This is a genomic window from Streptomyces sp. NPDC048600, from assembly GCF_055587025.1.
In genome coordinates this window covers 119,292-174,675 of the sequence record NZ_JBVJGZ010000008.1, presented here as the reverse complement: position 1 = coordinate 174,675, position 55,384 = coordinate 119,292, and the positions used below count along the sequence as shown (strand labels likewise).

Sequence of the window (55,384 nt, the reverse complement as noted above, 5' to 3'; positions counted from 1 at the left end):
CGACAACATCGACCACGCCGGCCACAGCCACGGCGCCGCCGGCGCCGAGTACCTGGACGCGATCCGCGGCGCCGACGCCCAGGTCGGCCAGATCGTCGGCGCCGTCAGGGCCCGGGCCACGTACGGCTCCGAGGACTGGCTGATCATGGTCACCACCGACCACGGCCACACCGACGCGGGCGGCCACGGCGGCTCCAGCCTCGCCGAACGCCAGACCTTCCTGATCGCCACCGGCCCCGGTATCACCCCCGGCTCGACGCGCCACGACGTGAAGATGCCGGACGTGGCCGCCACCGCGCTGGCCCATCTGGGCATCGCCCTCGACCCCGCCTGGAACCTGGACGGCCGCCCGCTCCAGCAGCCCCGGCCCGACGACTTCGACACCCTGCGGCCCCAACTGGCCACCCGCACCGACGAGACCGGCATCCCGGCCGCCCTCCTCGGCTACACCCGCACCCCGCCGGCCGGCTGGTCGGTCGACAACTCCGCGATGGGCGGCGGCGGGGTCACCGAGTGGCGCGGCTGGTCCTTCACCACCGACGAGTTCTGGACCCAGGCCCAGCGCGACCAGCAGCGCGAGTCCAACGTCCGGGCCCGGGGGGTCTTCGCGGTCGCCGACGGCGACGAATGGCACGACAAGGCCGTCACGGGCACCTTCGACTCCACCCTCGTCAGCCCGGCCCACCCGGTCACCGGCGGCCGTCCCGCCACCCTCACCTACACCACCTACTACCGCCAGGAGGCCCCGCAGAAGGGCGAGGTGTCCGTCTCCTACGACGGCGCCGCCCCGGTCCTCGTCCGCACCTACACCGCGGACGTCCCCTCCCGCACCGAGACCGTCACCCTCCAGGTCCCCGCCGGCGCCACCACCGCCCGCGTCCGCTTCCGCTACACCGCGGGCAACAACTGGTACTGGGTGATCGACGGGGTCCGGATCACCAGCTCCTGACTAGGCTGGGGGCGTCGGTACGCCGTGGTTCCGGCGCCCCCAGCAATGCCCGTACGCAACGCCAGGAGACCGAGCAACATGGCAGACCGCAAGCCCATCGAGTCGTGGCTCACCGACATGGACGGCGTCCTGATCCACGAGGGCGTCCCGATCCCCGGCGCCGACGCGTTCCTGAAGAAGCTCCGCGAGTCCGGCAAGCCCTTCCTGGTGCTGACCAACAACTCCATCTACACCCCGCGCGACCTGCACGCCCGGCTGAACCGCATGGGCCTGGACGTCCCCGTGGAGAACATCTGGACCTCCGCGCTCGCCACCGCGAAGTTCCTCGACGACCAGCGCCCCGGCGGCACCGCCTACGTCATCGGCGAGGCCGGCCTGACCACGGCCCTGCACGACATCGGCTACGTCCTCACCGACCACGACCCGGACTACGTCGTCCTCGGCGAGACCCGCACCTACTCCTTCGAGGCCATGACCAAGGCCGTCCGGCTGATCAACGGCGGCGCCCGGTTCATCTGCACCAACCCCGACGAGACCGGCCCCTCCACCGAGGGCCCGCTCCCGGCCACCGGCGCCGTCGCCGCGCTCATCACCAAGGCCACCGGCAAGCAGCCGTACTTCGCGGGCAAGCCCGACCCCCTGATGATGCGGACCGGCCTGAACGCCATCGGCGCCCACTCCGAGACCAGCGCCATGATCGGCGACCGCATGGACACCGACGTACTGGCGGGCATCGAGGCCGGCATGAAGACCTACCTGGTCCTCACCGGACTGACCGGCCCCGAGCAGATCGAGAACTTCCCGTACCGCCCGTCCCGGGTCGTCGACTCGATCGCGGACCTCGTCGAGCGGATCTGAAACCCGCCCGGCGGGCGAACACACCCGTTCGGAGCAGCCGGACCCCCTCCGAGGATGCGGGGTCCGGCCCGGCGGGGGAGTCTCCAGATATCTGGAGGTTCCACGATGAGTCACCTGCGCATCACTTTCTGTGCGGCGGTCCTCGGCCTCACCGCCCTCGGCATCCCGGCCGCCCACGCGGCGGACCCGGGTGTCTCGATCCGGCCCCAGTCCCCGGCACCCGGCGGCGAGGTCGCGTTCAAGGTCACCGGCTGTTCCGGCAAGACCGGCAGCGCCAGCTCCTTCGCCTTCGTCTCCGACGCCCGCCTCACCGGCTCCGAGGGCACCCTCACCGGTGAGACCAAGGTGCGCTCCGAGGTCGACCCCGGCTCCTACGAAGTGACGATCATCTGCGGTGACATCCGCGGCAAGGGCTCGATCACCGTCACCGCGCACCCGTCCGCCCCCGCCTCCCCGATCGCCCCCGTGCGCGCGGGCGGCGGCGGGGCGTCATCGGGGCTCGCGTCCGTCGACGCCCGTACCGCGGACGGTCCCGGCGTCGCCGAGACGATCACGGGGCTGCTCCTCGCGGGCAGCGCCGCCGCGGCCGTCGTCCTGCTGCCCCGCGCCCTCGGCTTCGCCCGCTCCGGCAAGACCTCCGAGGCCCGGCGGAGCCGCGGACGGAAGTGACCGCCATGTCCGGTCCAGAACGCGCCTCCGGCACCGGCCGGTTCCTGACGGGCCTGGCCTGGGCGGTCCTGCTGTTCGCCCTGTGGCTGTGGGGCCAGCAGATCACCGGTGCCCGCAACGACACCGCGGCCCCCGCCACCGGCGACATGGCCGCGGTCGGCCGCCCTCCGCAGGACGACCTGCCGGCCGCGGTGAAACCCCTCGGCGACGCCCTCCCGCAGCGCGTCGACATCCCCGGCCTCGGCATCCAGGCCCCCGTCGTGGCCCGCGGCCTCGACGGGGACGGGGCCGTGGACCCGCCGCCGTTCGACCAGCCAGGCGTCGTCGGCTGGTACGCGGGCGGCGCCGCGCCCGGAGCGCCCGGGGCCGCGGTACTCGTCGGCCATGTCGACACCGAGACCCGCCCGGCCGTCTTCTACAAGGTCAGTGCCCTCGTGCCGGGCGAGACGGTCCGCGTGGTCCGCGACGACGGCACGGTCGCAGAGTTCACCGTCGACGACATCGACGTCGTCACCCGCGACCACTTCGACGCCCAACAGGCCTACGGCGTAAGGGAGAAGGGCCGCGCCGAACTGAGGCTGATCACCTGTGGCGGCACCTTCGACAGAGCGAGCCGCAGCTACACCGCCAACGTCATCGTCTCCGCCTATCTCACCGGAACCGGCGCATGACCTGCCCACCTCGGTGTAACGGGTCATGGACAAGACCCGTCCGACCTCGTGACCCTCCCGGCTCCTATGTCAGGATTGAGCCTTGGAACAAGGCACTCCGAGGGGGAGTTCGATGTCTGGCAAGAGGGGGGCGGGGCACCGTTACGCCTCCGGAGCGCGGGTGTCCGCGGCGGCGCTGGGGGCGGCGCTGCTCGTCGCGGGCTGCTCCTCCGGGGACGGCGGGGACTCCGGCGACGACCCGGGCGCGGCCCGGATAACCCAGCAGCCCAAGGGTGCGAACCCGTTCTGGGTCAACCCGGACAGCAAGGCCGCCGGGGAGCTCGCGTCGCTCGAGAAGGACGGCAAGAAGTCCGAGGCCGAGGGCATCCGGAAGATCGCCGAGCAGCCGATGGGCGAGTGGATCAGCCCGGAGAGCCCGGAGGCCGAGGCGCGCGGCTACACCGAGGCGGCGGAGAAGGCCGACCGCACGGCCCTGCTCGTCCTCTACAACATCCCGCACCGCGACTGCGGCCAGTACTCCGGCGGTGGCGCCGCCGACGGCAACGCCTACCGCGAGTGGATCGACGGCGTCGCCAAGGGCATCGAGAACCGGCCCGCCACGGTCGTCCTGGAGCCGGACGCCGTGCTCCACCTGGTCGACGGCTGCACCCCGGACGAGTTCCACGAGGAGCGCTACGACCTCCTCAAGTACGCCCTCGGCAAGCTGGGCGCCCTGCCCGCCACCAAGGTCTACCTCGACGCGGGCAACGCCGGCTGGGGCCACCCCGACCAGATCTTCGAGCCCCTGAAGTGGGCCGGGATCGACCAGGCCGACGGTTTCGCCGTCAACGTGTCGAACTTCTACACCACGCAGGACTCCATCGCCTACGGCAAGCAGCTCTCCGCCAAGGTCGGCAACAAGCCCTTCGTCATCGACACCAGCCGCAACGGCAACGGTCCCTACGCCGAGGGCGACGAGTCCGAACGGTGGTGCAACCCCCCGGGCCGGGCCCTCGGTGAAACCCCCACCACGAAGACGGCGGACCCCCAGGTGGACGCCTACCTCTGGGTCAAGCGCCCCGGCGAGTCCGACGGCGAATGCAAGGGCGGCCCCAAGGCAGGCGAATGGTGGACCACCTACGCCCTGACCCTCACCAAGGCCTGACCCCCACCCACCGGCTCGCGCAGTTCCCCGCGCCCCCCAAAAGACCGCGCAGTTCCCCGCGCCCCTAAAAGCCGCGCAGTTCCCCGCGCCCCTATAAGAAGGCGCGAGGCCTCGCTTTCTAGGGGCGCGGGGCTGTGTCGATGTGCGGCTCCGCCGCGCGGGCGCGACCAGCCACGACGGCCCCGCACCCGCACGCCTTTGAGGGGCGCGGGGAACTGCGCGAGAAGCGATGACGGACCTGCACCCGACAACAGGCACGCGGAGGCACGCTTCTAGGGGCGCGGGGCTGTGTCGATGTGCGGCTCCGCCGCGCGGGCGCGACCAGCCACAACGGCCCCGCACCCGCACGCCTTTGAGGGGCGCGGGGAACTGCGCGAGAAGCGACGACGGACCCGCACCCGACAACAGGCACGCGGAAGCTGCTTCTAGGGGCGCGGGGCTGTGTCGATGTGCGGCTCTGCCGCGCGGGCGCGAACGGCCACGACGGACCTGCGCCCGACAACAGGCACGCGGGAGCGAAGGGCAGCGTTCACGCGCCGCCGCGGCGGCAAACGCCAACTGCCCACCCCCGCGGAGCGAACCCGCGGGAGCGGACAGTCACGTCACAGACCAAGCCCCCGGCTAGGGAACCCGTACCCACCGAGCCTCGGAAGGCACACCCTCCCCGTCGGAGACGAACAGCATGTACCACCCGGCCTGCACCAGATTCCGGTTCTTCGGCACGGTCACCGTCACCTCGTCCCCCGACACGGAGAAGTCCAGCGCGATCGACCGCTGATCCACGTCAGTGACATGCGTGGACGCCGACGGCCGGATCAACCGCACCGTCTTGACCGACTTGGCGTCCCGGGACGTGAACGTCCCCGACTCACCCCGCTCGATCGACTCGGGCCCGCCGGACAGATCCGGCCGCGCCCCCTGGTACAGATACGGCGGCGTGTAGATCTCCACCCGCTGCTCGAACTTCCCCGGCTTCGTGTTCCCCTTGTCCGCGTACAGCGAGTCGGACCCGAAGAACATCACCCGCCCGTCGGGCAGCAGGATCGACCCGGAGTGGTAGTTGCGCCCCACCAGCGGATCGGCGACCTGGTCGAAGGTGTTCGAGTCCGGGTGGTAGATCCGGGCCTGGAGGATGTTGGACCCGCCGCGCCCGCGATAGTCCTCCGACCCGCCCGACACCAGCACCGTGTCGTCCGGCAGGACCGAGGCCTGCGGGTACCGCGTGCCCTTCTCCATCGAGGGCCCGTCGACGAACTTCGGGTCGTCGGCCTTGAGGTCGACGATCCGGGTCCGCTTGGAGGACTCCCGGGACTCGCCGACACCCCCGCCCCCGATCACCATGTACTTCTCGTCCTGCGCCGGAGGCAGCAGCACGGTCCCCGCCGTCTCCATCTGGTCGGCGTCGCTCAGCCCGGGAATCTTCGTGAACTTGTTGGTGTCCACGTCCCAGACGCCGGGCTCACGCCCCACGTTGTCGGGCCCGTACCCCGCGTTGGCGCCGGAGTAGAAGACCTTGCCGTTCTGCATCAGGAACAGCGCGGGGTACGTCGGGAACTGACGCACCTTCTCCGTGTACGTCCACTTCTTGGTCTCGGGGTCGAAGATCTCGTTCTTCCCCGGCACCAGCTGCCCGATGTCGTCGAGCCCGGACACGCTGAGGATCCTCCCGTCGCTCAGGGTCGTGAGCGTCGGGTACCAGCGCGCCTCGTTCATCGGGTCGACCTTGATGTACTTCTCGGCGACCGGATCGAACTCGTAGGCGTCTCGGATGCCCTGGAAGTCCTTCTTGTCCAGGGCGAGTTTCTGCGCGATGCCGTAGGTGTTGCGCGCGGCGGCGCCGCTCAGGCCCTGCACGCGGTAGTTGTCCTGCGTGCCGGTCTCGTGCTTGGCGCCACTGCGCTGGGCCTCGACGTAGATACGCCCCAGACCGGGGTCGTTGCGCAGGAACTCGCCCGTGACCGGGTCGAAGACCTTCTTGGCGCGCGGCACCAGCACCGGGTCCTTGGAGACGAAGGTCTTGCCGTTCGCCTTGCCGGTGAACTTGGTGCCCGCGGGCAGCGTGATCGGCTTGTCCGGGTTCTCGTTGTGGACGATCATCAGGCCGCCGGCCTTGGTGACATCGCCCTTGAGCTTCTCGTACCGCTTGGTGCCGCCCGCGATCAGCAGATTGCCGTTGGCGAGCTGGGTGTGCCCGGTGCAGAACAGGTCGCTCGGCGTCGGCACCTTCTTGATGGTCCCCTTGACCGGGTCCCAGATCCGGGTGTCGAACTTCTTCGCGTCGAAGTTGTCCTGGTTGTTGCCGGACCCCGCGACCAGCAGGATCTTGCCGGTGCGCAGCAGTGCCGCGTGGATGGTGTTCTGCCGGTACTCCTCCGGGAACTCCACGATCTCCCAGCGGCCGTTGGCGGCTTTGTACTCGGGCTTGTCGATCTGGTACTGGTGGTATTTCTCGGTGCCGAAGCGGTAGAGCCACGGCCCGTTCATCCCGGCCAGCGCGAGTACCACCGCCGTGCCTATCGCGAGTCGACGGGCCCGACGGCGGCCTGCACGGTCGTTCATTCCTTACGTCCCCCAAGGGCGATCTGCATGGTCTGGTCGGTGCCCCCGTGCGCTGCGGGCCAGCCCTGCTGGGGCGGGTGCGGAGCGGTGTGCGCGGGCCCGGCGTCCGGCGCGCCCGTGGCGGGCGGCTTCGCGGCCTGGCGCAGCTCGTAGCGCCAGACGAAGATCGGCGTGGCGGTGATCAGCAGCGCGAAGCACGCCCAGATGATCATCGCGGGATGGGCGTGGCCGAAGACGAAGCCGGCGGCGATCGAGCCACCGAAGATGGCGATGAAGTACCAGTGGTAGCGGAAGGTGCCGAACCACCGGTCCGGGCTCGCCGAGTCGCCCTTGGGGGTGACCACGAACTTGCTCTTGCGGCGCAGCGCGGAGTCGATGAGCGCCTTCGCGTAGAGCGGCGCCGACAGCGCGGACATCACCATGCCGGCCACACCGCCGGAGCCCTCCGGCTCGTGCGGCGAGACGTTGTGGCGGCGGTTCCAGATGTACAGGCCGATCTGGAGCGCGGAGGCGTTGCCGTACAGCATCAGCCACACGGTCGGGTCGATGTTCACACCCGAGGCGCCCAGGCCCAGGAACAGCGCACAGCTCAGGGCCGCGAGGATCCAGTTGAGGGACGAGATCGGGTAGAAGATGATCATCATCGTGTAGTTGAAGAGCTTGCCGGGGGGCATCGTCCCCCAGCCCCTCCAGTACTGCTTGAGGATCGTCTCGTACGTACCCCGGGACCAGCGCATCTGCTGGGTGAAGAAGTCGGTCCAGGCGCTCGGGCCTTCACCGACGGCCAGCACGTCGGGCGTGTAGACGGAGCGCCACTTGCGGCCCGTCGCCGGGTTCTTGTGGCGGTGGATCTCGAACCCGGTCGCCATGTCCTCGGTGATCGAGTCGTACAGGCCGCCGATCTGCTTGAGCGCCTTGATGCGTACGGCGTTGGAGGTGCCGACGAACATCGGGGCGCCGTAGCGGTTGCCCGCGCGCTGGATCAGGGCGTGGAAGAGGAACTGCTGCGACTCGGCGGCCTTGGTGACGAAGGTGTCGTAGTTGCCGTACACCTGCGGGCCGATGACGAAGCCGATGTCCGGGTCGCGGAAGAAGCCGAGCATCCGCTCCAGGTAGTTGGGCAGCGGGATGTGGTCGGTGTCGACCGAGGCGAAGAAGTCGTAGTCGTCGCCGTGCGCCTCGAGCCAGGCGTTGTAGTTGCCGTGCTTGGTCTTGGCGCGGTGCGGGCCCTTGGCCTGGTTCCACTTGGCGACGCCCTTGCGGGAGAAGTGGTGCACGCCGAGCCGGGCGCACACCTCCTTGACCTCGGGGTCGTCGCCCTCGTCGAGCAGCCAGACGTGCATCAGGCCCCGGTGGCGGATCTTGACGGCCGCCTCCAGGGTCTTCGTCACCATCTCCAGCGGCTCCTTGCCGGGCACGAAGGAGGTGAGGAAGGCGACGCGGGTGCCGGTCTCGGGAACGACCGGGATCGGGTCGCGGGCAACCATGGTGGCGTGCGCGTTGGACACCACGTTCATGCAGCGGAAGGTCTCGATCAGACCGATCGAGACGAGCATGACGATGTCGAGGGCCGGCAGGAAGTCGTAGGCCGGGTAGTCGCGTTCCGTCCAGTGCTCGGGCTGCAGCAGCCAGAACAGCAGCACCAGCGAGAGCACCGGCGCGGCCATGAGCATCAGGGCCACCCGGATGCGGTGCGGCTCCTGGGAGATGAGCGAGCGGTACTGCACGCGGTACGGCTTGTTCGGGTCCGGCTGGGTGAGGGGGCCTGCCAGCCTGCTGTAGTGCTCGTAGTCGTAGCGCGGCAGCGTCTTCTTGATCCGGCGGAAGGCGCCGGTGTTGCCCGTCCGATGTGAGACCGCCCTGAGCTGGGTGGTCTGGGACGGGTCGGAGTTCCCGTGGGCGCCCGCAGGCGTCGACGTCATGAGTCATCCCCCCACACGCAGGTCACCGCGTGTCTGTCGGTTCCTTTCGCCTGAGATCGGTCCCCCTCGACCTGCTCAGGCGTGTCTGTGGTGGGTCCATGTCACCACGCCATCCACACCTTATAGACATGGAAACCTGACCCTCCGGTTGCATGATGCCCCCCTCGGCAACGGTTCGGGAACGAGTCATACGACCCGCCCGCCGCGCAACCGCTTTCCGCGCCGTCCCCGGTGGCGCGTTCTGTGCCACAGCCTCTTGCCCGTCAGGGTTCTACGCCGTTCGGCATGATCGCAAGACGCCACGCACAAGAAGGCCCCCCGCAGCTGCGGGGGGCCTTCTTCGTCTGTGCGCCGCCAGGGACTCGAACCCCGGACCCGCTGATTAAGAGTCAGCTGCTCTAACCAACTGAGCTAGCGGCGCCTGCTGACATCATTAACTCTACATGACCACCGGACGTGCTCCCGACCACCTGTGAGGGGGCCGGAACCCCGGCGAGGCCGGGTACACCATTCGGACCGTCAGCATGCGCACCCATAAGTCAGTTGGGAAACTGGGCAATGTGCACAGGCCTGGACAATTCCACCTGGGGTGTGAGGAGAATCGCATGGGGACTCCGGAGGCTCCGGTCTTCGAGGAATTCGATCCCGCGAGCGACTGCGACTGCCCCGGCTGTGCCGGGCGCGTCCCGCCGCGGTCCGCGGCGGCCGGCCACCCGGCCTCGCACCGGGTGCTCGCGGTGGCCGCGGTCGCCTCCGCCGCCCTCGGCGCCGGCCACGCGCTCCCGGCCGTCGCCGCCCCGCACGCCGCCCAGCACCCCGGCGCTCCCGTCGGCGACGAGCCCGAGACCCCGCAGGGCGCCACCTCCCCGCTGTACGGCCCTACCGGCCGCCCGGCGGACCCGACCGAGCTCCAGACACCCGAGATCACCCGCGCGGAGATCATCAACCGGGCGAAGCAGTGGGTGGCGGCGCGCGTCCCCTACAGCATGACCGCCTACTGGCCCGACGGTTACCGGCAGGACTGCTCGGGCTTCATCTCGATGGCCTGGAGCCTTCCGGGCAACGAGTGGACCGGCAGCCTGCACCGGTACGCGGACCGCATCACGAAGGAGGAGCTCCAGCCCGGCGACATCCTGCTGTTCCACAACCCGGCCGACCCGCAGCGCGGCTCGCACGTCACCCTGTTCGGCGGCTGGACCGACTACACCCACAGCTACTACATCGCCTACGAGGCGACCCCGCCGCGCGCCCGCAGACAGGCGACGCCGTACCCGTACTGGAGCCACGCCGACAAGTACCTCGCCTACCGGTACAAGGGCGTCGTCCCCGGCACGGGCGCCGGCGGTTCCGAGCCGGAGCCCGAGCCGGAGGTGAAGTCGCCCTATCCGGGGCCGGGCTACTTCGGGACCGGCGCGAACAACGAGTACGTCACCCAGCTCGGCCGCATGCTCGTCCAGCGCGGCGCGGCCCGCTACTACACCTCCGGGCCCGGCCCGCGCTGGTCGGACTCCGACCGGCGGGCGACCCGGGCGTTCCAGCTGGCCCAGGGCTGGAAGGGCGCGGAGGCGGACGGGCTGCCGGGGCCGCACACCTGGTCCCTGCTGACCGGCGGAAAGGGACGGGACATCACCGGCGGCGCGGCGGGCCCGCCCGCACCCTCCTCGCCGAGGGTCCCCCCGTTCCCGGGACGGGACGTGTTCCGGCCCGGCGCCGACAACGCCTACGTCACCCAGCTCGGACAGCGGCTCGTGACGAAGGGGTTCGGCAGGTACTACACCACCGGGCCCGGCCCCCGCTGGAGCGCGGCCGACCGCCGCGCCGTCGAGGCCTTCCAGCGCGCCCAGGGCTGGCGCGGCAGCTCGGCGGACGGCTACCCGGGGCCGGAGACCTGGCGGCGGCTGTTCGCGTAGCGGGGCCCCGTGGCTCTCCCGAGCCACGGGTTCCCGGAACCACCCACTGTCATGACGCATCTGGCGCGGAGGCTGGAGGCACGCATGAGTACGACCACTTCTCCCACTCCCGAGTCCGGACCGCCCGAGGGCGCCGGGCCCCGGCCGGGCCGGCTCATCCAGAACGAGGCGACCACCGAGATCCCCGTCCACCTCCTGTTCCGCGACGAACCGGACCCGGAGCCGGTGCCGCTCGGCCCGGCGGTGGTGGCGCGCCGCCAGGGCACGGGCGAACAGCCCCGGGTGCGCAGGCCCATCGCGGCGCAGGTCCGCCCGGTGCCGCAGGTCGATCCCGACCTGGCCGAACGGCCCGCCCGGGTGCTGCCCGGGGCCGTGGGCATCCTCGCCGGGGCCTGTGGGGCGGCGGGCTGCGCGGTCACCTCCTGGTGGTCGGGCGCGCTGCCGCCGGCGGTGGTGGAGGCGCTCGGTCTGCCCGTGTCGGCGGCGGCCGGGCTCGGCCCCGCGCAGTGGGCGGCGTACGCCGGGGCCGGGGCGCTGGGGCTGTTCGGCGTGGGCGGGCTGGCCCGTGGGCGGACCGGGCGGGCGTGGGTGCTCGGGCTGTTCGGCCGCTACCGGGGGACCGTCCGGCGCACCGGTCTGATGTGGGTCAACCCGCTGCTGCTGCGCCGCCGGGTGGACGTCCGGCTGCGGCACTGGCGCAGCGAGGTCCTGCCCGCGGCCGACGCGAGCGGGGTCGCGGTGCGGGTGTCGGTGCTGGTGGTGTGGCGGGTGCGGGACACCGCGCGGGCGGTGCTCGGGGTGGAGGACCACGAGACGTATCTGCGCGAGTGCGTGGAGGCGGCGCTGGCCCGGGTGCCGGTGGAGATGCCCGGCGGGGCGGGCGGGTCGGTGGCGGCGACGGGGGAGGCGCTGAGCCGGCTGGTCGTGGCGGAGGCGGCGCCGGTGGGGCTGGAGGTGTTCTCGGTGCAGCCGGTGCGGGTGGAGTATGCGCCTGAGGTCGCGGCGGCGATGCATCGGCGGCGGATCGCGGCGCTGGACGCGCGTCATCGCGCGAGTGTGCTGACCTCGGTTGTCGACTCGGTCGAGGACACGGTGACGCGGCTGACCATGCGGGGGCTGGTGGAGCTGGACGACTACGAACGCAAGGCCCTGGTGAAGGATCTGACGGTGGCGTTCTGTGCGGGGCGTGGCGAGCAGTCGCCCTGAGACGGGGAGGGGTGCGGGGGGTGTGTGGCGGGGGCCGGGTGCGGGTTGTCCGTGGCTGGTCGCGCAGTTCCCCGCGCCCCTCAAAGATTGCGCCGTTCCCCGCGCCCCCAAAAGACTGCGCCGTTCCCCGCGCCCCCAAAGGACCGCGCGCCCTCGAAAGATCGCGCCGTACCCCGCGCCCCTGAGAGGCCGGGGTCTGTGATTGGTATGGACATGTTCAACTAACCGGAATACTCTGCTACTTGGTCTAGACCTGCACGGCTCACTGAACTTCCCCACGTTCTCCAGGAGCGGCAGTATGCGCAAAAAGACCAAGTTGTACGCCGCCGCGGTGGGTCTGGCCACCACGGGAGCGATCGTGCTCTCCTCCGGCGGCGCCAGCGGTCACGGTTACACCGACCTCCCCATCAGTCGGCAGAAACTCTGTCAGAACGGCACCGTCACCGGCTGCGGCCAGATCCAGTGGGAGCCGCAGAGCGTCGAGGGCCCGAAGGGCTTCCCCGCCTCGGGTCCCGCCGACGGGACGATCTGCAACGCGGGCCTGGGCCAGTTCGCCCCGCTCAGCTCGCCGCGCACACCGTCCGGCGGTGCCTGGCCGGCCACCAGGGTGACCGGCGGGCAGAGCTACACCTTCCGCTGGCAGTTCACCGCCATGCACGCCACCAGCGACTTCAAGTACTACGTGACCAAGCCGGGCTGGAACCAGAACCACAACCTGTCCCGGTCCGACCTCAACCTCACGCCGTTCCTGACCGTGCCCTACAACGGTCAGCGGCCTCCGTCCACGCTCTCGCACAGCGGCACGCTTCCGACCGGGCTCAGCGGTCGGCACGTGATCCTCGCGGTGTGGACGATCGCCGACACGGCCAACGCGTTCTACGCGTGCTCGGACGTCACCTTCTGAGGGTGACTTGAGCAAATCCTCGACCCCCCGCGGGTACGTTCCCCCTGCGCCGGTACAACCGTGCCGGCGCAGGGGAGCGTGACACGACTTCGGGGGAAGCGTGATGGACGTACTTTTCTTCCTGGTTCCCAGCCTCATGATCGCCGTCGCCCTGTTCATGGGGTACCGCGTGGTGCGGCGCTGGCTCCAGCTCAGCGCGGCCTGGAACAGCGGCCTGACCGCCGAGGCCCGCTGTCTGCGCACGTACACGACCACGTACGGCGGCGGTGGCGACACCTCCGTGCGCACGGCGATGCACCACGTCTACGAGTTCACCGCCCGCGACGGCCGCGTCGTCCGCTTCGAGGAGGAGGGCGGCCCGGGGACCGTCGTGGAGGGCGACTTCGTGACCGTGCGCTACGCGGAGGGCCCGCAGGTGGTGGCCACGGCGCTGCCCCCGAGGCACGGCAGGGCGGCGGCGGGAACCATGGGCACCCTGGTGTTTCTCGGCGTGTTCGTCGCGTTCTGCGTCGGCTTCATGGTCACCTACGCGACCGCGTTCCACGGCTTTCCCGGCTGACACGCTCGCGCCGGGCACGAGGAAGGGCCCCTCGCTCTCGCGAGAGGCCCTTCGTCTGTGCGCCGCCAGGGACTCGAACCCCGGACCCGCTGATTAAGAGTCAGCTGCTCTAACCAACTGAGCTAGCGGCGCATGACCCTCGCCTTCCGCTTCTCGCGGCCGACGACGAAGAAAATACTACCCGGTCCCGGGGGATGCTCCTGACCACCTGCCCCGGGACCGTTCCCGCACCTCAGATGGCCAGTGACAGCAGCACCGGGGCCGCGTTCCGGTTGAGGGTGTCGGCGGCCTGGCGCAGCCGGTGCGCGTGCTCCACCGGCAGGGACAGCGCGAGGCAGCCGACCGCGGAGCCCGCGGTGATCGGCACGGCCGCGCAGACCGTGCCGACCGCGTACTCCTGGAGGTCCAGCACCGGCACGGTCGGCGGCTGGGCCTCCAGGCGCGAGAGCAGCAGCTTGTCGCTGGTGATCGTGCGCGAGGTGAGGCGGGCCATCTTGTGGCGGGCGAGATGGTCGCGCCTGCCGTCGTGGTCGAGCTGGCCCAGCAGGCTCTTGCCGACCGCGGTGGCGTGTGCCGACTGACGGAAGTCCACCCACTCGTTCACCGCGGGCGTGGCCGGCCCGTCGGCGTACTGGGTGACCTTCACCTCGCCGTCGACGTACCGGCTGATGTAGACGGCGGCGCCCACGGAGTCCCGCAGCCGGTTCAGGGTCCGCTGGAGCTGGTCGCGCAGGGCCTCCTCGTGCCGGTGTGCCGAGCTCAGCCGGGCGAGGGCGTCGCCGGTGACGTACGCCCCGTCGGCGGTCTGCTCGACGTAGCCCTCGCGACGCAGCATCCGCAGGAGCGTGGTCAGTCGCTCCTGCCCGATCCCGGTCTCGCGGGCGAGTTCGGCGTCGGTGACGCCGGTGCTGTGCCGTGCCACGGTCTCCAGGACGCGCAGGGCGCCCTGTGCCGAGTGGTACGGCGCGGTCGGCTCGTGCTTCAGCGCCACGGTTCCCCCTGCGGTCGCTTTTCCTGGCCGTGATCCGGGTGTCGGATCCACTCAACGATAACCGTCAAACGGCCGATGTGGAGCGGTTGTTGGCGAGAAACGAGCCCTCTCAACTGGGACAGCGGCACACTGGCATATGCCAAAGTCATGCCCCATTGTCGAGACCTGGGGTGTTCGGCCGTTCACACCCTGTCGTCACAGGACCGCGCCGAGAAATTCCCGGGTCCGCTCCTGCTCGGGCTCGCTGAAGATCTTCTCCGGCGGACCGGACTCCACGATCCGGCCCGCGTCGAACATCAGGACCTGGTCGGAGATGTCCCGGGCGAAGTTCATCTCGTGGGTCACGCACAGCAGGGTGATGTCGGTGCTGCGAGCGACGTCGCGCAGGACGTCCAGGACGCCCGCGACCAGCTCCGGGTCCAGCGCCGAGGTCACCTCGTCGAGCAGCAGCACCTTGGGCCGCATCGCCAGCGCCCGCGCTATCGCCACCCTCTGCTGCTGGCCGCCGGACAGCCGGGCCGGCTTCGCGTCGCACTTGTCGGCGAGCCCGACCAGGTCCAGCAGCTCCCGCGCCCGCTCCTCGGCCTCCTCGCGCGACTGGCCGAGCACGGTGACCGGGGCCTCGGTGATGTTGCGCAGCACGGTCATGTGCGGGAACAGGTTGAACTGCTGGAACACCATGCCGATGTTCCGCCGCACCTCGCGGCGCTCTCTCTCGGAGGCCGGGAACAGCTGCCGCCCGTCGACCGCGATCGTGCCCGAATCGGGCTCGGTCAGGGTCATCAGCATCCGCAGGATCGTGGTCTTGCCGGACCCGGACGGCCCGATCAGGGTGACGTGGTCGCCGGCCTTCACCTTCAGGTCCAGGCCGTCCAGGACGGTCTGGCCGCCGAACTTCTTCGTGACATTGCTGATCTCAACGGACAAGGCGTCGCTCCAGGGTGCGCAGGAGTACGGAGGCGAGATAGGAGACGAGGACGAAGGCCACGCCGATCACGGTCAGCGGCTCGGTGAAGCGGAATTCCTGCTGCGAGAACAGCCGCGCCCGGCCCAGCATGTCCAGCACGGTGATCGTCATCAGCAGCGGTGTGTCCTTGAGCATCGCGATTACGTAGTTGCCGAGCGCGGGGACCACCCGGCGCACGGCCTGCGGCAGGATCACCGCGGTCCAGGTGCGGCGGCGCGGCAGGCTCAGCCCGGTCGCCGCCTCCCACTGCCCGGGCGGCACGGCGTCGATGCCGGCGCCGTAGACCTGCATCGTGTACGTCGAGTAGTGCAGCCCGATCGCGAGGACGCCGGTGGTCAGCGCCGAGAACGCGAGGCCCCACTCGGGCAGCACGTAGAAGAGGAAGAAGAGCTGCACCAGCAGCGGGGTGTTGCGGACGAACTCCGTGACCGCGCCCACCGGCCAGCGCACCCACCGGGTCGGCGTGCGCATCAGCAGCGCCCACACCAGCCCCAGCGCGAACGACACCAGCGACCCGAGCGCGAGCGCCTGCAGGGTGACCAGCAGCCCGTCCCAGAAGTGCGGCATGAAGTCCCGTACGGCGTTCCAGTCCCAGTTCATCGGGCCACCCCTGCCTTCAGCCGGTTCTCCAGGCCCTTCATCAGCCGCGTGAGCACGAAGGCGATCGCGAAGTAGATCAGGAGGATGTACGCGTAGATCTCCGAGCTCTCCTGGAGCGCGAGCCGCACCAGGTTGCCGCTGAAGGCGAGATCGCCCATGCCCATCACGGACACCAGCGCGGTGCCCTTGAGCAGCTCGATCAGCAGGTTGCAGAACGGCGGCACCATCTCCGGGACCGCCTGCGGCAGCAGCACCAGCCGCATCCGCTGCCAGGGCGTGAAACTCAGCGCGATGCCGCCCTCGTTCTGCGCCGGGTCCACCGCGTTCAGCGCCCCGCGCACGATCTCCGAGCCGTACGCCCCGTAGGTCAGGCCCAGCGCGAGCGTGCCCGCCCACAGCGGCACCAGCTGCCAGCCGAAGGCGACCGGCAGCACGAAGAACACCCAGAAGATCATCACCAGCGCGGAGGTACCTCGGAACACCTCGGTGTAGAAGCCCGCGAGGAAGCGGACGAACCACCGGCGGTGCACCCGGGCGACCCCGACGACGAAGGACACCGCCGCGGCCAGCAGCGCGCTGAGCACGAGCAGTTGGAGCGTGGTCCAGGTCCCCTTGAGTACGAGTTCCCACAGTCCCGCGGTCATGAGCGGCACAGCTCCTTCGCGGTCATATCGGTCATCTCGGCCTCGGTGAACGCGAACGGGCGCAGCACGCGCAGCAGTTCACCGCTGCGCTTCAGCTTTCGCAGCTCGGCGTTGAAGGCGTCCCGCAGCCGTGTCTCGTCCCGCCGGAAGGCGAACGCGCCGCCGTCCACATGGGGTTTGCCGTCCACGAGAGGCGCGAACGGCTTCGTAGCCTCGGCCTTGGCGGACTTCTTCACCACCTCCCGGGCCGTGATGGCCGTCCCCGCGAACACGTCGACCCGGCCCGCCTCGACGGCGTTCAGCCCGGCGACCTGGTCGGGGACGATGAGGATGTCGCTCTCCTCGTATCCCGCGCCGACCGCGTAGTCGATCTCCGCGTACCCGGTGCCGGTGGCGAAGCGGGCCTTCTTCTCGACGACGTCCCGGTAGTCCCGCAGGCCCATCGGGTTGCCCTTGCGCACGATGAACGCGTCGAGCATCTGGTAGTCGGGATCGGCGAAGAGGACCTGCTCGCAGCGCTCCGGGTTGACGTACATCCCGGCCGCGACGACGTCGAACTGCTGCGAGTTGAGGCCGGGTATGAGCGAGCCGAACTCGGTGGGCACGGGCTGCACCTCGGGCACGCCCAGCCGTTGGAAGACGACCTTCGCCAACTCCGGTGCCTCGCCGGTGAGACGGCCGTCGGTGTCGATGTACCCGAACGGGATCTCCCCGGCTATCCCCAGCCGCACGACCCCCTGGGCCCTCAGCCGGGCCAGCAGGTCACCGCCCCGCACCCCGGACGCGGTGGCCACCCTCGAACATCCCGCGACCCCCAGCGCACCGGCCGCCGCCACCCCCGCGAGCAGCGACCGACGAGATCTTGACGTGCTGTGTGATCGAACCATGGCGGCGCGGCTACCCGGGGCCGCTCCGGTTATGCCCCCGGAACCCCGGGCACGGGGCGGCGGATTCGTGACCGGTCGGTGTGCGAACCGTGGAGGGAGACTGGGAGCGGGACCGGGAGGGCGGTGTCGCCCGACCGGGTGAGCGTGGTGAGGGCACCCCGTCCACGGGGTACCCGTCCGCCGGGCCATTACCGCCCCACGACGGCAGGAAGGCACAGGACATGACCGCACTCGGAATCCTCCACCCGGGCCACTCGGCCGACGACGACTACCCGCGTCTGGAGCAGCTGCTGGGCAGCGACATCAGGGTGGACGTCGTCCGTGCGGACATCGACGACCCCGAGCCGCTCGCGCGGGCCGTGGAGCAGCTGCGGCTGGCCGGGGCGGAGGCGGTGGTGTGGGCCGGCACCCGGGAGAGCTTCACCCCCGGGTGGAGCGACGCCCAGGGCCGGGTCCGCGCCCTGGCCATGACCGCGGGGCTGCCCGCCTCCTCGACCTCCCTCGGGTTCGTCCACGCCGCGGCGGAGGTGGCCGCCCGCCGTGTCACCGTGGCCGCCCCCTACACCGCCACCGAGGCGGCCGGTTTCGCCGGCTTTCTGCGGGCGGGCGGGCTGGAGGTGACCGCCGTGCACGCCGAGACCGCCGCTGGCTGGGACGAGGCCCGTCTGCTCGCCCTCACCCGTGCCGCCGACACCCCGGACGCCGAGGCCGTGCTCGTCCCCGGCACCTCCCTGCGCACGGTCGCCCACCTCCCGGCCCTGGAGGACGCCCTGGGCAAGCCGGTCCTCACCGCCCACCAGGTGACCGTCTGGGAGGCGCTGCGCCTGACGGACCGCAGGGTGAACGCCCCGAGGCTGGGCGCGCTGTTCACCCGGGAGCCGATCGTCCAGGTCTGAGACGTGCGTACGGCCCCCCGGGAGGTGGTCCGGCGGCCGTATGCGGCCCGGTTGCGGGAGGCCGTCCGGTTGCGGGATGCGGTCCGGTGGCCGGAAATAAAACGGAGACAGTCTCCTGTTAACGACCGAAGGACCAGGCGAGCAGCACACAGGAGGCACCCGTGACGGCAGACGAGATCCGCGGAACGATCCACGGAACGGCCCCCGTCCCCCTGTCCGTACTGGACCTGGTCACCGTCGGCGCGGGCCGGACCGCCACCGACGCCCTGCGCACGAGCGTGGCGCTCGCCGGGCTCGCGGAGTCCCGCGGCTTCCACCGCTACTGGGTGGCCGAGCACCACTCCATGCCCGGTGTGGCCTCGTCCTCCCCGGCCGTGATCCTCGCCCACCTCGCCGCACACACCGACCGCATCCGGCTCGGCTCGGGCGGTGTGATGCTGCCCAACCACGCCCCGCTGGTCATCGCCGAGCAGTTCGGCACGCTGGAGGCGATGGCCCCCGGCCGGATCGACCTGGGCCTCGGCCGCGCCCCCGGCACGGACGGCGCCACCGCGGCCGCGCTGCGCCGCTCCGACACCCTGGACGAGGCCGCCGACGCCTTCCCCCAGCAGCTCGCCGAGCTGACCCGGTTCCTGGACGACGACTTTCCCGACGGCCACCCCTACCGCCGTATCCACGCCGTTCCCGGCCCGGTCCAGGCGACCTCGCCGGGCGGGGTGCAGTCCGCGCACCGCCCGCCGGTCTGGCTGCTGGGCTCCTCCGGCTTCAGCGCCCGGCTCGCCGGGACGCTCGGGCTGCCGTTCGCCTTCGCCCATCACTTCTCGGCGCGGAACACCGTCCCGGCGCTCGACCTGTACCGGGAGTCGTTCGAGCCGTCCGCCGTGCTCGCCGAGCCCTACGCCCTGATCGGTGTCTCCGCGCTCGCCGCGGACGAGGAGCGCGAGGCCCGCCGCCAGGTCAGGGCGGCCGCGCTCGGCATGATCCGGCTGCGCACGGGCCGGCCGGGCCTGGTGCCCACCCCGGAGGAGGCCGAGGCGTACGACTTCAGCCCGCTGGAGCGGGAGTTCATGGACTCCTGGAACGCCAACGTCGTCCACGGCACGGCCGACGAGGTGCGGGCGGGCCTGGACGAACTCCACAAGCGCACCGGCGCCGACGAGCTGATGCTCACCGCCAACGCCCACAGCGGCGAGATCCGGCTGCGCTCCTACGAACTGATCGCCGACGCGTACGGCCTGCCGAAGCCGGCCGCGTAGGTCGGGCCGGTCCGTGCGGGAGGTCCGTGGCGGGGCCCGCCGGGAGGTCGGCGGGCCCCGGCCGGCCTCAGCCCGCGTAGGACGCCGGTGCCCGCAGCCCGGAGATGCGGTCCGGGGCCACCGGGCGGGAGTACAGCCAGCCCTGCCCCGTGTCGCACCCGATCCGCCGCAGCCGTTCCGCCTGCGCGGATGTCTCCACGCACTCCGCTGTGACGGTCAGCCCGAGCCGGTGGGCGAGCTGGATCATGGCCTCCACGACGACCTCGTCGGCCGGGTTCGGCGGCGCGCCCTCGCCCTCGTACTGGAAGCCGCGCACGAACGAGCCGTCGAGCTTCAGCACGTCGACCGGCAGCCGGGAGAGATAGGCGAGGTTGGAGTAGCCGGTGCCGAAGTCGTCGATGGCGATACGGACGCCCATGGCGCTGAGCGCCTGGAGCACCTGGAGGGGCCGGCCCGCGGAGCCCATCACCGCAGACTCGGTCAGTTCGAGCTGGAGCAGCCCGGGGTCGAGGCCCGTCTCACCGAGCATACGGTCGACGTCGGCCACCAGATCGGAGTCCCACACCTGCCGTACGGCGACGTTCACGCTGACGAACAGGGGCTCCTGGCCGGGGTGTTCGAGCTGCCAGCGGCGCGCCTGACGGCAGGCGGTGGCCAGCACCCAGCGGCCGAGCGGGACGATCGCGCCGTCCTCCTCGGCCAGTCCGATGAACCGATTCGGCGTCAGCGTGCCGAACTGCGGGTGGTCCCAGCGCACCAGGGCCTCCACCCCGCGCAGCCGGCCGTCGGCCATGCCGACCAGGGGCTGGTACTCCAGCCGGAACTCGCCGCGTTCGATGCCGGGCCGCAGGGTGGAGGCGAGGGCCTGGCGGGTCATGCGGTGCGCGTTGCGCTCGGGGTCGAACAGGGTCCAGCGGTCCTTGCCGTCGGCCTTCGCCCAGTACAGCGTGGTGTCGGCGGCCTGCATCAGCCCGGTCGCGGTGGTGTCGGCGGCGAGGCGTTCGACCACACCGACGGACGCGGTGACCGACAGCCGCCGGCCGGACAGGTCGAAGGGGGCGCGCAGTGCCAGGAGCACCGACTCGGCGAGGTCGGCCACCTGGTCGGTGCCGGTGGAGTCCTCGACCAGCAGGGCGAACTCGTCACCCCCGAGCCGGGCCACCAGCGGCGCGCTGGCGCGGGCGTAACCGGCCTCGTCGGCGCAGCGGGTGAGCCGTTCGGCCACGGCCGCCAGCAGCCGGTCGCCGACGCGGTGGCCGAGGGTGTCGTTGATCGCCTTGAACCCGTCGAGGTCCAGGTAGCACAGTCCGATCCGGCCGGTGCTGCCGCGCTCCTCCGGCACGGCCTCCAGGGCGGCGGTCAGCCGCTCGAAGAACAGGGTGCGGTTGGGCAGCCGGGTCACCGGGTCGTGCATCTGCAAGTGCCTTAGCCGTGCCTGGAGTTCACGGCGGGCGCTGATGTCGGCGACGGACACCAGCACGCCCTCGGTGTGCTCGTCGAGCGGGGACACGGTGACCTGGACCCAGACGGCGTGCCCGTCCGGGTGTTTGATCCGGCGGGTGCAGCGCAGCCGGGCGCGGCGCCCGCGCAGGACCTCGCGATAGGCGTGCCAGGTACGGCCGTCGGAGGTGAGGTCGACCAGTTCGGCCGCGACCTGTCCGGCGACGGGTCGTTCGGCGGTGCCGAACAGATGGGTGAAGCTGTCGTTGGCGGTCGAGACCAGTCCTTCCCGGTCGACGACGGCCATGGCCAGGGGGGCCGAGGCGAAGGCGGACCGAAAGGAGTCCGGAGCCTCGGTACCGGTACGACGAGACGCTTGGAAATCACTCTCTGTGACGGCCGGCCCGATGAGGTCTGCCGCGGGTGTCGGCCCTTCGGACGTTCCGCTCACCGCTCGCTCCCGCAGTGCACTCGATCTGCTGGGTCTCTGCTCGATCTCTGTCCGGGCAGGAAGTGTCAGGAAAGTGTGCCGATCATAGAGGCTGCCCCTTGACCCTTCCAGCCGTTCTCCAGTGTCCCCCGTGTACCGGCGCGCGACCCGTCTTTCTGGTGGATCGTTTCTGCCCCCGGCTGGGACGGTTTCTTCGGCTGTCGACCGATTGTGACGGACCGTGAGCGGTTCGGGGGTGTCGCGCGTGCGGCGGCGTGGCCGGGGGCCTCAGGTGCCCCATCTCTCACTCGTCCGGTGCAGACAAACAGGGCATATGACGTGAAAGTCACACAGGCTGGGTTGCGGTGTCCCTCCCTCACCGCCTCCAGGGCGTGGGGGCACCTTCACCGCATCCGGAGGTCCCTGTGCCGCGTCCGCTCCCGCGCCCCCGACTGCGCAAGCCCGCGGCCGTCCTCACCACGATGTCGGCACTCGCCGCCACCTCCTTCATCGGCGCGCCCTCGGTCGCCGAGTCCTTCTCGGCCGCGCCCTGCGCCCTGAAGCGCACCGACGCCCACCACTCCGAAGGCGTCTCGACCTGGAACGCCGCGTATCCGAAGCCCACCCGCTCGCTGGACGCGGTGCTGGTCTTCCTGTCCTTCCCGGACGCCGAGCCGCTCACCACGCCCCAGGAGCTGACCGCCGATCACTTCCCGGCAACCAGCGACTTCTTCCAGCGGGCCTCCTACGGCAGGTTCAGCCTGCGCCCGCACGCGCTGCGGCAGTGGATCACCATGCCCCGCGCCTCCACCGCGTACGCCATACGGCGCGACTGGAACGCCTCCCATCGTGCCGCCTATCTGCGCGACGCGCTCGCGGCGGCCGACCGCACGGTGGACTTCTCGGCTTACGACGTCGTCTACTTCGTCGCCGATCCGGACGCGCCCGGCGTGGACTCCGACGCCACGAAGGTCGTCAATCTGGACGTCCCGCTGCGGGCGGACGGCACGGACATCCGGCGGTTCGTCACGGTGTTCGAGAAGCATCCGCCGGACCGGCTGGTGCTGGCCCATGAGACCGGGCATGTGTTCGACCTGCCGGATCTGTATCACCGGCCCGTTGACGGCGCCGGCGACTGGGACACCCATGTGGGTGACTGGGACCTGATGGGCAGCCAGTTCGGGCTCGCCCCGGACCTCTTCGCCTGGCACAAGTGGAAGCTGGGCTGGCTGGAGCCGCGCCAGGTGACCTGTGTGCGCGGTACCGGGCCGGTCCGGCTGACGCTGGAGCCGCTCGGGGCCGGGCCCGGGGTGCCGGTGACCGGGGCCGCCGGGGCGCCCTCGTTCGGGCTCGGCCGCGGCACCAAGCTCGCGGTGGTGCGCACCGGCGCCGACAGCGCGCTCGCCTTCGAGGCGCGCGGGTCCGTCGGCAACGACGCCGCCGCCTGCCGCAGCGGGGTGCTGGTCTACCGGGTGAACAGCTCGGCCGTGTCCGGCGGCGGCCCGGTCGAGGTCATCGACGCCCACCCCGACACCGAGGCCTGCTGGGAGACCTCCGTGTACCCGCCGCTCGCGGACGCGCCTGTCGACGTCGGGGAGACCTTCACGGTGCCGGGTGACGGCGTGCGCGTCGAGGTGCAGGGACGGACCCCGGCGGGGGCCTGGACGGTGCGGATCGTCCCAGCCTGACCTGTGGGCCGCGTCGCGGTCACGAGGCGGTAGAACGACGAGAGCCCCCCGGAAAACCGGGGGGCTCTCGTCAAGGTCAGCGACCTTTTAGCTGTGCGCCGCCAGGGACTCGAACCCCGGACCCGCTGATTAAGAGTCAGCTGCTCTAACCAACTGAGCTAGCGGCGCCTGCTGACGTCGTAGACCTTAGCATCCTGATCGGGGGGAGGAAAAATCGATATCCGCACCGCCTCACGTGCCGCCCGCACGGCCGCCCAGATCAGCACCTCCGGGCCCGGTAACCAGGGCTGACGTGTGTCGGGGCCGACCAGCCAGCGGGACCCCAGGGGCAGCCGGGAACGGGGGTCCGCGACGGGCGCGGGGACGGTCACGGCGTCGCCGGTGCCGTGGCACAGCAGGGGCGGCACGGCCGCCGTACGCCCGCCGTCCCGGGAGCCGAACTCCTCCCACTCCAGCAGCGACGGCAGCCGCTGTGCGGTGCCGGGTGCGGCGAACAGCAGGGTGCGGCCGCGGAACACCGCCACCGGGCCGGAGCCCGGCCCGTCCTCCCAGAGCCGGTCCAGCATCCGGCGGCCGAACACCGCCGGGGCGCTCACCACGTCGAACACAGAGCCGCAGGGCAGCACCACGGGGGCGTCGGGGTGTTCCCGCCAGAGCGCGAGCGTGCTGCGCGGATACGTTCCCGCCGAGGCGAGCCAGGCGGCTCCGTCCGGGGTGAGTCCCGCGCTGCCACGGCCCTCGTCGAACAGGCCGTAGGTCGGTTCGTGCCGAAAGCTGCTCATGCCAGACAGATGTACCGGGCGTGAGCGTGCCGCCTCGCAGGGTTGGGGGAAACCGGGACAGCGGCGGGTGCGGAGGAGTATCTTGCCCGCCCGCCTGGCATATGCCGGGCGGGTGTGAGGCTCAGACCGGGTCGGCGTGGCCGTTGCCGTTCTCGCCGCGCAGCAGGCCGCGGCCGAACTCGACCATCCTCTTGGCATAGTCCTCGGTCCACTCGGCCCGCTCCGCGATGTCCGCGTGCGTCAGCCGGTCGAACCGCCGCGGGTCGGCGAGCTGAGCCGCCGCGATCGCCTGGAACTCCATCGCCCGGTCGGCCGCCGCGCGGAAGGCCTGCGTCAGCTCCGTCGCCCGCGCCAGCAGCTCCCGCGGGTCGTCGATCGACTCCAGGTCGAAGAAGTGCTCCGGGTCCCCGGCGGCCTCGGCGGGTTCGAAGAGCAGGGGCGCGGGGCGTAGCCGCGGCTCGTTCGGTCGCGGCGTGGGCTCCGCCATGTCGAGTCCTCCTCGTACGTTTCCGGACGGCCCGCCTGGGGCGGACCACCCTCCATTGTCGCGCGGCCGCGCAAGAGGGCCTCGGGCGTCCGGCGGGGCGGGTGGGCCGGTCGGGGTGTTGTGTCCGTCGGTGCTGGTCAGGGGCGCCATGCGATGCGGTGTTCGGCGAGGCGGGCGAGGACGGCGTGGTTGGCCTCCCAGCCGTCCGGGCTGTGTCGTCGGGCCGCCTGCGGCGGCGTGCCGGACTCCGTCCGGCGGGCGGGTGGGCCGGTCGGTGCTGGTCAGGGGCGCCATGCGATGCGGTGTTCGGCGAGGCGGGCGAGGACCGCGTGGTTGGCCTCCCAGCCGTCCGGGAGCTTCACCACCGTGCCCAACTGGACCGGTTCCGTGGACGGGTAGTCGTCCAGGAGGTCGGTCACACCCGCGCGGCAGACCACGATGCAGGCGTGGCGGTGGCGGGAGGCCAGCACGCACAGGCGGCCCGTCTCCAGATGGAAGGCGGTGGCGTCGGGGCGCCCCGACAGGGGGTGCAGGACGACCGTGACGTCGAACTCCCGGCCCTGGAGACGGTTGGCCGTGTCGACCGTGACGTCCGCCGCGCCGAGGCCCGCGAGGGCGGCGCGGACCGCCGCCGCCTGGTCGCGATGGGCGGTACCCACGGCGATCCGGTCGGCGGTCAGCGGGGCCGGGTCCTCGGAGCGCTCCGAGGTCGCCGCGCCACCCCGGTCCAGCAGGCGCCGCACCACCGCGGCGACCGCCCGGACCGCCTCCGGGTCCGTGCGCGGGGTGTGCCGCGCGGGCAGCTCCAGCAGGCCCCAGCCGGACTCCGCCGCCTCGTCGATCACCCGGTCGGGGCCCGAGCCGTCAGAGGGCACCGCGAAGGCGAGCCGCCGGTCCTCGTGGCCCGTGCCGCTGCGGAACGGGGTGTACGGGTAGAACGCGTCCGACACCAGCTGCGCGGCCGAGGCCGGCAGCCGCCAGGACACCGGCAGCCGGTGCTGCGGCAGGCCCGGGTTGTGCGCGAGCAGCGTCGAGACCGCCGAGGACGACGGGTCGTACGACAGCCCCGCCCACTGCTCGCCGCCGACGATCGAGAACGGGTCCAGCTGGCCCGGGTCGCCCACGAACAGCGCCCGCTCGAACAGCCCGGCCACCGCCAGCAGCCCGTCCGAGCGCATCTGGTACGCCTCGTCGACGATCGCGTGCCGCCATGGCTCGTCGACCTTCACATGCGCCCACTTCGCCGCCGTGGAGATCACCACGGGCAGGCCCGCCAGCTCGGCAGCCTTCGCCGACTTCCGTACGTTCGGCAGGTCGTCCAGCGCCTTGTCGTACGGGTCGGCGTCGCTGCTGTGCAGCCGGCCCACGGGCAGCTCCGGGCTCTTCTCGGCGAGCCGTACCACCAGGTCGTCGACCTGGGCGTTGGTCTGCGCGACCACCATCAGGGGGCGGCCGGCGTCGGCGAGCTCCAGCGCCGCGCGGACCACCAGGGTGGACTTGCCGGCGCCCGGTGGGGAGTCCACGACGACGCCGCGGTCCGTGCCGTCCAGCGTGTCGCGCAGGATCGCCTCGGTGGCCCGGCCCGCCTCGGCGCCCGGGTCGAAAACGGTCTGTGTGCTCACAGCACGTCCTCCTCGGTCACGGCGTCGGCGGTCTCCGGTACGGCGGCGCCCTCGCCCGGCGGTCCGCCGTGCGTCCACGGCGTGTTCTCCGGGTCGGGCAGCTTCGCGCCGCCGCGCTGGTCGTGCTCGAACGCCGTGAAGCAGAGCGCGTCGCCCTTCTCCGGCACCGAACCGGCCTCCGGCTCCTTGCCGCGGCCCATCTTGTCCAGCACGCGCAGCACGACCAGGGCTCCCTCGTCCTCGAAGCCGACGAGCTCCGCCGTCTGCGGTCTGCCGTCCAGCGAGCGGTACACCCGGGCCCGCTCGGCCAGCTGCAGGCGGTCGTCGGTGCGGACCACGACCAGTGGGCGCGGGCTCGGGCGCCTGCCCTCGGAGTACGCCATGACGACGTCGACGACCTCCCCGGCGAAGGCCTCCCCGGCCAGTCGCCGTCCCGCCATCACCAGCTCGTCGTCGAGCGCCTCCTGCGCCTCGAGGCGGGCCTGCTCGCGCTCGCGCGCGCCCAGCTTGTTCGCCGCCGTCACCGCGTCGTCGCGGCGTGGCTGCGGGGGCTCGCCCGAGCGGACACGGTCGCGGTGCCCGGTGAACGACCAGCGGTCGCGGGTCCAGCGCTCCTGCGCGTGCGCCGCCTCGGGCAGCGTGCGCAGCAGGTCCAGGCCCTGCCAGACGGCGTCCCAGGTGGGGCGCGTGCGGCTGAGGACCAGATCGCGGATGTGCCGCTCCGCCGCGCTGAGCTCGGCGAGCCGGGCGTCGGCCTGGAGGCCGTCCTCGGCGGCGGCGAGCGCCGAGCGGGCCCTGTCGTAGCGCTCGAAGGCGGGGGCGAGCAGCTTGTTGTCGAAGGCCGGGTCGGTGGCCGGGCCGGCCGGCGGGCACTCCAGCTGGCCCTGTTCGTCGCGGGCCAGCTCCGCCCGCAGCGCCGCCTCCGCGCCGCTCGCTCCCCGGGGCGGGTCGATCCAGGCGAGCAGGGCGCCCAGATGCTGGTCCTCCAGGGTGGACTGGCCGGTCGCCCAGTGCCGCCCGAGCACCTCGGTCAGGGCCAGCAGCAGCGAGGAGCCGGGCACCCTGGCCCGCTCCCCGAAGTGGGTCAGCCAGCGCCCCAGCAGCGGCACCCGCGTCGGCGCCGGGTACGGCGTCTCGGGGTCCTGCTCGGCCGTACGCCGAAAGCGCGTCGAGCGGCCCAGCAGCCGGACGTACTCCACGCCCGCCCGGCCCGGCACGATCAGCTGCGGCGCGTCCGCGCACAGCTCGACCTCGACCTTCACCCGCTTGCCGGTCTCCGGGTCGGTCTCGGCGCGCTCGGCGGCCTCCACGTCGTCGGCGTACGACTCGACGTACGGCAGCACGACGTCCGCCAGGTCGGCGAGGAACGCGGAGCGCAGGTCGCGGTCGCGCGGCTGCGGGACCACCAGCAGCCGCGGCGTGTCGCGCTCGGTGCCGACCAGCGCGCCCAGCGGGGCGCCCGCCTCACCGGCGGTGGTGAGCGGCACGAACACCAGCGGGCGCGGCGAGAGATGCCGGTGCCGGACGGTGGCCAGCGGCTGCGCGACCCCGCTGTCGACGGCTTCCAGACGGGCGAGGGTGGCGATCAGCGACATACGGCGGCCTCCGTCCTGCCCAGCGCCTGCGCGCGCAGCCGGGCCGCCCTTCTCAGGGCCGCCACCGCCGGGTCGTCCGGGTCGCCGGTCTCGCCCCGGGCGGCGGCCAGCACCTCGGTGACGGTGGTCAGGGCGCCCAGTTCGGCACGCACCGAGCGGCCCAGCGAGGTCACCGCGTCGTCGGCGCGGGCGCGGGCCCGGCAGTGGAAGGCCAGTTCGCAGGCGGACAGGCACTCGGGGGCGTAGGCGGCCGGGATCGCGTCGACGGCCTCCGTCAGCTGCTCGGCGGGCAGCTCGGGGGAGAGGCAGAGCCCCTCGGGCAGGGCGTCGGCGATCTCGTCGAGGCGGGTGAGCCGGGCCAGCTGGCGGCGGGTGACGGCCCGCTGCCTGCGGACGTCGACCGCCGAGGCGGTGGGCTGGTTGGAGAAGTCCCTGGGGCACACCAGCAGCACGTGGTGGCGCACGCGCGGGCTGGTCTCGAGGCGCGCGGCGACGTCCTCCAGCGCCAGCACGTACACGGCGGCCTGGCGGGCGGCGGCGCCCACCTTCGCCGGGTCCGCCGAACCGTCCAGCATCGGGAAGGACTTGATCTCCACGACAGACCAGGAGCCGTCGGGGTGCACCACGACCGCGTCCGGCTCCAGGAAGGCGGGCGAACCGGCGACGTCCAGCGCGAGCATCGGGTGGTCGAGCAGGGTCCAGGTGCCCGGCGCCGTGGCGGCCTCGCGCAGCGCCAGTGCCGTACGCGCGGTGCGCCCCTCGGGTCCGGCGGCCGTCAGGTCGGGCACGGCCGCGTCCTGCGGCGGTTCGGAGCCGGGGGCGAGGACGCGGTGCGCGAGGCGCAGCAGTTCGGCGCCGCCGTCGGCCTTGACCTTCGCCTCGAAGGCGTTGCCCCTGGTGAGGGCGAACTGGGACTGTCCGAAGGCCGAGGGGGAGCCCAGCGCGCTCGCCAGCGTCGCTTTGTGCACGCCCGCGCCGTCGAGGATCGCGCGCCGTCTGCATCCGGGGTTGGCGGCCAGCGCGGCGAGGGCACGCGCGTCCAGCGCGCGGGCCGCCACCTCGGGTCCGCGCAGCTCAGCGAGCCGCTGCCGGAGCCCCGTCGTCCGCGTCGGAGGGGGAGGAGTCCGGTCCGGCTGCCGCGGGGAAGGCGGACTCGCGCTGCCGTGGAATTCGCTCACCCGGGGAAGTCTGGCATCCGCCACTGACAATCGGGGCCTCTGTGTCCCCGGAGGCCGGTGCGGAGGGCTCCGAACCGGCGGTGCCGCGCCGGAAGATCCGGTCCGCGGCCCGCAGCACCAGCGGGGTCAGCAGCAGTCCGACGCCCATCACTGCCGCGCCCGCGACCGCGTCGAGGAAGTAGTGGTTCGCGGTGCCCATCACCACGATCGTGGTCACCGTCGGGTAGACGATCGCGGCGATCTTCGTGAGGCGGTTGCCGCCCAGGCGCCACAGCATCACACCGCACCACAGCGACCAGCCCACGTGCAGGCTGGGCATCGCCGCGAACTGGTTCGTCAGACCGCCCAGGCCGCGCGGCGCGCTCGCCTCGCCGCCCCACCAGCCGTAGGAGCTGTACTGCGCCATGGTGTCCACGAACCCGTGCGCCGCGTCGAGCAGCCGGGGCGGGCAGGTCGGCATCATTGTGAAGCCGATCAGACCGAGGAACGTCGAGGTCATCAGCCAGGTGCGGGCCGCCCGGTAGTGCAGGGCCCGCGAGCGGAACACCCACACCAGCAGCACCGGCGTCACCAGGTAGTGCAGCGAGGCGTACCAGAAGTCCGCGGGGACCCCGAGCCAGGCCTCGCTCGTGAACAGCCGGTTCAGCGGGTGCTCTGCGTTGAGATGGAGGACCTTCTCGACGCGCAGGATCGCCAGGCCGTGATCCACGGCCGTGGAGGCGTCGCCCCGGGCCAGCAGCCGGCCGGCCGAGTAGCAGGCGTACACCAGCAGGATCAGCGGCAGCTCGGACCACCAGCGCAGTCGGAGCGGCCGGACCGCCTCAGCACGCACTATCTCGGACTGCGGCATCCGATCGTCCTCCCCCTGTGTGTCGCTCGGCGCCGTTGGCCGGTCGTGCCACCTTACGTGTGAGCCGCGCCCGCACGGTGCCCCGGCCCTGTAGACGCAAGCCCGGCCCTCCGGGTTGCCCGTGCGGACCGCCTGCGCACAGGGTGCGGGATGATGGTGGGGTTCCGCCTGTGGTTTCTCCGAAAGGCCTCTCATGGCACCGCGCATCCTGCTGGCCCGGCACGGACAGACCGAGTGGTCGCTGTCCGGCAAGCACACCGGCCGCACGGACGTGCCCCTGCTGGAGGAGGGCCGGCGCGGCGCGAAGCTGCTCGGCGAGCGGCTGCTGCGGGCGCCGTACGACGGACTGCCCGGCGTCGAGGTGCGCACCAGCCCGCTCGCACGCGCGCGCGAGACGTGCGAACTCGCCGGGTTCGGGGACCGCGCGACCACCTGGGACACCCTGATGGAGTTCCACTACGGCGCCTACGAGGGCATGACTCCTGACCAGATACAGGCGATCCGTCCGGGCTGGCTGATCTGGCGCGACGGGGTCCCGGACGGCGAGAGCCTCGCCGAGGTGAGCGCCCGCGCCGACGAGGTCGTCGCCTGGGCGCGCGCCGCCGACCGGGACGTCCTCGTCTTCGCCCACGGGCACATACTGCGCTCGATCGGCGCGCGCTGGCTGGGCCTGCCGATCGACTTCGCCGCCCGTATCCGCCTCAACCCGACGTCGCTGTCGGTGCTGGGCTGGGCCTACGGCGAACCGGCCATCGAGGCCTGGAACGACCTGGGGCACCTGGCCCGCGCCTGATCGGACCGCCGCGCCCGCCGTCACCCGACGCGCGGTGTGGAGGCGTGCTTCTCCAGGAACTGCGAGACCCCCGAGGCCCGCCGGTGCGGAAGCAGCACGCGCGCGGTGCCCGCCAGCATCGTCTGGATGCGGGAGGACTGGACCTCGCCCAGCAGGTCCAGGACGCGCAGCCCGGCGGCCGCGGCCTCGTCCGGACGGCCGCCGCGCGCGAGGTCGTCGGCGAGTTCGGCCGTGTAGAGGGCGAGGTTCCTGGTGAAGTGCGGGTCCTGGAGGTGGGCAGCCCTGGCCGCGTGCCGGGCCGCGCGCGGCCAGTCGCCGAGGGCCGACCAGCACTGGGCCTCCAGCAGCGCCAGTTCGGCCGCACCGTAGAAGCTCATCCACTCGGGGTCGGCGTCCGAGGGGCCCCGCTCGAAGAGGGCGTGCGCCCGGGCGAGGGCCTGTTCGCAGCCGGTGCGGTCGGCGAGCCCGGCCCAGCCGCCCGCCTCGCGCAGCGCCAGCAGGGACATCAGCCGGTCGGAGCCCAGCGGCCGGGCGATGCGCTGGGCGGCCTGGGCGGCGCGCACCGCCTCGCGCGGACGGCCCGCGTCCCGGGCGAGGAACGCCGTGTTGCAGAACGCGTGGGCCTCCAGGGCTGCGTCCCCGGCCATCCGGGCGGTGGCGAGGGCCTCGGCGTAGTGCGAGCGGGCGTCGTCGAAACGGCCCGAGTCATGGGCCAGCCAGCCCACCGAGATGGCCAGTTCACCCGCGCCGGAGTGGAGCCGGTCGGCGGTCGTCCGGCGGGTCGTACCGGCGTCCAGCAGGGCGTAGGCGGCGCGCAGCGGGGCGGCCGCGCGGCGGTAGAGGCCGTCGGCGCCGTGCCGGTCGTCGAGCAGCCGGATCCTGCGGACGGCCTCCTCCAGGGCGCCGGCCTCACCCGCGCCGACCCTGCGGCCGGGCAGCGGCCCGGCGCCGGCGTCCAGGGCGAGCCCGAAGGGGACCAGTGAGGCGGCGGCCATCGTGGCGCCCCCGCCGGTCATGAATGCGCGACGCAGCACGTCGCTCTCCTCGTAGTTGTCGTGCTTCTCGTACGGGTCCTGCGTGTCATACGGATCGTGCGCCCCACGAGTCTCACTGGTGGCATATGCGGGGCTCGCCAGACGGGTGTGCTCGTCCGGGTCGAGGCCGCCGCGCGAGCCGCGGCCGCGGACCGCCGAGCGGGGCGAGAAGCCCAGGTCGGCGAGCGTGCGGCCGGGGAACATGTGCAGGAACACCCGTTCGTACGCGTAGTTGGGGCAGCGGATCTCGCCGGCCTCCACGCGGCCGATGTAACGCGCGTCACAGCTGACCTGCTCGCCGATCTCGCGGGCGGCCCGCCGCACCTCCGCGGCGAACTCGGCCGGGGAGCGGGCGCCGCGCAGCCGGCGGAAGGCGGGATTCGGCCGGGGCGGCCGCTGGGGCTGGGACGAGGTCGCCTCGGACGACGTCATGGCCGGGTCCTCTCGTGCGAACCGTCGAACCATGCCGAATCCCGGGCCACTTGACCGATTTGTCGGTGAGGTGCCCTGTTTCCGGCGGGCAAGAACGTACCTGTTGGGACAAGGCCGCCATGCGATGTTTGGCTACAAACCGGATATCTCATCCGTGATCTGCCATGAACTGCCATCCTTTGCGGCGTACTTCCGCCGTAGCCGTTGACAAGGTGCCGCGTTGAACCCGGTGGACCGGGAGCCGCCCGACTCCCGACCCGCACGAACGAGGAGGTTCGTAGTGGATGCCGGGACGCACACCAACGCTTCGATGTCGGGGTCGCCGTCCGCCTGGGACCTGGTGACGGTTCCCGCGCGGCAGGGGCTGGAGGCGGTCGACATTCTGCGCCGGGGGTCCTGCGAGGGGGTCGGGCCCGTGCTGCACGACGACGGTTGCGGCACGCTCGGCTTCGTGGTTCCGCCGGGGACGGCCGCGGGGTGGGACATGCCGGGCAGTGTCTGTACCGAGACGGACGGGCGGGGGCTGAGCCTTGTCGCGCCCGAGCCGCCCGGCGAGGGGTCCGACTGGCTGCTGCCGCCGGGGGAGGCGGAGGTGGTGACGGATCCCGGGGTGTTGCGGGCGGCGCTCGGGGAGGCGGCGCGGTTGATCAGGGCGGCGGACAGCTGTTCCTGAGGGGGATCTGGGGGGTGCCTTTGCGTGCCTGTGCCTGTGCGGGGCGGTGGTGGTCTTTCGCGCAGTTCCCCGCGCCCCTTGGGGATGGGTGCGGGTGCGTTGGGGGTTTTGCGCAGTTCCCCGCGCCCCTTGGGGGTGGGTGCGGGAGCGTTGGGGGTTTGCGCAGGTCCCCGCGCCCCTCAGAAGCTGGGTGGGTTTGTGCAGGTCCCCGCGTCCCTTTGTGCCGTGAGCCCTGGGGCGCGCTGATCGGGGTGGGGGCTGGGAGAATGGGGGGATGGGAAAGTCCAGGGGTGCTCGGCGTGTGCGGGAGGGGGCCGAGCCCGTTGTCGAGGCTGTCGACGGCGGGCTCGCGGAGCTGATACCCGACCGGGACCGGGCGCGGGCCTGGACGCTGCTGATCGACGGGGCACCGCAGTCCCACGTGGACCTCGACGACCCCGCCCATCTGTCCTTCGAGTACCAGCGGCGGCTCGGCCACGTCGTCGACCTCGTCGCGCCGCCCGGCCGGCCCGTACACGCCGTGCACCTCGGCGGCGGCGCCTTCACCCTGGCCCGCTATGTCGCCGCGACCCGGCCCCGGTCCACCCAGCAGGTCGTCGAGTTCGACGCGCCCCTCGTCCAACTGGTCCGCCGCGAGCTGCCGTTGGAGCCGAACGCGCGGGTCAGGGTGCGCTCGGCCGACGCCCGTGAGGGCCTGGCCAGGGTGCCGGACGGCTGGGCCGATCTGATCGTGGCGGATGTCTTCAGCGGGGCCCGCACCCCGGCGCATCTGACCTCGACCGAGTTCCTCGACGACGTACGCCGTGCGCTGAGGCCGGGCGGGCTGTACGCCGCCAACCTCGCCGACGGTCCGCCGCTCACGCATCTGCGCGGCCAGATCGCCACCGCCGCCGCCCGGTTCGCGGAACTGGCGCTGATCGCCGACCCGGCCGTGCTGCGCGGCCGCCGCTTCGGCAACGCCGTCCTGGTCGCCGCCGACCAGCCGCTGCCGCTGGCCGAACTGACCCGCCGCACCGCCTCCGACCCGCACCCGGGCCGGGTCGAACACGGGCGGCCGCTCACCGACTTCGCGGGCGGAGCCGTACCGGTCACGGACGCCGCGGCGGTGGCCTCGCCCGCGCCGCCGCCCTCGGTGTTCCGCTGAGCGTCCGCCCGGCTCAGTACTCGCCGACCTCGACCCGCGGCGGTCCGTCGTGCCAGGTGCAGAACACCGACACCCGGTCCGCGCCGGAGCTGAACTCCACCCGGATCCATGACTCCGTCTTCCACACCTGCATCGACCAGCCCGTCTCCGGGGTCGCCGTGACCAGCGTCGCGTAGGACCCGCGCAGGTCGAACACCGACCGGCCGCCCTCGGTGGCGTAGCTCCTGACCTGGCCCGTGGCCGTGGGGGAGGGGGCGGCGCCGACGCCGGACGCGGTGGCGGACGCGGCGGCGTCGGACGGCGTGGCGGACGGCGCCGACGGTCCGTCCGAGGGGGAGGGCGACGCGCTGGGCGACGCCTCCGGGCGGTGCGTGCTCGCGGAGGTGGCCAGCGGCTTCGACTCCTGCGTGGTCGCCTCCGCCGTCACCGGCAGCGCCCGCGGCGGGTCGTACGCCGTGCTGTCCAGCACCGTGCGCACACCCCACAGCGACAGCGTGACCGCCGCGCCCGTGGCGAGCGACCAGGCCAGTGCGTGTACGAGTCCCCTGCGCATCGCGCCATAGTGCCTCACCCGTCCCACGGGTGTCGCCCACTCGTCCACAGTGCCGGGGTTGTCCACAGGGCCTCTTGCGGCTCGGCCGCATGGCGTACGGTGCGGCGCATGGCAAGTGTGCTCGTGGTCGAGGACGACCAGTTCGTCCGCTCGGCGCTCATCCGGCATCTCACCGACGCGGCCCACACGGTGCGCAGCGTCGGCACCGCGCTGGAGGCGCTGCGCGAGGTCGCCCATCACCACTTCGACGTGGTCATCCTCGACCTCGGCCTGCCCGACCTCGACGGGTCCGAGGCCCTGAAGATGCTGCGCGGGATCACCGACGTCCCGGTGATCATCGCCACCGCCCGGGACGACGAGTCGGAGGTCGTCCGGCTGCTCAACGCGGGCGCGGACGACTATCTGACCAAGCCGTTCTCCGTCGACCACCTGTCGGCCCGGATCGCCGCCGTGCTGCGCCGCTCCCGGGCCGGGGCGGGCGAGTCCGCGCCCTCACCGGTGCTGCAGGTGGGCGGGCTGACCGTGGACCCGCAGCGCCGCCAGGCCGAGCTCGACGGTGTGCGACTCGACCTCACCCGCCGCGAGTTCGACCTGCTCGCCTTCCTCGCCGGCCGTCCCGGAGTCGTCGTCCCCCGCCGCGAACTGCTCGCCGAGGTCTGGCAGCAGTCGTACGGCGACGACCAGACCATCGACGTCCATCTGTCCTGGCTGCGCCGGAAGCTGGGCGAGACGGCGGCCAGTCCCCGCTACCTCCACACCCTGCGCGGCGTCGGTGTGAAGCTCGAACCGCCGGGGGCCGCGCGATGAGGTGGGCACTGGTCAAGGTCTCGCTCGCGGTCACCGCCATGGTGGTGGTCGCCTTCGCCGTGCCCCTCGGTCTGGTCATCCGGGAGATGGCCCGTGACCGGGCGTTCTCGGGCGCCGAGCGGGACGCGGCGGAGATCGCCCCCGCCCTGTCCATCACCACCGACCGCGACCAGCTGGAGCGGTTCGTCGCCTCGGCCGGGTCCGACGCCGCCACCACCGCCCTGCACATACCCGAGGGCGGGGGTGCCCCGGCCGTCGAGATCGGGCGCCGACGGGCCGCCGCCGAGGACATCGCGGCGACCCGGAAGATGGGCCGCGCCTCCACCGCCCAGGCACCCGGCGGCTCGGTCCTGCTCCAACCGGTCGCGCTCGGCACGGGCCAGATAGCCGTGGTCGAGGTGTACGTCCCCGACGCCGCCGTCGACAAGGGCGTCGGCACCGCCTGGGCCGTGCTCGCCGGGGTCGGACTCGCCCTGATCGTGGGCTCGGTGGCGGTCGCCGACCGGCTCGGGGTGCGCATGGTGCAGCCCGCCCAGCGGCTGGTGGAGGGCGCCCGCGAACTGGGCGAGGGCAAGCTGGGCGCGCGGGTGCCGGAGGAGGGGCCGACCGAACTGCGGCTGGCCGCGGTCGCGTTCAACTCGATGGCCGACCAAGTGGTGCAACTCCTCGCCAACGAGCGGGAGCTGGCGGCCGACCTCTCCCACCGGCTGCGCACCCCGCTGACCGTGCTGCGGCTGAACGCCGCCTCGCTCGGCGACGGACCCGCCGCCGAGCAGACCCGGGCCGCGGTCGAGCAGCTGGAGCGCGAGGTGGACACCATCATCCGCACCGCCCGGGAGGCCAAGCCGCAGACCACCGCGGCGGGCCCGGGAGCGGGCTGCGACGCGGCCGAAGTGGTGCGCGAGCGCATGGAGTTCTGGTCGGCGCTGGCCGAGGACGAGGGCCGCAAATGGCGGGTCGCCGGGGTGGACCGGCCGGTGCGCATCCCCGTGGCCCGCGCCGACCTGGCCGCCGCCCTCGACGCCCTGCTCGGCAACGTCTTCCGGCACACCCCGGAGGGCACCGCCTTCGCCGTCGACGTGCACAACGGCGAGGACGCGGTGATCGTCCTCGTCTCCGACGCGGGCCCCGGCATACCCGACCCCGTGACCGCGATGGCCCGCGGCCGCGGCTCCGGCAGCGACGGCTCGACGGGGCTGGGCCTGGACATCGTGCGGCGCCTCGCGGAGGCCACCGGCGGCGACGTCCGCATCGGCTCGTCGGTGCTCGGCGGCACCGAGGTGCGGCTCTGGATCCAGCTCGACGGGCGCGCCGGAGCCCCGCCCCGGCGCGGTCACCGAGGGACCGTGAAACGCCGTCGGCCGGGCCGACTGGTCTCGACCTTTAACCGCCCCCGATCCCTTCCTTAAGCCCGCCATAAGAACGTCAACGGCCGTCCGGATCGGGTGCTTTGCCCGATTCCGGATCGCTAGCGTGCTGCCGCACCCCCACCCCACCGGGACCTCGTCCAGGGCCCCGACGCACCGCCCCAGAGCAGAAGGCAGGCACGCGATGAGCACGCACCGGCGCAGGATCGGCGGCAGGACCAAGGCGATAGGCGGGCTGGTCGCCGCGGCCGTGGCGGGCGGCGGGGCGTTCCTGTTCACCGGCACCGCCCAGGCCGCCGGTGTCGGCGCCGCGTACACCAGGACCAGCGACTGGTCGACCGGCTACACCGCGCAGTACGTCGTCACCAACGACAGCGGCGCCCGCAAGACCGACTGGAAGCTGGAGTTCGACCTCCCGGCAGGCAGCAGGCTCAGCTCGCTGTGGAACGCGGAGTCGAGCGTCGCCGGGCAGCACGTCACCGCCACACCGCCGAAGTGGGACACCGACGGGCTGGCCGCCGGGGAGTCCGTCACCGTCGGCTTCGTCGTCAACGGCACCGCCGACCCCACCGGCTGCCGCGTCGACGGCGCCACCTGTTCCGCGGACGGCGGCGCCACCCCCGAGCCCACCGGCCGCCCGACCCAGTCGCCGACCCCCACCGCGACCCCGACGCAGTCCGCGACCCCCACCCCGACGGCCACCGCCACGCCGACCCCCACCCCGACGCCGACCCCCTCCGGCAGCACCGGCACCGGCACCCCGGCGGGCGCGGGCTTCGCCCCCTACGTCGACACCAGCCTCTACCCGGCCTTCGACCTGGTGGCGAGCGCCCAGGCGACCGGCGTGAAGCAGTACAACCTCGCCTTCGTCACCGACGGCGGCGGCTGCACCCCGAAGTGGGGCGGCGTCACCGACCTGGCGAGCGACGCCGTGGCGGCACAGATCGGCGCGCTGCGCGCCAAGGGCGGCGACGTCCGGGTCTCCTTCGGCGGCGCGGCCGGCCGTGAGCTCGCCACCGCCTGCACCTCGGCCGACGCCCTCGCCGCGGCCTACACCAAGGTCGTCGACGCCTACCGGCTGACCAAGGTCGACTTCGACGTCGAGGGCGGCGCGCTGCCCGACACCGCGGCCAACACCCGCCGCGCCCAGGCCATCGCCACACTCCAGAAGAAGAACCCCGGCCTGGACGTCTCCTACACTCTCCCGGTCATGCCCGAGGGCCTCACCCAGGACGGTGTCAGCCTCCTCGCCGACGCCAAGGCGAACGGCGTGAAGATCAGCGCCGTGAACATCATGGCCATGGACTACGGCCCCGCCTACAGCGGCGACATGGGCACCTACGCCGAGCAGGCCGCCACCGCCACCCAGGCCCAGATCAAGGGCGTCCTCGGCCTCAGCGACAGCGCCGCCTGGAAGGCCGTCGCCGTCACGCCGATGATCGGCGTCAACGACGTCGTCACCGAGATCTTCAAGGTCGACGACGCCACCCAGCTGGTGAACTTCGCCAAGTCCAAGGGCCTCGGCTGGCTGTCCATGTGGTCGTCCGGCCGCGACCAGCAGTGCCCCGGCGGCACCAAGAACTCCGCCGACGCCACGTGCAGCTCGATCCTTCAGGACAAGTTCGCCTTCACCAAGGCCTTCGCGGCCTACAACTGACGCTCTCCGGCGCGCGTTCGGGCCCGCCGGAGAGCCGGCCGTCGGACGAGCCCGCCACTGAGCGGCACTCGTCCGACGGCCCACCACAGACCCACCAGGAAAACGGGGAAACGCGCCCCGGCCGGTCTTCCCCCCCCCCATCCGGCCGGGGCGCGTGGGCGTGCCCGCTCGTCAGACCTCGTCCACCGCCGGCAGCACCCCGCTGCGAGCCGCCCGCCCGTACCAGTACGCGCTCGACTTCGGCGTACGGGCCAGCGTCGCGTAGTCCACGTAGACCGCGCCGAAGCGCTTCTCGTAGCCGTAGGACCACTCGAAGTTGTCCATCAGGGACCACAGGTAGTAGCCGCGCACGTCGGCGCCGTCCGTGATGGCCCGGCGCACGGCGGCCAGGTGGCCGTGCAGATAGGCGATGCGGTCGGGGTCGTGGACCCGGCCGTCGGGGTCGGGCTTGTCGTCGTAGGCCGCGCCGTTCTCGGTGATGTACAGCGGGACGCCGGGCGCCTCGCGGGAGAAGCGCATGATCAGGTCGTGCAGACCGGTCGGATCGATGGTCCAGCCCATCTCCGTGCGCTCACCCGGCGTCTGGTGGAACGCCACGTCCTCGGCGCCCGGCCACGGGGAACTGTCGCTCGCGCCGTGTCCGTCGGCACGGGGGCCCCTCGGGGCGCTCTCGGGGCCGGAGACCAGGGCCGGGGTGTAGTAGTTGATGCCCAGCGCGTCCAGCGGCTGGTGCGCGGTGCGCAGGTCGCCGTCCTGGACGAAGGACCAGTCGGTGACGGACGAGGTCGCCGACAGCAGCGTCTCGGGGTAGGCGCCGTGCAGCATCGGGCCGTGGAAGACACCGTTGGCCAGGTCGTCGATCCGCTGCGCAGCGGCGAGGTCGGCCGGGTCCTGGGTGAGCGGGCGCACCACCGCGGAGTTGAGGCTGACCGCGAGCTGGTTGCGGGCCGGCATCACCGAACGCAGCGCGGTGGCGCCCAGGCCGTGCGCCAGGTTGAGGTGGTGCGCGGCGCGCAGCGCGGCCGCCCCGTCGGTACGGCCGGGCGCGTGCACCCCGGAGCCGTAGCCCAGGAACGCCGTGCACCACGGCTCGTTGAGGGTGATCCACTGCTCCACCCGGTCGCCGAGGGCCTCCCCGACGATCTGGGCGTACTCGGCGAACCGGTAGGCCGTGTCGCGCACCGGCCAGCCGCCCGCGTCCTCCAGCTCCTGCGGCAGGTCCCAGTGGTAGAGGGTGAGGGCGGGCTTGATGCCCTTCTCCAGCAGCTCGTCGACCAGCGCGCGATAGAAGTCCAGGCCGACCTGGACGGCGGGCCCCCGGCCGGTGGGCTGCACCCGGGACCAGGAGACGGAGAAGCGGTAGGAGTTCAGGCCCAGGTCGGCCATGAGCGCCACGTCGTCACGGAAGCGGTGGTAGTGGTCGACAGCGATGTCACCGGTGTCGCCGCCGGCCGTCTTGCCGGGCGTATGGCTGAAGGTGTCCCAGATCGAGGGCGTGCGGCCGTCCTCCCGTACCGCCCCTTCGATCTGGTACGCGGATGTGGCCGCGCCCCAGACGAAGGCGGGAGGAAAGGTCACCGGGGTCGCCGGCTCAACGGGCTCGGACATGGAAGCGCTCCCATCGGTGGTCGTGGAGACCTGTGGAGGAGAAGAAGAGAGATACGGAACGAGGGCGGAGGGCCATGGGCCGGGGCGACGGTGGCCCGTCCCAGGAGAGGCCCGGGGGATCTGCCCCCGTGGGGCCGGGGCGTCAGGTGCCCCGGCCCCGACGGGGCGGGGGCGGCGGGGCCGGGCGGGGACCAGGGCGGTCAGGGCCCCGGCCCCCGTGCGCCGCGGGCGGGCTCAGCCCTTCACCGCGCCCTGCATGATGCCCCCCACGATCTGCTTGCCGAAGATCGCGAAGACCAGCAGCAGCGGCAGCGTGCCGAGCAGCGCGCCGGCCATGATGAGGGACTGGTCGGGGGTGTAGCCCCGGCCCAGGCCCGCCACCGCGACCTGGACGGTCGGGTTGCCGGTCTGGGTGAGCACCAGGAACGGCCACAGGAAGTCGTTCCAGGTCTGGACGAACATCAGCATGCCCAGCACGGCCATCGCGGGCCGCGCCGTCGGGAACACCACGTGCCACACCACGCGCCAGCTGCTCGCGCCGTCCACCCGGGCGGCCTCGATGATCTCGTCCGGCAGCGCCTGGATCAGGTACTGCCGCATGAAGAACACACCGAACGCGCTGACGATCGAGGGCAGGATCACCGCCTGCAACTGGTCGGTCCAGTCCAGCTTGGCGACCATCATGTACAGCGGGATCACGCTGAGCTGCGGCGGCACCATCATCGTGCCGATCACGATCAGCATCAGCGCGTTGCGGCCCTTGAACCGCAGCTTGGCGAAGGCGAACCCGGCGATCGTCGACAGGAACACGATGGTCGCGGCGGAGATCCCGGCCACCAGCGTGGTGTTGAGGAACGCCTCGCCCAGGTTGGCGTCGGTCCAGGCCAGTTCGAGGTTGTCGAAGAGGTTGGAGCCGAACCAGAACGGCGGCGGGGTCTGCGCCAGCCGCTGGTTGTCCCGCGAGGCGGCGATCGCCGTCCACACGAGCGGGAACAGCGAGACGAGGGTGAACAGGGCGAGGATCACGTACGCGACGGGTCCGGCGTGCAGGGTGCCGCCCGCCCGGGCCGCCCGGGGCCCGCGCACCTTCTTCTGCGGCGGTCCCTCGGACGGGGGTGTGGGCGTCGGAGTCAGTGTCGTCGTCACGGCCGGGTCTCCTAACTACTGGCGCGCAGCCGGCGCGAGATGACGTAGTTGACGATCCCGATCACGATGAGGATCAGGAACATCGTCCAGGCGATGGCGGAGGCACGGCCCAGGTGCTGGTTCACCCAGCCCTGCTCGTACAGGTACAGGCCGAGCGTCTGGAACTGGTGCTGACTGCCGCCCGAGGCGCCCTTGTTGGCGTCGAACAGCAGCGGCTCGCCGAACAGCTGCGAGGCGCCGATCGTCGACACCACGACCGTGAACAGGATCGTCGGCCGCAGCGAGGGCAGGGTGACGTGCAGGAACTGCTTCCAGCGGCTGGCCCCGTCCAGGGCGGCCGACTCGTAGAGGTCCTGCGGGATGGCCTGCATCGCCGCCAGGTAGATCAGCGCGTTGTAGCCGGTCCACCGCCAGATGACGATCGTGGACACCGCGATCTGCGAGGGCCACTTGTCGTTCTGCCAGTCGACGGCGTCGATCCCGACGGTCCCCAGCGCCCAGTTGATCATGCCGTAGTCACGGCCGAACAGCAGGACGAACACCAGCGAAGCGGCGGCGATCGAGGTGGCGTAGGGGGCGAGCATCGCGACCCGGTAGAAGGTCGAGGCGCGCAGCTTGTAGTTCAGGATGTGGGCGATGCCCAGGGCGATCAGCAGCTGCGGGACCGTGGAGATGATCCCGATGGTGAGGGTGTTGCGCGCCGCGTTCCAGAAGAAGTCGTCGTCGAAGATGCGCGTGTAGTTGCGCATCCCCACCCACTTCATGTCCGTCGGCGCGGTCAGCTCCACCTGGTGCAGCGAGGCCCAGCCGGTGTACACCAGCGGGAACAGGCCGAAGGCCAGGAAGAGCAGGAAGAACGGCGAGACGAAGGCGTACGGGCTGAGGCGTACGTCCCGCTGCCAGCGGCGGGACAGCCGGGCCCTGCGCCGCGACTCGTGCTCGTCCTCCTGGGCGGTGCGCGGCAGGCCCGGGGCCGCGCCCCCCTCCTTGGCGGGGGACGCGGCGGCGGTGTCGTGCCCGGTGCTCATACGGGTCACTGGTCCAGGTTGTTGTCGATGGTCTTCACTGCCGTCTCCCAGGCCTCCTTCGGCGACTTGCCCTGGGCGACCAGGATCACGCCGTTGTCGGTGAGGCCCTGCTGGATGATCTGGTCCTTCGGACCGATCACCTGGACCGGGCTGTTCTTGGCGGCCTCGGCGAAGATCGTGCCGATCGGGGCGTCACCCGTCATGTCGTTCTTCGCGCCGGTGACCTCGGCGGAGGTGTAGGCGCCCGGGGTGCTCGGGAAGCTGCCCTGCACGGCGAACAGCTTGGACTGCTGGGCCGGGGCGGTCAGCCAGGCGGCGAGCTTGGCGGCCTCCTCGGTGTTCTTGCCGGCCTTGGGCACGGCCAGGAAGGAACCGCCCCAGTTGCCGGACTTCGGTGCCTGGGCCACGTCCCACTTGCCGGCGGACTCGGGCTTGGACTTGCCCTTGATGTAGCCGAGCATCCACGGCGGGCAGGACATCGCCGCGAACTTGCTGTTGGCGATCGTCGTGTCCCAGGCGGGCTGGAACTGGGTCTGGTTGCCCACCAGTCCGTCCTCGGCGGCCGCCGCGGTCAGGTCGAAAGCCGCCTTGACCGCGGGGTTCTCCTTGTAGACGACCTTCCCGGAGGCGTCGTAGAACCGCTCGGTCTCACTGCTGAGGATCGCGTTGATCAGTCCGCCGGGCGAGTCCATGAAGGTCGTGCCCTTGGGCGCCTTCTTCTTGTACGTGCGGCCGGTCTCGACGAACTTCTGCCAGTCACCCGCCCAGAGCTTCGCGACCTCCTCGCGGTCGGTGGGCAGACCGGCCGCCTTGAACAGGTCGGTGCGGTAGCAGATGGCCATCGGGCCGACGTCCGTACCGAGCCCGACCGTCTGGCCGTCGGCGGTGGTCGCCTGCTTCCACTTCCATTCCAGGTAGTCCGCCTGCTTGCCGTACTTCGACAGGTCGAGCAACTTGGACGACTGGGTGCCGACGACTTCGGCGATGTTGCCGACCTCGACGCCCTGGATGTCCATCAGGCCGCTGTTGGTGGTGAGGTGATTGACGAGTGCGGGGTAGTAGTTCTCGTTCCGCTCGACCACGTTCTCCTTGATCACGATGTTCGGGTTGAGCTTCATGTACTCGTCGTACAGGCCGGCCTCCTTGAAGCCGAACGTGCCGAAGAGTCCCAGGGTGATCGTGGTCTTGCCCTTGCCGCCGCCGGAGTTCGGGGAGTCCGAACCGCCGCCGTCGCCGTCGTCGGCACAGCCTGCCAGCAGGCCGGCGCCCAGCGCCGCTACAGCTGCGAGGGCCACCGTCCTGCGGCGGGTACCGATACGTGCACGCATTGCGTCCTCCTGTTGCCCTGACGTGCCGACCCCCCGGCCTGAAAGTGTTGCTAGGGCCCGTTGTTGCTTTGACTGCGGCTCGGGCGGGGAACGTGCGGGATGTGTATGAGCCAGGTACTGTGGGAGCGCTCCCATCGGTGATGTGTTGAAGGTTCGTGGCTACGGGCGAGGGTGTCAAGACAGTGGGCGGGGTCAGATGCGTTCGGTTATCGGGACGTTAACTGGAGCCGGTGCGCGGCACCGGCGCCCGGACGGTGACGGGAAGTGGGCCGTACGGTGACGGCAGCGGGACCGCGGCGCCCGTGCAGCGGCAGGTCCCACCCCGCCGCAGGCCTCCTCCCGGAACCGCGACCGGAACGTACTGTTCGCCTCGGCGAGGGTACGGGATTCCGGCTTCGGGCAGGTGAAAGAGATGCCTGGCCGGGCTGCCCGGACCCCGAAGCGGAATCCGGGGCGACCGTGCTGTCCGGTGAGGCTGTTAGATTCCAGGCCGACGTGATGTTTCGGGAGGGCGGATCCCATGGCAAGCCACGGAGCACGAGGCCGCAGTGGCGGCAGGCCGACCCTCGAAGAGGTCGCCGCGCGGGCCGGCGTGGGCCGGGGCACGGTCTCCCGGGTGATCAACGGCTCGCCCCGGGTCAGTGACGCGACCCGCGCGGCGGTGGAGGCGGCGGTGGCCGAGCTGGGTTACGTCCCGAACACGGCGGCCCGCGCGCTGGCGGCCAACCGCACCGACGCGATCGCTCTCGTGGTGCCCGAACCGGAGACCCGGTTCTTCTCCGAGCCCTACTTCTCGGACATGCTGAAGGGCGTCGGCCAGGCGCTCTCCGACACCGAGATGCAGCTGCTGCTGATCTTCGCGGGCAGCGACCGGGAGCGGCGCCGGCTCGCCCAGTACCTGGCCGCGCACCGGGTGGACGGCGTGCTGCTGGTCTCCGTGCACGCCGACGACCCGCTGCCGGACCTGCTGGCCCAGCTGGAGATCCCGGCCGTGATCAGCGGCCCGAGGTCCGCGGCGGAGACCCTGACCTCGGTGGACTCCGACAACTACGGCGGGGCCCGCTCGGCGGTGGAGCACCTCATATCCCGGGGCCGTGGCCGGATCGCGCACATCACCGGCCGTCTCGACGTCTACGGCGCCCAACGGCGTACCGACGGCTACCGGGACGCGCTGAGCGACGCCGGCCGCGAGGTGGACGAACGGCTCGTGGAGGCCGGGGACTTCACCGAGGAGGGCGGGGTGCGGGCGATGACGGCCCTGCTGGCGCGCTGCCCCGACCTGGACGCGGTGTTCGCCGCCTCGGACGTGACCGCGGCCGGTGCCCGCCAGGCCCTGCGCGCCGCGGGCCTGCGCATCCCGGAGGACGTGGCGCTCGTCGGCTACGACGACTCGGCCATCGCCCGGCACATGGAGCCGCCGCTGACCAGCGTCCGCCAGCCCATCGAGGAGATGGGCCGCCACATGATCGACCTGCTGCTCGCCGAGATCGCGGACCGCCGTCCGGCGGCCTCGCGGGGGCTGGAGCGGCGGCAGGTGGAGCTGCCGACGGAGCTGGTGGCGCGGACGTCGTCCTGAGCGCGCGGGCGCCGGGACCGGAGCGCGGTGTTCCCCGGGGAGACGGGCCCGGGGGCCGTCGTGTCCGGGGCCGTCCGGTCGGCCCGGGGCCCTTCGCCCACCGGGTGGCGCGCTGCCCGGAAACGCATCGGGCGGTGACCCTCGTCAGAGGATCACCGCCCGATGAATCAGGGTGAGTGACGGGACTTGAACCCGCGGCCACCTGGACCACAACCAGGTGCTCTACCAACTGAGCTACACCCACCATGACCGGTTCTTGGATCAGTTGCTTTCCTGACCGGCCGAGAAAAAGTGTACAGGGTCCGAGGGGGTGCTCGCGCACGGCTTTTCGCCGAGGCCCACGAGGGGCCCGGCGGCGGCCGTCAGCGGCCGGGCAGCACGTGCTTGGCGGCGATGGCCTTGGCGGTCTCCGAGTCCGGGCCGGGCTGCGGGACGAAGACGGCCTCGCGGTAGTAGCGCAGCTCGGCGATCGACTCGCGGATGTCGGCGAGGGCGCGGTGGTTGCCGTTCTTCTCCGGGCTGTTGAAGTACGCCCGCGGGTACCAGCGGCGCGCCAGTTCCTTGACGGAGGAGACGTCGACGATCCGGTAGTGGAGGTAGGCCTCCAGCGTCGCCATGTCGCGCAGCAGGAAGCCGCGGTCGGTGCCGACGGAGTTGCCGCACAGCGGAGCCTTGCCCGGCTCCTTCACGTGCTCCTTCACATACGCCAGGACCTGCTCCTCGGCGTCCTTCAGCGTCGTGCCGTTCGGCAGCTCGGCGAGCAGGCCCGACGCGGTGTGCATCTGGCGCACCACCTCCGGCATCTGCTCCAGCGCGGAGTCCGGCGGACGGATGACGATGTCCACGCCCTCCCCGAGCACGTTCAGCTCCGAGTCCGTGACGAGGGCGGCCACCTCGATGAGCGCGTCGTCCGACAGCGAGAGGCCGGTCATCTCACAGTCGATCCACACCATGCGGTCGTTCATGCGTCTCACCTTACGGGGCCCGGGGTGGGGTGAGGAGTGCCCGTGAGCCGTGACGCGGGCGGGACACGGGTGCCGCAAGCGCACCGCCCCGGTGCCCCGGCCGGGAGGGCCGGGGCACCGGGGCGGCGGTGCCGTACCGGGTGGATCACATTCCGGTGCGCTGGCCGGGCAGCGTCGCCAGTGGCAGCGCTCCCGCGGCGGTGCGGCGGGCCTGCATCGGGACGGGAGCGTCCGGGTGCAGGATGTGCGGCGGCGCGGACGGGGCCAGCAGCTGGCCCGGACCCATCGGAGCGCCGGCCGTCGCAGGGCTCGGCACGCTCTCACCGGAGTCCACGCGCTCGCTCTGCGGCCGGCGCGCCCGGTAGGCCGCCCGGTACGCCGCGGGCGACGAGCCGAGCTGGCGGCGGAAGTGGCCGCGCAGCGCCACCGGCGAGCGGAAGCCGCAGCGCCCCGCGACCTCGTCGACCGAGTAGTCCGACGTCTCCAGCAGGCGCTGTGCCTGGAGCACCCGCTGGGTGATCAGCCACTGCAGCGGGGCGGACCCCGTCAGCGAGCGGAAACGACGGTCGAACGTTCGACGGCTCATGTACGCGCGGGCCGCCAGGGTCTCCACGTCGAACTGCTCGTGGAGGTGTTCCAGCGCCCAGGCGACGACCTCGGCGAGCGGGTCGGCGCCGATCTCCTCCGGTAAAGACCGATCGAGATAGCGCTCCTGGCCGCCCGACCGGCGCGGTGGCACGACCAGCCGGCGGGCCAGCGCGCCCGCCGCCTCGTTGCCGTGGTCCGTCCGCACGATGTGGAGACAGAGATCGATCCCGGCCGCCGTGCCCGCCGACGTCAGCACGTCGCCGTCGTCGACGAACAGTTCTCTGGGATCGACGTGCACCGACGGATAGCGCTTGGCCAGCGTCGGTGCGTACATCCAGTGTGTGGTCGCGGGCCGGCCGTCCAGCAGACCTGCGGCCGCGAGCACGAAGGCCCCGGTGCACAGTCCGACGATGCGGGCTCCCTCTTCGTGCGCCCGGCGCAATGCGTCGAGCGCCTCCGCCGGTGGCGGGGAGGTGATCGAACGCCAGGCCGGCACGACGACCGTGCCCGCCCGTGAGATCGCCTCCAGGCCGTGTGGCGCGGTGAGTTCCAGGCCCCCTGTGGTCCGCAGTGGGCCGTCCTCGCCGCCGCACACCAATAGGCGGTAGCGCGGCACGCCGGCGTCCTGGCGGTCAATCCCGAACACCGACAGCGGAATGGAACTCTCGAAGATGGGGCCGCCGCTGAACAGCAGCACCGCGACGATCTCCTTGCGGCGTCGCCCGGAAAGCTTCCGGGCCGCGGCTTCCGGCGCGGCAGTGGAGTCGTGGCTCATACTGCTAAGCCCCCCTCGGTGGTCGCGGCTCCTCGGTTGTGTCGCTCCTGCACGTTTCCCCTCGGTCCTGCACGAGTCCCCCGCCGTAAGACAAGATCGAATTTACTGCGTCACGCCGTGCCACGGTGACCACTCTCGGCACACCGCCCATTGTCGACTTGGCAACTTGGCGTAAAGCATTCGATCACGAAGGGTTGCACTCACGGGCCGCGCAGGGAAGTGCGCCTGTCGCCAGTGGCCGATCCCCGTAGGGTGCGCGAGGGGTCGGCGGCCCTTTCCGTGCAGGTCGAACGGGGGGTGGGGGGTGTTCGGACGGGGGGTGGGGCGGGTTTGAGAAGTTGGCTGAAAACCGGTGGGCAGGGGTATCAAAACCGGTCAGTCGGCCGGTGAAATCCCGCCCGTGCGGCGACCTGCCCGATGTGACACGGTGCCACCGCGCGGATGCCGAGCGTGCCCGGCCGGACGCCCGTCGTCGGCCGGCCCGCCCTGGGGTGGCACTGTGCGCCGCAGCGCGCAGCGCTCGGAGCGGCGCAGCAGCACCCGGCACACGGCCGTGACCGCCGCGAGGCCGAGCGCGGCGCCGGCGGCTCCCGCGAGCGAGGTGCCGTACCCGACGAGGACCACCGGGACGAGGACGCAGCTGAACGCTGCCCAGCGGACCACGTCGGTCGAGGACTCGCGGGCCGCGCCGGGCGGGGACGGATGAGGTGGGGGCATGGCGTTCTCCCTGTGCGGTCGGTCACGAGGGTCAACGTCTGTTCGACCGGTCGGTCACTCCCGGTGCCGCCGCCCGTGCGGCGCGCCCGGACGGTCCGCGCCTGCTCCGCGGGGGTGGGACGGCCTTCTCGGGCCGCCGGGCGGAGGCCGGTTGAAATTTACTTGAATCCTGACCGAAGCGCCTGTACAGAGCAGCAACCGTTGCGTTCCGGGCGCCCCCTCGTGCATGCTCCCTGGAACCCCTGCGCTGCTGGCGCGGGATCTGGGCTAAGGAGGCGTGCCGCCGTACCCTTGGGGGTATGGGGTCGGGAAGATGTTCCCCGGACACAGCTCCGCCGCACACTTCGTCCCTACCCGTATAAGGATCACGACGCCGAGACAGCCATGGCCGGTCACGAATTCTTCGAACCCGCGGACCGCAAGCGGCCCGTCGCCGATCCCACGGCGGCCGAGCCCCTGGCGGCGGAAGAGTCACGTCATCCGTGCGACCCCGCCTTCAAGCACGGCGTCGTCGTCGGTTTCGACGGCTCGACCTCCAGCGAGCGCGCCCTCGCGTACGCCATCGGCATGGCCCACCGCTCCGGTTCGGGCCTGATCATCGTGCATGTCGCCAACCGGCTGCCGACCACCGTGTGGGCCGGCTGCGAGCCGCCGGTCTTCGTGGACGTGCCCGACCACCGCACCGAGGTGCTCGGACTGGAACTCGCCTGCGCCGACTACCTCGCCGAAGTGCCGTGGATCCTCGTCGAGCGCGGCGGGGACATCTGCCACGAACTCGAAGAGGTGGGGCGGGAGTACGAGGCCGACGCGATCGTCGTCGGCTCGACGCACGGCATCGTGGGGCGCATTTTCGGCTCCGTCGCCGGGCGGCTCGCCAAGCGGGCCAAGCGGCCGGTCGTGGTCATTCCGTAACTCGGCCTTGTCCCAGGTGAGATGCGGCGTTCGCCGATCCAACTCCCTTGCGGCGGTGCGCGAATCTACTCGCGCGTAGAGGTGTTTGTGCTCTTGTGAAGGGCATATACCGGTCACCGCGCAACTGCTTGTCAGAAGGGAGCCCGCCGTGGCCAACGACGTCTCAGCGGGAAGCACCACGACCTCGATCGCCGGCCGACTCGCCCTCGGAATCACCCTGTTGGCCTTCGGGCTGGGGTCCACGGACGTGATCGACGGCGTCACGGCGGCCGACGCCGTGTCCATCGCCCACTACATAGGCGGCGTAGCACTCTTCGTCGCCGGCCTGTTCGCCTTCCGCGAGCAGGACTCCGGTACCGGTACGGCCTTCTCGGTGCTCGGCGCGCTCTGGTTCACCTGGGCCGTGACCGACGCGGGTTCCGCGAACGCGGCGGGGCTGTTCTACCTGCTGTTCGCCCTCGTGGTGCTCTCGCTCGCGGTCGCGGGCGGGGACCAGCTCTCGCAGGGCATGTACGGGCTGTTCCTCGTCGGGCTGGTGCTCATGGCTGTCGCCGCCTTCGCCGAGAGCGGGGGGTTGGCCAAGGCGGGTGGATGGTTCGCCGTGGCCGCGGGGGCCGTTGCCTGGTACAGCGCGACTGCCGCGTTGGCGCACTGGCCGACGGTGTTCTCCAAGCGCGCTGCTGGTCGGGGTGTGACGGCTGCCGGCTGAGTTCAGCGCGGGGGCGCTGCGCTTGCTTCGCCCCCTTATGGAACTGCCCCCCACGTGTTCGGTGGCGTACGTGGGGGGCAGTTCTGTTGTTCTGTGGGGTTTGCGCAGTTCCCCGCGCCCCTTAAGAGATTGCGCAGTTCCCCGCGCCCCCTAAAAGATTGCGCAGTTCCCCGCGCCCCTAAGAGGGGGCGGGGTTCCTTGCGTTCGTCTTGAGGGGTGCGCGGGTCTTCGCGGCCTCTTAGAGATTGCGCAGTTTCTCGCGTCCCCGAGGAGGGGGTTTATTCCACTGTGACGGACTTGGCGAGGTTTCGGGGCTTGTCGATGTCTCGGCCGAGGGCCAGGGCCGTGTGGTAGGCGAGGAGCTGGAGGGGGATGCCCATGAGGATCGGGTCGAGCTCGTCCTCGTTCTTGGGGACGACGATCGTCTGGTCGGCCTTCTCCTGGACCTGGTGGGCCACGGCGAGGATCTTGCCGCTGCGGGCCTTGATCTCCTCCATGGCGGCGCGGTTCTTCTCCAGCAGGTCGTCGTCGGGGACGATCGCGACCGTGGGGAGGGCCGGCTCGATGAGGGCCAGCGGGCCGTGCTTCAGCTCGGAGGCGGGGTAGGCCTCGGCGTGGATGTAGGAGACCTCCTTGAGCTTCAGGGAGGCCTCGCGGGCGACCGGGTAGCCGCGCACACGGCCGATGAAGAGCATCGAGCGGGCGTCGGCGTAGGCCTTGGCCAGCTGCTCGATCTCCGCCTCCTGCTCCATGATCTCGGCGATCTGGGCGGGGAGCTTGCGCAGGCCCGCGATGATGCGCTTGCCGTCGCGGACCGAGAGGTCACGGGTGCGGCCGAGGTGCAGGGCGAGCAGACCGAAGGCGACCGTGGTGTTGGTGAAGCACTTGGTCGACACGACACAGACCTCGGGGCCGGCGTGCACGTAGATGCCGCCGTCGGCCTCGCGGGCGATGGCCGAGCCGACGACGTTGACGATGCCGAGGACCCGGGCGCCCTTGCGCTTCAGCTCCTGGACGGCCGCGAGGACGTCGTACGTCTCACCGGACTGCGAGACGGCGATGTACAGCGTGTCGGGGTCCACGACCGCGTTGCGGTAGCGGAACTCCGAGGCGGGCTCGGCGTCCGCGGGGATACGGGCGAGCTCCTCGATCATCTGGGCGCCGATCTGGCCCGCGTGGTACGAGGTGCCACAGCCCAGGATCTTCACGCGGCGGATGCGGCGCGCCTCACGGGCGTCCAGGTTGAGGCCGCCCAGGTGCACGGTGGAGAAGCGGTCGTCGATGCGGCCGCGCAGGACGCGGTCGACCGCCTCGGCCTGCTCGTGGATCTCCTTGTGCATGTACGTGTCGTGGCCGCCCATGTCGTAGGAGGCGGCCTCCCACTCCACGGTGGTGGGCTCGGCGGTGGTGCGCGTGCCCTCGGTGGTGTAGGTGCGGAAGTCGTCGGCCTTCAGGGTGGCCATCTCGCCGTCGTCGAGGGTGACGACCTGGCGGGTGTGGGCGACCAGGGCGGCGATGTCCGAGGCGACGAACATCTCCTTCTCGCCGATGCCGAGGACGACCGGCGAGCCGTTGCGGGCGACGACGATGCGGTCCGGGAAGTCGGCGTGCATGACGGCGATGCCGTAGGTGCCCTCGATGACCCGCAGGGTCTCGCGGACGCGGTCCTCCAGCTTCTCCGCCTGGGAGCGGGAGATCAGGTGGACCAGGACCTCGGTGTCGGTCTCGGAGAGGAACTCGACGCCGTCGGCCTCCAGCTTGCGGCGCAGGTCCGAGGCGTTGTCGATGATGCCGTTGTGGACGACGGCGACCTTGCCCTCGGCGTCCAGGTGCGGGTGGGCGTTCACGTCGGACGGGGCGCCGTGGGTGGCCCAGCGGGTGTGGGCGATACCGGTCGTGCCCTTGAAGCGCGCCGGGACCTTGGCCTCCAGGTCGCGCACCCGGCCCTTGGCCTTGACCATCTTCAGGGCGGGCGTCTTCGGGGAGGAGACGACCACGCCGGCCGAGTCGTAGCCGCGGTACTCCAGGCGCTGCAGGCCCTCGAGCAGGAGGGGGGCGACGTCACGCTTGCCGATGTATCCGACGATTCCGCACATACAGACGTATTCCTAGCCGTAGACGATGCGGCGCAGCTGCCGGAGCGAGAGCTCCGGCGGTGCCACCGCCCGGTATTTCAGGTCCGCCTCGATCCGTTCGAAGATCTCCGCGTTGAGCAGGCCCTGGGCCTGGAGCTCGCGGTGGCGGCGACGGACGAACTCGGTGGTCGTCTCGTCGAAAAAGGCGAGCACGTCCTGGACCACCCGCAGCGCCTCGCCCCGGTTCAGGGGCGTGGACCGCGTCAGATGATCAACAAGTTCGTCGTGCACCCGTAGATCCTGGATTAGCGGAACGTCTCACGCAACCATCCTGCCCGATTTCGGGCAGACGGGGGCCGTTCGGGGTGGCGAATGGGCTGCTTTGTCACATTCTCTTCAGGATCGCCTGCTTCGCCACCGCGAACTCGTCGTCCGTCAGCACGCCCGAGCGGTGCAGTTCGCCGAGTTCGCGCAGTCGCCGCAGCAGGGCGTCGTGGTCGTCCTCGGGCGGGGCGGGCGCGGGGGAGATCTGGCGGGTCCCGGCGGTGTCGTCGGCGGGCGCGGCCGGGTGCGGCAGGCGGGCCTGGACGGCGGCGGCCACCAGGGCCATCAGCGGGTCCTTCTTGAAGCCCCACAGCTCGACCGCGTGCGGGTCGTACTTCGGTGACAGCTTGGTGGGGAAGTCGCGCACGGTGAAGCGCAGGTGGCCGTTCTCCAGGCCCGCGGCCGGGTGCCACTCCACGGCCGTTATGTCGGACATGTCGAGGGTGCGGCTTCCGGCGGAGGACTTCGCCTCCTCCGTCTTCCAGTTCCACTCCAGGCGCACCCGCTCCCCGTCGAACGCGGCGGTGCCGTCCCCGGCGGACGCCGACAGGGGCACCCGCGGGCCCGGCAGCAGATAGCGGTCCACCGGGTCGGACGGCACCTGGTCCAGCAGCAGGGCGTTGCGGACCTCGTCCGTGAAGTACTCGGCTACGCCGTAGCGGTCGGACTCGACGGTCAGCTGGTACGGGTCGTGCGGTTCGGCGAGGCGTCCGCCGGTCGCCTGGAGCAGGGGGTCGGCGCCCTCGCGCAGGCGGAGTCTGAGGCGGCCGGTCTTCTTGCCCTGTTCGAACGAGATCCCGGCCAGGGCGCGCAGCGGTACGAGGAGTTCACCCAGTTCTCGGCGGAGCAGGCCTACGGTTTTGTCTCGGCCGGGGGTCAGGCGCAGGGCGTCGCCGTCGAAGATCCACGTGCCGTCCTTCTGGATGATTTCCGCCATGGGGGGATTGTTTCATCGGGGAGGGTGGGTCTGGGTGGGGACTTCGACTGTGGGGTGGTGGGGGTGTTCGCGCAGTTCCCCGCGCCCCTGTTTTGCGCAGTTCCCCGCGCCCCTTTCTTCGCGTTTCCTCGCGGTCTCTTGTTCCGTGCGGGGCGGTGGGGGTTGCTCGCGCAGTTCCCCGCGCCCCTGAAAGACGAAGGCGGGCACCCCTTCGGAGGACGGTCTCCGGAGGGGTGCCCGCTTGGGGGAGGGGTGGGTCAGAAGTCGGCGAGGGGGTTCTTGAGGGTGCCGATGAGTTGGAGGGCGGCCGAGGGGTCGGAGAGGTCGACCATCTGCTTGTTGTTGCGCAGCTGGAGGCGGTTGAGGCAGGAGAGGATGAACTCGGGGGCGAAGATGTCGTACTGGCGGAACTTGTCGGCCAGTTCGGGGGTCGCCTCCTGGTACTCCCGGGTGACCTCGGCGACCGTGCGCCAGAAGCCGTCCTCGTCGAGGACGTCCTCGGCGGCGAGGTTCGCGGCGAGGAAGCGGAAGAAGCAGTCGAAGACGTCCGTGAAGACCGAGAGGAGCTTCTGGTCCTCCGGCACCTCCACGCGGATGCGGGTGACCTCCGGAGGGAGCACCGCGTCCGGGTCCATCACCACGATCTCCTCGGCGATGTCCTTGTAGATCGCGCGCTGGACGACACCGTCCTTGAGGACCAGGATCGTGTTCTCGCCGTGCGGCATGTAGGCCAGGTCGTAGGCGTAGAAGCTGTGCAGCAGCGGGACGTAGTAGGCGCGCAGATAACGGCGCAGCCAGTCCGCCGGGGCAAGGCCCGAGCGCTCGATCAGCGCGGCCGCGAGGCCGCGGCCCTCGTGGTCGACGTGCAGCAGCGAGGCCATCGTGGCGAGGGACTCGTCGTCCCGGAGGGAGGCGACGGGGCTCTCGCGCCACAGCGCGGCCAGCATCTTGCGGTACGGCGAGTAGCGGTCGGTCGCCCGCTCGTACTCCAGGTGCCGGTAGCCGACGGCCGCGCGCTCGCGGATGATCGTCAGGCCGGTCGACTTCAGCACCGGGTCGTTGTCGATCAGCTGGGCGAGCCAGTCGTTGATCGCCGGGGTGGCCTCCATGTAGGCGGCCGAGAGCCCGCGCATGAAGCCCATGTTGATGACGGACAGGGCCGTCTTGACGTAGTGCTTCTCGGGCCGGGAGGTGTTGAAGAAGGTCCGGATGGACTGCTGGGCCAGGTACTCGTCCTCGCCCTCGCCCAGGCACACCAGGTGCCGGCGGGCGACCTCGGCGGCGAAGGTGACGGTGAGCTTGTTCCACCACTGCCAGGGGTGGACGGGGATGAGCAGGTACTCGGCGGGGTCCAGGCCCTGGTCGGCGAGCCGGCGCTCGAAGCGCTCGACCGTGTCCTCGCCCAGCTCCTGGCGAACGAACGACTCGTACTCGATGCCGGCCCCGGCCGTGAACGCGGCGCGGGTGCGGTGGGCGGCCAGCCACACCAGACGCACCGGGTTCGCGGTCTCCGGCGCGTACGCCAGGTACTCGTGGACGCCGAAGCCGAGGCGGCCGTTGTTGGCGACGAAACAGGGGTGGCCCTCGGTCATCCCCGTCTCGATGGCCTGGAAGCCGGCGCGGGCGAGTTCGGCGGACGGCAGCTGAGGCTTGGTGAGCTTGTAGCAGGTGCCGGAGAGGGTGGAGGAGATCTCCTCCAGGTAGACCGGCAGGATCTCGTCGCTGAGCCCCAGCGCGTCCTTGAACTCGATGAAGAAGTCCAGCGCGGCGAGCGGGAGTTCGGTCCCGTCGCGGTGGCGGGATATGGAGTCCGCGTCGATCTGCCAGTGGTCCAGGGCGCGGCGGACGGCGGTGAAGCGGTAGCTCGTCAGCCCGTCGTCGCCGCGGACGGTGTACGTCTCCCCGTCCCGCTCGGGCGTGAGCAGCCGCTCGTGCGCGAACTCGGCGAGGGCCTTGCGGATCAGCTGGCGGTTGGCCAGGTCCCAGTGCTCGGGGGTGAGGTGGGCGACGGAGTCGGCGAGGGTCACGCGGCCACCGCCTTCTCGAACTGCGCGCGGGTGCAGAAGCTCAGCAGAGCCCTTTTCTCCGGCTTGTCGATCTCCCGCTCGGGCACGAAACCGACGGCCTCGTTGAGGGCGTGCACCGCCTTGTTGTCCACGTCGGGCTCGACGACCACCCGCTCGACGGCCGGGTCCTCGAAGAGGCGGGCCATCACCGAGGTGATCACGGCCCGGGTGAACCCGCGCACCGGAGTGTCCGTCGGCGGGGTCAGGAAGTGCATCCCGACATCGCCCGGCAGCGGCTCGTACAGTCCGACCAGCTCACGGTGGCGCGGGTCGTAGTACTCCATCAGGAAGGCGGGGACGCCGTCCTGGAGCGCCAGCAGGGCGTGGTGGTGCTCGTCGGCGGCGATCTCCATGTACGCCCGCTCGACGTCCTCCAGCCGGGCGTCCTGCATCATCCAGAACGCGGCCTTGGGATGGGTGACCCAGCCGTGCAGCAGCTCGGCGTCGCTGAGCGGGTCGAGGGGGCGGAAGGTGAAGGTGATGACGCTCATACGGCGAACTCCTGG

General features: G+C 71.7%; 50 protein-coding genes and 4 tRNA genes (2 of these 54 only partly in view). 21 read left to right on the top strand and 33 right to left on the bottom strand.

Going from position 1 to position 55,384, the window contains the following annotated elements:
• The 5 genes from ACZ6SQ_RS13800 to ACZ6SQ_RS13780 form a co-directional block, all read left to right on the top strand.
• Positions 1-949, top strand: the 3' portion of a protein-coding gene (locus ACZ6SQ_RS13800; RefSeq protein WP_469560623.1) for an alkaline phosphatase family protein. Its footprint begins 545 nt before the window's first position; 949 of the gene's 1,494 nt are visible here — the last part of the coding sequence; its start codon lies beyond the left edge, outside the window; the stop codon is at positions 947-949.
• A 78-nt stretch (positions 950-1,027) separates the two neighbouring features.
• Positions 1,028-1,807, top strand: a complete 780-nt coding sequence (locus ACZ6SQ_RS13795; protein ID WP_469560621.1) for an HAD-IIA family hydrolase — start codon at positions 1,028-1,030, stop codon at positions 1,805-1,807.
• Between the two features lie 105 nt (positions 1,808-1,912).
• Positions 1,913-2,476 (top strand): hypothetical protein, encoded by a 564-nt coding sequence (locus ACZ6SQ_RS13790; RefSeq protein ID WP_469560619.1) that lies wholly within the window; start codon positions 1,913-1,915, stop codon positions 2,474-2,476.
• 5 nt (positions 2,477-2,481) lie between these two features.
• The gene (locus tag ACZ6SQ_RS13785) at positions 2,482-3,147 is read left to right on the top strand and encodes a class F sortase (protein WP_469560616.1); all 666 of its coding nucleotides are present in this window, start codon (positions 2,482-2,484) and stop codon (positions 3,145-3,147) included.
• Between the two features lie 112 nt (positions 3,148-3,259).
• Positions 3,260-4,291 carry a glycoside hydrolase family 6 protein gene (locus tag ACZ6SQ_RS13780; RefSeq protein WP_469560613.1) on the top strand — a complete coding sequence of 344 codons (1,032 nt, stop codon included), beginning with the start codon at positions 3,260-3,262 and terminating at the stop codon, positions 4,289-4,291.
• 621 nt (positions 4,292-4,912) lie between these two features.
• Here ACZ6SQ_RS13780 and glxA read toward each other — a convergent pair.
• From glxA to ACZ6SQ_RS13765, 3 genes are all read right to left on the bottom strand, one after another.
• Positions 4,913-6,850 (bottom strand): radical copper oxidase GlxA, encoded by a 1,938-nt coding sequence (glxA, locus tag ACZ6SQ_RS13775; protein WP_386379677.1) that lies wholly within the window; start codon positions 6,848-6,850, stop codon positions 4,913-4,915.
• Positions 6,847-8,772: a glycosyltransferase family 2 protein gene (locus ACZ6SQ_RS13770; RefSeq protein ID WP_389327450.1), complete on the bottom strand. Its 1,926-nt coding sequence runs from the start codon at positions 8,770-8,772 to the stop codon at positions 6,847-6,849. The genes glxA and ACZ6SQ_RS13770 overlap by 4 nt, the downstream gene beginning before the upstream one ends.
• A 347-nt stretch (positions 8,773-9,119) precedes the next feature.
• A tRNA-Lys gene (locus ACZ6SQ_RS13765) sits at positions 9,120-9,193 on the bottom strand.
• Between the two features lie 184 nt (positions 9,194-9,377).
• On the opposite strand from ACZ6SQ_RS13765, the gene ACZ6SQ_RS13760 reads away from it, so the two are divergent.
• From ACZ6SQ_RS13760 to ACZ6SQ_RS13745, 4 genes are all read left to right on the top strand, one after another.
• A complete protein-coding gene (locus ACZ6SQ_RS13760; protein WP_469560609.1) occupies positions 9,378-10,682 on the top strand; it encodes a peptidoglycan-binding protein in 1,305 nt (434 codons plus the stop codon).
• 84 nt (positions 10,683-10,766) lie between these two features.
• Entirely contained in the window at positions 10,767-11,888 is a 1,122-nt protein-coding gene (locus tag ACZ6SQ_RS13755) for an SPFH domain-containing protein (protein ID WP_469560607.1), read from the top strand.
• A gap of 298 nt (positions 11,889-12,186) precedes the next feature.
• Positions 12,187-12,792, top strand: coding sequence for a lytic polysaccharide monooxygenase auxiliary activity family 9 protein (locus ACZ6SQ_RS13750; protein WP_386379673.1), 606 nt, complete (start codon positions 12,187-12,189; stop codon positions 12,790-12,792).
• A gap of 103 nt (positions 12,793-12,895) precedes the next feature.
• Positions 12,896-13,351 (top strand): hypothetical protein, encoded by a 456-nt coding sequence (locus tag ACZ6SQ_RS13745; protein ID WP_469560604.1) that lies wholly within the window; start codon positions 12,896-12,898, stop codon positions 13,349-13,351.
• A 58-nt stretch (positions 13,352-13,409) separates the two neighbouring features.
• Here ACZ6SQ_RS13745 and ACZ6SQ_RS13740 read toward each other — a convergent pair.
• The 6 genes from ACZ6SQ_RS13740 to ehuB all read right to left on the bottom strand — a co-directional run bounded on the left by ACZ6SQ_RS13740 (position 13,410) and on the right by ehuB (position 17,440).
• A tRNA-Lys gene (locus ACZ6SQ_RS13740) sits at positions 13,410-13,483 on the bottom strand.
• Between the two features lie 100 nt (positions 13,484-13,583).
• Positions 13,584-14,342, bottom strand: a complete 759-nt coding sequence (locus ACZ6SQ_RS13735) for an IclR family transcriptional regulator (RefSeq protein ID WP_469560601.1) — start codon at positions 14,340-14,342, stop codon at positions 13,584-13,586.
• Positions 14,343-14,537: 195 nt separating this feature from the next.
• Complete coding sequence (ehuA, locus tag ACZ6SQ_RS13730; RefSeq protein WP_469560977.1) at positions 14,538-15,308, bottom strand: ectoine/hydroxyectoine ABC transporter ATP-binding protein EhuA; 771 nt, start codon at positions 15,306-15,308, stop codon at positions 14,538-14,540.
• Positions 15,259-15,909 (bottom strand): ectoine/hydroxyectoine ABC transporter permease subunit EhuD, encoded by a 651-nt coding sequence (ehuD, locus tag ACZ6SQ_RS13725; protein ID WP_469560599.1) that lies wholly within the window; start codon positions 15,907-15,909, stop codon positions 15,259-15,261. The genes ehuA and ehuD overlap by 50 nt, the downstream gene beginning before the upstream one ends.
• On the bottom strand, positions 15,906-16,553 hold the full coding sequence (ehuC, locus tag ACZ6SQ_RS13720) for an ectoine/hydroxyectoine ABC transporter permease subunit EhuC (protein WP_469560595.1): 648 nt from the start codon (positions 16,551-16,553) through the stop codon (positions 15,906-15,908). Before ehuC ends, ehuD begins: the two co-directional genes overlap by 4 nt.
• Positions 16,550-17,440 carry an ectoine/hydroxyectoine ABC transporter substrate-binding protein EhuB gene (gene ehuB, locus ACZ6SQ_RS13715; RefSeq protein WP_469560592.1) on the bottom strand — a complete coding sequence of 297 codons (891 nt, stop codon included), beginning with the start codon at positions 17,438-17,440 and terminating at the stop codon, positions 16,550-16,552. The genes ehuC and ehuB overlap by 4 nt, the downstream gene beginning before the upstream one ends.
• Before the next feature lie 221 nt (positions 17,441-17,661).
• Here ehuB and ACZ6SQ_RS13710 point away from each other — a divergent pair, with 221 nt between their 5' ends.
• Both ACZ6SQ_RS13710 and ACZ6SQ_RS13705 read left to right on the top strand, forming a co-directional pair.
• Entirely contained in the window at positions 17,662-18,336 is a 675-nt protein-coding gene (locus tag ACZ6SQ_RS13710) for an aspartate racemase/maleate isomerase family protein (protein ID WP_469560589.1), read from the top strand.
• Between the two features lie 161 nt (positions 18,337-18,497).
• Positions 18,498-19,592: an LLM class flavin-dependent oxidoreductase gene (locus ACZ6SQ_RS13705; RefSeq protein WP_469560587.1), complete on the top strand. Its 1,095-nt coding sequence runs from the start codon at positions 18,498-18,500 to the stop codon at positions 19,590-19,592.
• A 67-nt stretch (positions 19,593-19,659) separates the two neighbouring features.
• Here ACZ6SQ_RS13705 and ACZ6SQ_RS13700 read toward each other — a convergent pair whose 3' ends face one another.
• Positions 19,660-21,483 carry a putative bifunctional diguanylate cyclase/phosphodiesterase gene (locus ACZ6SQ_RS13700; RefSeq protein WP_469560584.1) on the bottom strand — a complete coding sequence of 608 codons (1,824 nt, stop codon included), beginning with the start codon at positions 21,481-21,483 and terminating at the stop codon, positions 19,660-19,662.
• Between the two features lie 404 nt (positions 21,484-21,887).
• On the opposite strand from ACZ6SQ_RS13700, the gene ACZ6SQ_RS13695 reads away from it, so the two are divergent.
• Positions 21,888-23,150 carry a M6 family metalloprotease domain-containing protein gene (locus tag ACZ6SQ_RS13695; RefSeq protein ID WP_469560582.1) on the top strand — a complete coding sequence of 421 codons (1,263 nt, stop codon included), beginning with the start codon at positions 21,888-21,890 and terminating at the stop codon, positions 23,148-23,150.
• A 94-nt stretch (positions 23,151-23,244) separates the two neighbouring features.
• On the opposite strand, the gene ACZ6SQ_RS13690 is transcribed toward ACZ6SQ_RS13695, so the two are convergent.
• From ACZ6SQ_RS13690 to ACZ6SQ_RS13660, 7 genes are all read right to left on the bottom strand, one after another.
• A tRNA-Lys gene (locus ACZ6SQ_RS13690) sits at positions 23,245-23,318 on the bottom strand.
• Positions 23,309-23,932 (bottom strand): bifunctional DNA primase/polymerase, encoded by a 624-nt coding sequence (locus ACZ6SQ_RS13685; RefSeq protein ID WP_469560580.1) that lies wholly within the window; start codon positions 23,930-23,932, stop codon positions 23,309-23,311. The genes ACZ6SQ_RS13690 and ACZ6SQ_RS13685 overlap by 10 nt, the downstream gene beginning before the upstream one ends.
• A 121-nt stretch (positions 23,933-24,053) precedes the next feature.
• Positions 24,054-24,419 carry a hypothetical protein gene (locus ACZ6SQ_RS13680; protein ID WP_469560576.1) on the bottom strand — a complete coding sequence of 122 codons (366 nt, stop codon included), beginning with the start codon at positions 24,417-24,419 and terminating at the stop codon, positions 24,054-24,056.
• A 281-nt stretch (positions 24,420-24,700) separates the two neighbouring features.
• Positions 24,701-26,041 carry an AAA domain-containing protein gene (locus tag ACZ6SQ_RS13675; RefSeq protein ID WP_469560573.1) on the bottom strand — a complete coding sequence of 447 codons (1,341 nt, stop codon included), beginning with the start codon at positions 26,039-26,041 and terminating at the stop codon, positions 24,701-24,703.
• Positions 26,038-27,636 carry a hypothetical protein gene (locus ACZ6SQ_RS13670; RefSeq protein ID WP_469560570.1) on the bottom strand — a complete coding sequence of 533 codons (1,599 nt, stop codon included), beginning with the start codon at positions 27,634-27,636 and terminating at the stop codon, positions 26,038-26,040. The genes ACZ6SQ_RS13675 and ACZ6SQ_RS13670 overlap by 4 nt, the downstream gene beginning before the upstream one ends.
• Positions 27,627-28,814, bottom strand: coding sequence for a hypothetical protein (locus ACZ6SQ_RS13665; protein WP_469560566.1), 1,188 nt, complete (start codon positions 28,812-28,814; stop codon positions 27,627-27,629). The genes ACZ6SQ_RS13670 and ACZ6SQ_RS13665 overlap by 10 nt, the downstream gene beginning before the upstream one ends.
• The gene (locus ACZ6SQ_RS13660; RefSeq protein WP_469560563.1) at positions 28,711-29,664 is read right to left on the bottom strand and encodes a phosphatase PAP2 family protein; all 954 of its coding nucleotides are present in this window, start codon (positions 29,662-29,664) and stop codon (positions 28,711-28,713) included. The genes ACZ6SQ_RS13665 and ACZ6SQ_RS13660 overlap by 104 nt, the downstream gene beginning before the upstream one ends.
• 193 nt (positions 29,665-29,857) lie before the next feature.
• Here ACZ6SQ_RS13660 and ACZ6SQ_RS13655 point away from each other — a divergent pair, with 193 nt between their 5' ends.
• Positions 29,858-30,457 (top strand): histidine phosphatase family protein, encoded by a 600-nt coding sequence (locus ACZ6SQ_RS13655; protein WP_469560561.1) that lies wholly within the window; start codon positions 29,858-29,860, stop codon positions 30,455-30,457.
• Positions 30,458-30,477: 20 nt separating this feature from the next.
• On the opposite strand, the gene ACZ6SQ_RS13650 is transcribed toward ACZ6SQ_RS13655, so the two are convergent.
• On the bottom strand, positions 30,478-31,923 hold the full coding sequence (locus tag ACZ6SQ_RS13650; RefSeq protein ID WP_469560559.1) for a hypothetical protein: 1,446 nt from the start codon (positions 31,921-31,923) through the stop codon (positions 30,478-30,480).
• Between the two features lie 310 nt (positions 31,924-32,233).
• Here ACZ6SQ_RS13650 and ACZ6SQ_RS13645 point away from each other — a divergent pair, with 310 nt between their 5' ends.
• Both ACZ6SQ_RS13645 and ACZ6SQ_RS13640 read left to right on the top strand, forming a co-directional pair.
• Positions 32,234-32,596, top strand: a complete 363-nt coding sequence (locus ACZ6SQ_RS13645; RefSeq protein WP_469560975.1) for a hypothetical protein — start codon at positions 32,234-32,236, stop codon at positions 32,594-32,596.
• Between the two features lie 274 nt (positions 32,597-32,870).
• A complete protein-coding gene (locus tag ACZ6SQ_RS13640) occupies positions 32,871-33,740 on the top strand; it encodes a spermidine synthase (protein ID WP_469560557.1) in 870 nt (289 codons plus the stop codon).
• 13 nt (positions 33,741-33,753) lie between these two features.
• On the opposite strand, the gene ACZ6SQ_RS13635 is transcribed toward ACZ6SQ_RS13640, so the two are convergent.
• A complete protein-coding gene (locus tag ACZ6SQ_RS13635; protein ID WP_469560554.1) occupies positions 33,754-34,293 on the bottom strand; it encodes a hypothetical protein in 540 nt (179 codons plus the stop codon).
• A 108-nt stretch (positions 34,294-34,401) separates the two neighbouring features.
• Between ACZ6SQ_RS13635 and ACZ6SQ_RS13630 the strand changes: the two genes are divergently transcribed.
• The 3 genes from ACZ6SQ_RS13630 to ACZ6SQ_RS13620 all read left to right on the top strand — a co-directional run bounded on the left by ACZ6SQ_RS13630 (position 34,402) and on the right by ACZ6SQ_RS13620 (position 38,124).
• Positions 34,402-35,100 carry a response regulator transcription factor gene (locus ACZ6SQ_RS13630; RefSeq protein WP_469560551.1) on the top strand — a complete coding sequence of 233 codons (699 nt, stop codon included), beginning with the start codon at positions 34,402-34,404 and terminating at the stop codon, positions 35,098-35,100.
• Complete coding sequence (locus ACZ6SQ_RS13625) at positions 35,097-36,509, top strand: sensor histidine kinase (RefSeq protein WP_469560547.1); 1,413 nt, start codon at positions 35,097-35,099, stop codon at positions 36,507-36,509. The genes ACZ6SQ_RS13630 and ACZ6SQ_RS13625 overlap by 4 nt, the downstream gene beginning before the upstream one ends.
• A gap of 142 nt (positions 36,510-36,651) precedes the next feature.
• Positions 36,652-38,124: a glycoside hydrolase family 18 protein gene (locus ACZ6SQ_RS13620; protein ID WP_469560544.1), complete on the top strand. Its 1,473-nt coding sequence runs from the start codon at positions 36,652-36,654 to the stop codon at positions 38,122-38,124.
• A gap of 171 nt (positions 38,125-38,295) precedes the next feature.
• Here ACZ6SQ_RS13620 and ACZ6SQ_RS13615 read toward each other — a convergent pair whose 3' ends face one another.
• The 4 genes from ACZ6SQ_RS13615 to ACZ6SQ_RS13600 form a co-directional block, all read right to left on the bottom strand.
• Entirely contained in the window at positions 38,296-39,732 is a 1,437-nt protein-coding gene (locus ACZ6SQ_RS13615; RefSeq protein ID WP_469560541.1) for a GH1 family beta-glucosidase, read from the bottom strand.
• Positions 39,733-39,966: 234 nt separating this feature from the next.
• Positions 39,967-40,878 carry a carbohydrate ABC transporter permease gene (locus ACZ6SQ_RS13610; RefSeq protein ID WP_386382865.1) on the bottom strand — a complete coding sequence of 304 codons (912 nt, stop codon included), beginning with the start codon at positions 40,876-40,878 and terminating at the stop codon, positions 39,967-39,969.
• 11 nt (positions 40,879-40,889) lie between these two features.
• Positions 40,890-41,906 (bottom strand): carbohydrate ABC transporter permease, encoded by a 1,017-nt coding sequence (locus ACZ6SQ_RS13605; protein WP_469560972.1) that lies wholly within the window; start codon positions 41,904-41,906, stop codon positions 40,890-40,892.
• Between the two features lie 5 nt (positions 41,907-41,911).
• On the bottom strand, positions 41,912-43,234 hold the full coding sequence (locus ACZ6SQ_RS13600; protein WP_389327534.1) for an ABC transporter substrate-binding protein: 1,323 nt from the start codon (positions 43,232-43,234) through the stop codon (positions 41,912-41,914).
• A 520-nt stretch (positions 43,235-43,754) separates the two neighbouring features.
• Between ACZ6SQ_RS13600 and ACZ6SQ_RS13595 the strand changes: the two genes are divergently transcribed.
• Complete coding sequence (locus ACZ6SQ_RS13595) at positions 43,755-44,810, top strand: LacI family DNA-binding transcriptional regulator (protein ID WP_469560535.1); 1,056 nt, start codon at positions 43,755-43,757, stop codon at positions 44,808-44,810.
• Between the two features lie 171 nt (positions 44,811-44,981).
• Here ACZ6SQ_RS13595 and ACZ6SQ_RS13590 read toward each other — a convergent pair.
• From ACZ6SQ_RS13590 to ACZ6SQ_RS13575, 4 genes are all read right to left on the bottom strand, one after another.
• Positions 44,982-45,054, bottom strand: a tRNA-His gene (locus ACZ6SQ_RS13590).
• A 118-nt stretch (positions 45,055-45,172) separates the two neighbouring features.
• Positions 45,173-45,775 carry an oligoribonuclease gene (gene orn, locus ACZ6SQ_RS13585; RefSeq protein WP_469560533.1) on the bottom strand — a complete coding sequence of 201 codons (603 nt, stop codon included), beginning with the start codon at positions 45,773-45,775 and terminating at the stop codon, positions 45,173-45,175.
• A gap of 145 nt (positions 45,776-45,920) precedes the next feature.
• Complete coding sequence (locus ACZ6SQ_RS13580) at positions 45,921-47,138, bottom strand: helix-turn-helix domain-containing protein (protein WP_389327543.1); 1,218 nt, start codon at positions 47,136-47,138, stop codon at positions 45,921-45,923.
• A gap of 375 nt (positions 47,139-47,513) precedes the next feature.
• Positions 47,514-47,855, bottom strand: coding sequence for a hypothetical protein (locus tag ACZ6SQ_RS13575; protein ID WP_469560528.1), 342 nt, complete (start codon positions 47,853-47,855; stop codon positions 47,514-47,516).
• 384 nt (positions 47,856-48,239) lie between these two features.
• On the opposite strand from ACZ6SQ_RS13575, the gene ACZ6SQ_RS13570 reads away from it, so the two are divergent.
• Positions 48,240-48,767, top strand: a complete 528-nt coding sequence (locus ACZ6SQ_RS13570) for a universal stress protein (protein ID WP_389327549.1) — start codon at positions 48,240-48,242, stop codon at positions 48,765-48,767.
• 148 nt (positions 48,768-48,915) lie between these two features.
• Positions 48,916-49,476: a GPR1/FUN34/YaaH family transporter gene (locus tag ACZ6SQ_RS13565; RefSeq protein WP_386382884.1), complete on the top strand. Its 561-nt coding sequence runs from the start codon at positions 48,916-48,918 to the stop codon at positions 49,474-49,476.
• 278 nt (positions 49,477-49,754) lie between these two features.
• On the opposite strand, the gene glmS is transcribed toward ACZ6SQ_RS13565, so the two are convergent.
• The 6 genes from glmS to ACZ6SQ_RS13535 all read right to left on the bottom strand — a co-directional run.
• Entirely contained in the window at positions 49,755-51,572 is a 1,818-nt protein-coding gene (glmS, locus tag ACZ6SQ_RS13560) for a glutamine--fructose-6-phosphate transaminase (isomerizing) (protein WP_386382887.1), read from the bottom strand.
• Between the two features lie 12 nt (positions 51,573-51,584).
• Entirely contained in the window at positions 51,585-51,842 is a 258-nt protein-coding gene (locus tag ACZ6SQ_RS13555; RefSeq protein WP_386382889.1) for a hypothetical protein, read from the bottom strand.
• A 94-nt stretch (positions 51,843-51,936) separates the two neighbouring features.
• On the bottom strand, positions 51,937-52,812 hold the full coding sequence (locus tag ACZ6SQ_RS13550) for a DUF4429 domain-containing protein (RefSeq protein WP_469560523.1): 876 nt from the start codon (positions 52,810-52,812) through the stop codon (positions 51,937-51,939).
• A 257-nt stretch (positions 52,813-53,069) separates the two neighbouring features.
• Entirely contained in the window at positions 53,070-54,839 is a 1,770-nt protein-coding gene (locus ACZ6SQ_RS13545; protein ID WP_469560520.1) for an IucA/IucC family protein, read from the bottom strand.
• Complete coding sequence (locus ACZ6SQ_RS13540; RefSeq protein ID WP_469560517.1) at positions 54,836-55,369, bottom strand: GNAT family N-acetyltransferase; 534 nt, start codon at positions 55,367-55,369, stop codon at positions 54,836-54,838. The genes ACZ6SQ_RS13545 and ACZ6SQ_RS13540 overlap by 4 nt, the downstream gene beginning before the upstream one ends.
• On the bottom strand, positions 55,366-55,384 hold the final stretch of the coding sequence (locus ACZ6SQ_RS13535) for a lysine N(6)-hydroxylase/L-ornithine N(5)-oxygenase family protein (RefSeq protein ID WP_469560515.1). 1,274 nt of this gene lie beyond the right edge of the window; only the last 19 of its 1,293 coding nucleotides appear in the window; its start codon lies off the right edge, out of view — the gene reads right to left on this strand; the stop codon is at positions 55,366-55,368. The genes ACZ6SQ_RS13540 and ACZ6SQ_RS13535 overlap by 4 nt, the downstream gene beginning before the upstream one ends.

Coding starts and splice junctions, on each gene's coding strand:
- ACZ6SQ_RS13770 (WP_389327450.1), bottom strand. CDS start 8,772: ATGACGTCGACGCCTGCGGGCGCCCACGGGAACTCCGACCCGTCCCAG.
- ACZ6SQ_RS13710 (WP_469560589.1), top strand. CDS start 17,662: ATGACCGCACTCGGAATCCTCCACCCGGGCCACTCGGCCGACGACGAC.
- ACZ6SQ_RS13780 (WP_469560613.1), top strand. CDS start 3,260: ATGTCTGGCAAGAGGGGGGCGGGGCACCGTTACGCCTCCGGAGCGCGG.
- ACZ6SQ_RS13750 (WP_386379673.1), top strand. CDS start 12,187: ATGCGCAAAAAGACCAAGTTGTACGCCGCCGCGGTGGGTCTGGCCACC.
- ehuB (WP_469560592.1), bottom strand. CDS start 17,440: ATGGTTCGATCACACAGCACGTCAAGATCTCGTCGGTCGCTGCTCGCG.
- ACZ6SQ_RS13660 (WP_469560563.1), bottom strand. CDS start 29,664: ATGCCGCAGTCCGAGATAGTGCGTGCTGAGGCGGTCCGGCCGCTCCGA.
- ACZ6SQ_RS13640 (WP_469560557.1), top strand. CDS start 32,871: ATGGGAAAGTCCAGGGGTGCTCGGCGTGTGCGGGAGGGGGCCGAGCCC.
- ACZ6SQ_RS13680 (WP_469560576.1), bottom strand. CDS start 24,419: ATGGCGGAGCCCACGCCGCGACCGAACGAGCCGCGGCTACGCCCCGCG.
- ACZ6SQ_RS13595 (WP_469560535.1), top strand. CDS start 43,755: ATGGCAAGCCACGGAGCACGAGGCCGCAGTGGCGGCAGGCCGACCCTC.
- ACZ6SQ_RS13670 (WP_469560570.1), bottom strand. CDS start 27,636: ATGTCGCTGATCGCCACCCTCGCCCGTCTGGAAGCCGTCGACAGCGGG.
- ACZ6SQ_RS13650 (WP_469560559.1), bottom strand. CDS start 31,923: ATGACGTCGTCCGAGGCGACCTCGTCCCAGCCCCAGCGGCCGCCCCGG.
- ehuD (WP_469560599.1), bottom strand. CDS start 15,909: ATGAACTGGGACTGGAACGCCGTACGGGACTTCATGCCGCACTTCTGG.
- ACZ6SQ_RS13605 (WP_469560972.1), bottom strand. CDS start 41,906: ATGAGCACCGGGCACGACACCGCCGCCGCGTCCCCCGCCAAGGAGGGG.
- ACZ6SQ_RS13790 (WP_469560619.1), top strand. CDS start 1,913: ATGAGTCACCTGCGCATCACTTTCTGTGCGGCGGTCCTCGGCCTCACC.
- ACZ6SQ_RS13575 (WP_469560528.1), bottom strand. CDS start 47,855: ATGCCCCCACCTCATCCGTCCCCGCCCGGCGCGGCCCGCGAGTCCTCG.
- ACZ6SQ_RS13620 (WP_469560544.1), top strand. CDS start 36,652: ATGAGCACGCACCGGCGCAGGATCGGCGGCAGGACCAAGGCGATAGGC.
- ACZ6SQ_RS13580 (WP_389327543.1), bottom strand. CDS start 47,138: ATGAGCCACGACTCCACTGCCGCGCCGGAAGCCGCGGCCCGGAAGCTT.
- ACZ6SQ_RS13755 (WP_469560607.1), top strand. CDS start 10,767: ATGAGTACGACCACTTCTCCCACTCCCGAGTCCGGACCGCCCGAGGGC.
- ACZ6SQ_RS13550 (WP_469560523.1), bottom strand. CDS start 52,812: ATGGCGGAAATCATCCAGAAGGACGGCACGTGGATCTTCGACGGCGAC.
- glxA (WP_386379677.1), bottom strand. CDS start 6,850: ATGAACGACCGTGCAGGCCGCCGTCGGGCCCGTCGACTCGCGATAGGC.
- ACZ6SQ_RS13615 (WP_469560541.1), bottom strand. CDS start 39,732: ATGTCCGAGCCCGTTGAGCCGGCGACCCCGGTGACCTTTCCTCCCGCC.
- ACZ6SQ_RS13685 (WP_469560580.1), bottom strand. CDS start 23,932: ATGAGCAGCTTTCGGCACGAACCGACCTACGGCCTGTTCGACGAGGGC.
- ACZ6SQ_RS13540 (WP_469560517.1), bottom strand. CDS start 55,369: ATGAGCGTCATCACCTTCACCTTCCGCCCCCTCGACCCGCTCAGCGAC.
- glmS (WP_386382887.1), bottom strand. CDS start 51,572: ATGTGCGGAATCGTCGGATACATCGGCAAGCGTGACGTCGCCCCCCTC.
- ACZ6SQ_RS13625 (WP_469560547.1), top strand. CDS start 35,097: ATGAGGTGGGCACTGGTCAAGGTCTCGCTCGCGGTCACCGCCATGGTG.
- ACZ6SQ_RS13795 (WP_469560621.1), top strand. CDS start 1,028: ATGGCAGACCGCAAGCCCATCGAGTCGTGGCTCACCGACATGGACGGC.
- ACZ6SQ_RS13745 (WP_469560604.1), top strand. CDS start 12,896: ATGGACGTACTTTTCTTCCTGGTTCCCAGCCTCATGATCGCCGTCGCC.
- ACZ6SQ_RS13600 (WP_389327534.1), bottom strand. CDS start 43,234: ATGCGTGCACGTATCGGTACCCGCCGCAGGACGGTGGCCCTCGCAGCT.
- ACZ6SQ_RS13785 (WP_469560616.1), top strand. CDS start 2,482: ATGTCCGGTCCAGAACGCGCCTCCGGCACCGGCCGGTTCCTGACGGGC.
- ACZ6SQ_RS13655 (WP_469560561.1), top strand. CDS start 29,858: ATGGCACCGCGCATCCTGCTGGCCCGGCACGGACAGACCGAGTGGTCG.
- ACZ6SQ_RS13645 (WP_469560975.1), top strand. CDS start 32,234: ATGTCGGGGTCGCCGTCCGCCTGGGACCTGGTGACGGTTCCCGCGCGG.
- ACZ6SQ_RS13630 (WP_469560551.1), top strand. CDS start 34,402: ATGGCAAGTGTGCTCGTGGTCGAGGACGACCAGTTCGTCCGCTCGGCG.
- ehuC (WP_469560595.1), bottom strand. CDS start 16,553: ATGACCGCGGGACTGTGGGAACTCGTACTCAAGGGGACCTGGACCACG.
- ACZ6SQ_RS13635 (WP_469560554.1), bottom strand. CDS start 34,293: ATGCGCAGGGGACTCGTACACGCACTGGCCTGGTCGCTCGCCACGGGC.
- ACZ6SQ_RS13570 (WP_389327549.1), top strand. CDS start 48,240: ATGGCCGGTCACGAATTCTTCGAACCCGCGGACCGCAAGCGGCCCGTC.
- ACZ6SQ_RS13760 (WP_469560609.1), top strand. CDS start 9,378: ATGGGGACTCCGGAGGCTCCGGTCTTCGAGGAATTCGATCCCGCGAGC.
- orn (WP_469560533.1), bottom strand. CDS start 45,775: ATGAACGACCGCATGGTGTGGATCGACTGTGAGATGACCGGCCTCTCG.